The organism is Echinicola arenosa (assembly GCF_014841125.1).
Classification (GTDB): domain Bacteria; phylum Bacteroidota; class Bacteroidia; order Cytophagales; family Cyclobacteriaceae; genus Echinicola; species Echinicola arenosa.
The window spans coordinates 692,058-749,728 of record NZ_JACYTQ010000001.1 but is presented as its reverse complement, the minus strand read 5'-3'; the positions used below and the strand labels follow the sequence as shown (position 1 = coordinate 749,728).

Genomic DNA, 57,671 nt, shown 5'->3' with positions numbered 1-57,671 from the left:
ATTCTATTAAGGTTACTGTTGAAAATTGAATTGGTAAGTGTTAGCACATTATTTTTATTCAAATGAATTTAGGATTGGAAAATTTTCTCGGTCATTTCAAAGACTCCAAGACCTGCATCCATCTTGACCTTGGCTCCAATGGGGACAATAAACTGTTTGCTGACATGTCCGATCATGGCGCCGCGATAGGCCGGGATGCCCAAAGGCTTGATGTAATCCTGAAGGATCTGCCATATAGTTAACGAACCATAGCCCCCGGATGGATCACAATCCGAGCATTGCCCAAAAATAAATCCTTTGATTTCATCCAATGCTCCCATCAGCATCAAGGTGCTCATCATCCTGTCAATGCGGTAAGGGTCTTCCCCTACATCCTCTAAAAAGAGGATTTTATGCTTGAAATCTGGAAGGTAAGGGGATCCGGCCAGTCCTGTCAGGACCGTAAGGTTTCCGCCTACGATTACCCCTTCTGCTGTTCCCGGGGTAATGGTTTGAATACGGTTTTTCTTGACGATCAGATCATCTCCTTTTTCCTGCTCATTTTCAAACTTTACCAATTTCTCTTCAAAGAACATTTGCTCAAACTGCTTCACATTAAAGCTGTTCCAGCTTCCGGTGCCATTCGGCCCGTGAAAGGTGATCAGCCCCGTTTGGGCATAGATGGCGTTATGGATGGCTGTGATATCACTGTAGCCGAGGATTGGCTTGGGGTTCTTTTTGATGGTTTTATAATCCAGCAAGGGCAGTATCCGGGCGGCTCCGGAACCTCCCCGAATGCAGATGATGGCCTTTACTTCTTTGTTGGCAAACATGTCGTTGATGTCTCCGGCACGGGCCTCATCTTTACCGGCCAAATGGCCGTAACGGTCTGTCAAATGCTGGCCAGGTAGCACTTTGAAACCCAGGGCCTCTAAAGTTTCTTGGGCAAACTGAAACAAAATTTCATCATTGCTAGCAGAAGATGGACTTACAAGTCCTACAGTATCTCCCTTTTTGAGTGGCATGGGCAGTATGGTTTTGGCGTCCTCTGGGCTTTGGGCTGCCAATACATCGCTCTTTAATGCCATCATTGGAGAGAGTCCAGCGGTAAGTCCCAATGCTTTTATAAATGTCCTTTTGTTCATGCTTGAAATTTTTGATTGAATTTAGAAATTATCCCGAATATACAACAATACCTTCTCCATCTCTGAAATGACTTCCTTTGCTTTGTAGGGATAGTTGTTATTCATAAAAGCAAAAGCATACAGCTTGTTTTTATGGGTTTTTAGATAGCCTACCAAACAGTGGTTATTGCTCATGGTTCCTGTTTTGGCAAAGACATAAGGTGTGGGAGCACGGTAGGCATTTTTTAAGGTGCCTGTCCTTCCTCCCTGGGGCAATAGGCGGAATAACGTAGTGTCTGGGACAATCCGATAAATTTTTTCCGCGATACTTACCATGTCACTTGGGGTAAATAAATTGTGTCGGGAAAGCCCTGATCCATCTACCCATTGGGGCTGGTCCGGCAAATCAAACAGGAAGTTCTCCACTAAATGCTCAATGGTCTCGGCATCATTCATTTCCATAAAGAGTTCGTCGGAAACCATCAGCAAAAGCTGTTCTGCCAAGAAATTATCACTTTCATGAAGCATTTCCCGGTAAAGGCTGTCCAGCGGAATCCCCTTTAGGATAAAATGTTCCTCGGGAAGCTTTTCCTTGGAAAGGATTACCTCTTTGCCCAAAGCTTCACTGGCTAATAAAGCAAAAGTTTCAGGGGAAGTGATAAAAGGAACTTTGGATTCCTGCTTTCTGTAGATCTGAGGATTGTAATAGAAATTGTTGCTATGGAAATCACGTTCTATGTCCTTGATTTCCTTGGAAGTAACCAATAGGTTTTTGGAAAAAAGTTTGGGGATGATTTTGGGGGATTGATTTTTTGAATTCACGGTGACCAAATTGCCATAGATCGGAAGGGGAGACCTTTCCGCAGAATAGCTGTAATAATAATCATCCCATTGCCAGCCATATCCGAAGGGGTTTTCTTTCCAATTGTCGTCCGAAAAGTAGACTTTATCAAATGCAGAGAAGAAAGCATTTAGGTCCTGCTGTGGCAGAGGTTTGTAATGCCAGGAAGGATCTCCTGTACCCCAAATAAGCACATCCTTGCCTTTGGGGATATAGCGAAGCTTTTTGGTGCTGTCTCCCAAGACCATCAGGCCCGCATAAAAAGTAAAGAGCTTGGTGGTGGAAGCAGGGATAAAGTTCAAGTGACTGTTATGCTCAAACTTCATTTTCTGCTCATCCAAATCATAAAGCGCAAAGCCTGTTTGGTGGTGGCCAAAGAAGGATTGAGCTCCCAAGAGTTGTTCAAGGTCTTTCTGGAATTTGCTGTGACTTTGCCCCAAAAGCGAAAGACTGATGGACAGTTGCAGCAAAAAAAGTGTAATGATCCTTTTTAGCATAGGGTAATTTTCAACGATGTGGAACTTGGTTAGGCTTTAGTTTTGATATTTGGTTTTACCCCCAGAAAAAGAAGCACCCAACCCACGATAAAAGCTACTCCCCCAACAGGCGTGATGGCTCCCAGCCAAGTGATCCCTGTGGTGGACAAGATAAAGAGGGAGCCAGAGAATATGATAATGCCAATCAAAAAGGCGTAGACGCTGGCATTAAGTGCCTTGCTTTGCCCAAACTTGACCTGCAGCAGACCAACCATAAATATGGCCAAAGTATGGTAAAATTGATACTTTACCGCAGTTTCGAAAGTGTCCACCCTGCCCATCTTTTCTAAAACAGGGGCCAAGCCATGGGCACCAAAGGCCCCGATAGCCACTGAAAGTGCCCCTAAAATGGCGGCAAGCCTAATTGTACTGATGTAATTCATATTTTATCGATAATTTCTTTTTCCAAAAATGGCACTGCCGACCCTGACCATGGTGCTTCCCTCTTCTTGGGCAAGCAAGAAGTCTCCGCTCATGCCCATCGAGAGTTCTTTGAGGGCCAGGTTTTCAGGAAGTTCCAAGGTGTTGAGTTGGTCCATGAATTTTTTCAGGCCTCCAAATTCAGCCCGGACGATAGCTTCATTTTCGGTATTGGTGGCCATGCCCATCAAGCCAATGATCCTGATGTTTTTAAGCTCATCAAAGGCCTTTTCTTGGATAAGGGCAAGCACCTCTTCTTCATCAAAACCAAATTTGGTCTCTTCTTTGGCAATGTGGATTTGCAACAAGCAAGGAATCACCCTTTCTGCCTTTTGCGCCTGCTTGTTGATTTCCTTGAGTAGTTTGAAGGTATCCACTCCGTGAATCAGGTGGATAAAAGGGGCAATGTATTTGACCTTGTTCCTCTGAAGGTGGCCGATCATATGCCATTGGATATCGTCTGGCAGTTGGGGCTGTTTGTCCACCAGTTCCTGGACTTTGTTTTCACCAAAATCCCGGATGCCGGCATCATAAGCTTCCTGAATATCAGCCACTGGTTTTGTTTTGCTGACCGCTACGAGGAGGCAGTCAAATTTTTTGAATTTCTTTTTTAGGTCAGATAAGTTCTCTTTTATACTCATTCCTTTATTTTTACACTATCAAAGATAGTGGCGAGTGATACTTTAATCAAATAAATATTACATGAACTCAACGAATACTCCCGGCACAAAGATATGGCTATAATAGGTACATTGTTAAAAAAGGGGATTAGGCTAAGGGAATCCTTGGAACAGGAATACAGCTCACCTTTAGAACTTCAAAAACAGGAGCTCAAAAAGCTCTTGATTACAGCCAACAAGACCCAGATAGGTGAAAAGTATGGTTTTAAGAAGATTTTGTCCCGATTCAGAAAGCCTGGAGATGATTTTTACACTGCGTTTGCCGAGGCCGTTCCGATCTATGATTATGACAAAATCTATGATGAATGGTGGCATAAGCTTCAAAAGGGAGAGGCCAATGTCACCTGGCCAAAGACCATTAAATACTTCGCCTTGAGTTCGGGAACCTCAGGAAGTGCTTCCAAATATATTCCCATTACCAAAGAAATGGTGAAGGCCATTCGAAAAACAGGCGTAAGACAAATCCTGTCCCTGTCCAAATATGACCTGCCCTCTAAGTTTTTCAACAAGGGCATTTTGATGTTGGGAGGAAGCACAGACTTGGAGTTCAATGGGACCTACTTTGCGGGAGATTTGAGTGGGATTACAGCAGGAAAACTTCCTATTTGGTTTCAACGCTTTTACAAACCAGGGCAGGAAATAGCACGCAATAAAAACTGGGGCGAGAAACTGGAAAAGATAGTTGAAAATGCTCCAAAATGGGATATAGGGATCATCGTGGGGGTGCCGGCTTGGCTGCAGATTCTATTGGAAAAGATCATTGAGCGGTATGAGGTGGAGACCATTCATGATATTTGGCCCAACCTCAATATTTTTGTTCATGGGGGGGTGTCCTTCGAACCTTATAAAAAGGGCTTTGAGAAATTGCTGGCGCGGCCATTGATTTACATGGAAACCTATTTGGCGAGTGAAGGTTTTTTGGCCTTTCAGGCATTGCCGGATAGAAGTTCGATGAGGCTGGTACTGAACAATGGGATTTTCTATGAGTTTGTGCCTTTCAATGAATTGTATTTTGACGAAAATAGTGAAATAAGAGATGGGGTCAGGCCACTAAAGATAGATGAAGTAGAAGAAGGCGTGGATTATGCCATTTTGATCAGTACTTGTGCCGGTACGTGGAGGTATTTGATCGGGGATGTGATCAAGTTTGTTTCAGTTTCTGAAAGTGAGATTGTAATTACTGGAAGAACCAAGCATTTTTTGAGCCTGTGCGGGGAGCATTTGTCAGTGGACAATATGAACAAGGCCGTCCGATTGGCGGAGGATGAGATGAATATCAATATTCGGGAGTTTACGGTTTTGGGGATTCCTATGGGGACCTTGTTTGCACACCATTGGTATATTGGTACAGACGATGAGGTGGATCAAGAGAAGCTCAGAGAGGTAATAGACCATCACCTCAAAGCCCTGAATGATGATTATGTGGTCGAAAGAAAACATGCCTTAAAAGAAGTCAAGTTGGATGTTTTGCCTTCAAAAATCTTTTACGATTGGATGCGGTCGGAAGGGAAAGAAGGTGGACAGCATAAATTCCCAAGGGTGCTCAAGGGACCAAAGATGGAGTCTTGGCTGACATTTTTGGAGGAACAAAAGTAAACATGGGGATTTCTTTATTGGAAGGTATTGGGATGGGATTGGTGCTGAGTATGATCGTAGGTCCCGTTTTTTTTGCATTGATCCAGAATAGCATCGAAAATGGATTCAGACATTCTGTTTTTATGGCTTTGGGCATCCTACTGAGCGACTCCATTTATGTATTGATCTCTTATTTTGGAGTGTCCTATTTAACTAACAACCCTTTTTTTAAAGCAGGCTTGGGCTATGTCGGTGGAGCCATAATGATCGGCTTTGGGATAGTAAGCTTTGTAAAGAAAGGAACTCCGCGTCCTAATTCTGGGGGGCTGCCTGTACAAGAAACTCCCAAAAGGAGAAGGGGCTTTATAAAGGGATTAAGCCTAAACGGTGTTAACCCTTTTGTGTTTCTGTTCTGGATCTCAGTGGCTGGACTCGTTCAGCTCAGGACAAGGTACACGCCTATCGATATTTTCCTTTATTATCTGGGTGTTTTGTTGACTGTTTTTTCCATTGACTTGGTGAAAGCCTATATAGCCAAGAAGTTGAGTAAATTCATCACGCCCAAATTGATGTTGAATATGAACAGGATAGTAGCGGTGGTGTTGGTTGTCTTTGGGGTAAGGCTTTTGAAGTTTGCCATCGAACAATCCGTATAAAAACAATTGAGGCCTCGAATTTCGAGGCCTCAATTGTTTTAATCCAATAGAAAGTTATTGACAAAGGTGCTTTTTAAGCTAAGCCAAATAAAGAAGAATAGGATTCCAAAGAAAAGATAGGGCCTGTAAAAGTCCTGTGTCTCTTTGTACCGGGATTCTAGGATCTCTGCTTTTTCCAGTTGGTTGATCTGGTCAAATATGTTTTCCAAAGCCCCGTCATCAGATGCCCGGAAAAACTGTCCTTTACCAATCCTGGCCAAATCCCGAAGTGTAGTTTCGTTCAGGTAGGTTTCTACCATCTGAGGCCTTCCAAAGAAGTCCGTACCATAGGGAACCATACCGTCCTTGCCCACCGCAATGGTGTAAATTTTAATGTCCATGGCTTCGGCGAGTTCCGCTGCAAATACTGGATCCACATTTCCTGCATTGTTGTCCCCGTCACTTAAAAGGACCATCACTTTGGACTTTGAGTTGGATTCCCTCATCCGGTTGGTTGCTGTGGCCACAGCACTTCCGATGGCTGTGCCCTTGGCGTCCATCATATCAAAGGAGATGTCCTCTATCAAATCGGTCAGCAATTCGTAATCAGTGGTCAATGGCGCTAAAGAAAAGGCTTCACCAGCAAAGATGACCATGCCTATCCGGTCACCAAAACGGCCATTGATAAAGTCAATGGCAGTGGACTTGGCCGCTTCCAGTCGGTTTGGTTTGAAGTCCTGCAGGTCCATGGATTCTGAAATATCCAAGACCAACATAATATCAATTCCCTCTGTAGATTGCTCTACTTTTTCATTGGAACGCTGTGGGCGGGCCAAAGCGATTACGACCATCCATAGGGCCAGTATAAAGAAGAGTGTCGGTACCAGTCTTAAGTAGGTCCAAGGGTTACTGGAAGATACACTCCCTGGAAGAGAAAGTTCCAATGAAGGATTCTTCATAAACTTGGTAAACTTTCTGATCAGCAATATCAAAGGAACTACCCAAAGCAAATGAAGCACCCATGGGTTTTTCCACTCAAATGAACGTAGGGTTTCCGGCAAAAACCAAGACCAAGAAAACCAATCGATAATACTATTTGCGTTCATGGATTTCTTTGATTTTTTGGTTGTACATTTCCACACAAATCTCTTTTAACTTGTCACAGGTGGCCAATATATCTTCTGATGGTCGATTGGCGTAAATGATGATTTCAATTTTTCTGAATTCCTTGACGATTTCAGGACGCTCCATTTGCTCACCAATTTCAGTAGCGGTCCATTCCCTGTACGGTTTTCCTGTGAGGCGTTCCATATAATCTCTCCAGACCCACAAAGTTTCATCGGCTGCCTGTAAGCTTGGCTTTTCTTGCAGGGTTTGAACGGTCTCGTTCCATTTACTAAGGAATTTCTTATGCTGTTTCTTAAGCTTTCTGGCTGCCCATTGTTTTTGGATTTTCTTTCCGAAGACCACCAAGACCACCAATCCAATGATCAAGATAATGCCAAGAAAAATTAAGAGGTAGGGGTAGTTGAAATCCTTTTCAATGGAAAGGTATTTGTCATTGTCTTTGAAAGTCAACTCTTCCGGCAATGGCTGGATAGTCAGGGTCAGTGCCAAACTGTCATTATCCGCATAGTGAACCAGGCTGTCGTATTTCAAAATCTCAAAAACCGGCAGGGCATAGGTTTTTATGGGATCCAATGAAAAGTTGGATAAATAATATACAGCGCTGTCCTGGGTAATGCTGTCGGGCGTGTAAGAAGTAAAAGTTTGTTTTTCCAAGAATGAAAAGTCCCGGTATTCGAAGGTCGAATCGGGGAAGACAATGTTCATTTTAGTGGGATATTCCGCTTTTAAAACGTACCCAACCCTTTCTCCCAATTTGGCAGAATCCTGGAGAAAATATCCTTCTACCTTCAGGCCCTGGGCGTGAACGGAGAAGTGGATTAAATATAATAAAATACTAAAGGTTAATGCTCTGATCTTACCCACGTTTCATGGTTTTATTCCTGTACCTAAACAATTCTATCAAAGGAAGTACGATATCTTCCTGTGTGTCAATGGGGAGATAGTTAATTTGGTTTTTCTTGCATAATTCTTTTAGTGAACTCCTTTCTGTAGTAAAGGTATCGGCAATTTTTTTAGAAAAACTTCCAAAGGCTGTGTTTACCCAAGTGGTTTTTCCTTCTTCTTTGTCAAAAACAGGGATGATGCCCAAGGAGGGCAATGCGGACTCCCTAGGATCGGTCACTTGGATGGCGACCACATCGTGCTTTTCAGCCATGGCTTTGAAGGGCCTTTCATAGTCTTGGTCTATAAAATCAGAAATCACAATGATGATGCTTCTCTTTTTGATGAGGTTGAGACAAAAAGTAAACATCTCATTGAGGTTGGTCTTGATAGACTTGTTCTCATGTTTGAAGATGCCCCTGATCACCTTGACCCCTTGTTTAGGGCCTTTACCAGGGAGGATCACTTTTTCTTTCTGATCCGAAAAAGAGACCAGGGCTACTTGGCTTCCTTCATGGATGGCGGCTAAAGTAAGCACTCCTGCAATTTCTTTTCCCAGGTCAATTTTCTTCCTTCGTTCATCCCCAATATCCTGAGAACCGCTGATGTCTAAGAGAAAATAGACAGACTGATCCTTATCTTCTTTGAAGGTTTTAACAAAAGTTCCATGTCCCTTGGCGGAAACTTTCCACTCGATGGTCCTGATGTCATCGCCATATTGGTAAGGTCTCAGGTCATCAAATTCAAGTCCAGCGCCTTTGAAAATGGACTGATAGTCACCCTGAAGGTGGTTATTGGCCACCTTTCTGATCATGATTTCGTATTTTCTGAGTTTTTTCAGCAGTTGATTCATGGGCTATTTTATTCCGAAGGCCTAAATTTAATGGACATGTTTGAATAATAAAACGAGTAATGGATATCATGTTACCTAAATTTCAACGGAAATGGCTAATTTTGAATTGTGAAAAAGTTAATATTCTTCTTCGTTTTGGTATTGGGTTGCCTTTCATGTAGTGATGATAAGCAACCAAAGTATTTGTTGTCAGAGGATGAGATGGTCGGAATCATGGTCGATATTCACATGGCCGAGGGACTCGCGAGTTCTTTGCCTGTTTCCTATGATTCATCCAAAAAGCTATATCCGATGTTCGAGAACAGGGTGTTCGAAAAGCACCAAGTGGCTGATACGACCTATACCAAAAGCTTGGAGTATTATTTGAGAGATGCAGAGAAGATGGAGGAGCTTTATGCCCGGGTGATTGATTCTCTGAATGTAAAAGAAAAAGAAGGCAATTAAGTATATGCAATATCCAGATAATCTTGAGTCCAAGATTAATTTTGATAAAATAAAGGATTGGATCAGAGAAGAGTGTACCAGTAAGCTGGGTACAGACATGGTTCAAAAGGTGAGCTTCTCTAAGGATCTTAACCTTCTGAACAGGTTGTTGGACCAAACAGAAGAGTTCAGGCAAATTCTTTTGTCAGGAGAGCTTTTTCCTTCTTCGAACTTTTTGAACATTTTCCCTTATTTGGAAAAAGCCAAAATAGAAGGGACTTTTCTTTATGAAGAGGACTTCCATGAAATCAAGCTTTCATTGATCACTTTAAAGGGATGTGTGGATTTTTTCACCAAGTTTCAAGAGGATTACCCGCAGCTTTTTCAGTTGTTGGGGTTGGTCAATTTGGACAATACGCTTTTGAGAGCCATTGAAAGGGTATTGGATGATAAAGGGAAAATAAAGAATAATGCTACCAAAGAGTTAGGGCTGATCCGCGGACAGATCCTTTATGAGGAAAACCGATTGAGAAAGGTTTTGGACAGGATTTTTAGGGAAGCAAAAGCGAAAGGTTTGACCCCCGATGACGCCTCTATCACTATCCGTGGGGGAAGAATGGTGATGCCTGTATTGGCCGAAAACAAGCGGAAGATCAAAGGTTTTGTCCATGATGAATCTGCCACTGGGCAAACAGTTTTTCTGGAGCCAGCAGAAGTCCTGGATATCAATAATGAGCTGAAGGAGCTGGAATACATGGAAAGGAGGGAGGTTCAGAAGATTTTGATGCAACTTACCGATACCCTGCGGCCGTTTATTCCCGAATTGCGCAGTGCTTTTAAATTTTTGGGAATGGTGGATTTTATCAGGGCCAAGGCAAAATTGGCTTTGAAAATGAATGCCAGCAAACCGAGTTTGCAGAAAGGAAAAATTATAGAGTGGTATAATGCGCGCCACCCTGTATTGGAGCAAGCGTTGAAGCAGCAGGATAGAGCGATTATTCCCTTGAACATCCAATTGGATCATAATAGCCGACTGTTGGTGATTTCGGGTCCCAATGCCGGTGGTAAGTCGGTGACTTTGAAGACGGTTGCCTTGGTGCAATATATGCTGCAGTGTGGGCTCTTGGTGCCCATGGATCCGCATTCCAAGTGTACTGTGTTTCAAAATTTCTTTATTGATATTGGGGATGAACAAAATATAGAGAATGACCTCAGTACTTATAGCTCTCACTTGATGAGTATGAAGTATTTTACCCAGTTTGCTGATAAGAAAACCATATTTTTTATTGATGAATTTGGTACGGGAACGGAGCCTCAGTTTGGAGGAGCCATAGCGGAATCCATTCTACTGGCCTTGAACAAATCAGGTGCTTATGGGGTGGTGACCACACACTACGGTAACCTGAAGCAAATAGCTGCCAAAAACCAAGGGATGACCAATGGTGCCATGCGTTTTGATGTGGACAAATTGGAACCTTTGTATCAATTAGAAATAGGCAAACCAGGCAGTTCATTTGCATTAGAAATTGCTACAAAGATTGGTATTTCAAAAGAAATCATCGGATATGCCAAGGAGCAAATCGGTGATGAAAGGGTCCGGTATGATAAGCTCCTCAATAAGTTGGAATCAGAAAAATCCAAGTACGAACAGATTCTGGTGGAGGCACAACGCAAGGAAAGATTGTTGACCCAAAGGCTCCAAGAATATAGCGAGCTTAAGGAGACTTTGGAGAGCAATCAGAAACAGCTGATCCAACAGGCCAAGCTTGAGGCCAAGACTATTCTAGATGGAGCCAATAAAAAGATTGAAGAAACTATTCGTTCAATCAAGGAAAATAAGGCTGAGAAGGAAGCAACCAAGAAGGCAAGAAAGGATTTGGATCATTTGAAATCTGCCATAAAGCCGGATAAAGCAGTTCGGCCAAAAGTGCCTCAAGAAATCAAGATAGTGGGAGGAGAAATCCAAGCGGGCGACCATGTCAGGTTAAAGGATAATGGAGCCATTGCACAGGTCCTCTCAGTAAGAAACAAGGATGTAGAAATCAGCATAGGAGACCTAAAGTCCAATGTGAAGCTGAACAGACTGGAGAAGATCTCCAACACGACTTTGAAAAAAGAGAAGAAAGCAATCTCTGCAAGGATGGGTTTCGATACCACTTCAAAGATGAGAGACTTTTCTACTAACCTTGATTTGAGAGGTAAGCGTGGAGAGGAAGTCTTACCCATTGTCCAGAACTTCGTAGATGAAGGTCATATGCTGGGCATAAAGGATCTTAGGATTGTCCATGGTAAGGGAGATGGAATTCTGAGGGATATCACTCGTAATTTGCTGCGCACCATGCCTGCTGTGGGGAAATACGAAGATGAACATGCGGATAGAGGAGGAGCAGGAGTGACCTTGGTGACCTTAAGGTAAGACTTAGGGTTGGGGTAATTTGTAGGCTTGCCTGGCAAGAAGTTTCCATGAATTATCATTCTTTCTCCAAATCATCAACACCCCGATTCTGACATTTCCAGGAGCCCCGCCATCATTGGTTTCAGCTACCAGAATATGCCGGGCAATTCCTATATCATCTACAACTTCATAAGATTGGTTTTCAAGATCGATGGATACGAAATCAGATTTACCGGAAATAAGGGTATTGATAAAAGTTTCCTGATCTTCATTTTTTCCACTGGAGTGGCCATAGGAAAGTTTTTTATCTGTTAGTTTTTTGAGTTTGGCCTTATCGGGATTGATCATCACATTGGTCAATTCCTGTACTGCTTTGACCAGTTCAATGGAGTTCTCTGATTGCGCCTGTACAGAAAAAACAGAGGCAATACATAATAACAATATGATCAGAAACTTTTTCATTGGGCTTTTAAGTCGAATCTATAATCTCCAGCCAATGCGGTAACTCTACCATTAGCAGGAGTGGGCACATTGAATTCCAATCTAAGATTGGTTCCCGCTCCAGAAAAGGAGATCTCTTGGCCTGCTGCTGGTTGGGAGCCGCTTAAGGTGATTTTGTCAAAGTTACTTCCAGCAAATGACCAATTTCCACTTGCGTCAAAAAGTTGATTGGCATTACTGGTTGCGTAGGATTTGGAACTACCGCTAGAAGAAAAAGTGATTTCAAAATCAGCAAAATCACTGGTTTCATTCTGGCCATTGTGTGTCACAGACCCACCTGTCACTATCCATGTCTTACTGCCATTTCCTGTTAGCTTTTCGATAGCGATTTGTTCTGGAGTTTTGGAAGGAGTAGGGTCATCACTTCCTCCGCAAGAAAAAATGATCATGAAAGAAAAAATAACAAAGGTATAAGAGAATAATCTTTTCATTGTGTCTTAAACAGTTTGATAGTATTCTTGTAAAGATAGTGATATGACTTAAAATTCAAAGTGCTTTTTTCTGCTTATAGTCCTCGATATTCAACGACTTGTCACAGAAGGAGTACTCTTTAGCGTCGTTCGAGCCTACAAAAATAGTTCTGTTTTGCCCAAATTTTCCGACCAAATCAAGGTACCAATTGCTGCCTCTTTGATCAAGATTGGAAGTTGGTTCATCCAATATCAACAAAGGGGCTTCGGAAAAGAAACATAGCCCGAGTTTTAATCTCTGTTTCATCCCTGATGAAAAGTAGGAAACCTGTTTGTTTATGGCTTCATCCAGGTACATTTCTTTCACCATGTCTTCTGGAGACATTCCTGAAATGGGAGTTTTAAAACTAAAATGGAAAGTGAGCAACTCTTTTAGGCTGAACTCTTCGGGCAATTCCATATAAGGCGCACTGATGACAAGTTTTTGGTAAATGTCCGCGTCAGATACAGGTTGTCCTTCAAAACTATAGGAGATGGATCCTTCTGTAAGTGGATTGGTTCCGGCAAGGCATTTTAAAAAAGTGGACTTGCCGGAACCATTGCTGCCAGTAATGGCAATTTTACTGTTGGCTTCTACAAGAAGGTCTAGGTTTCTAAAAATCCAGTCATACTGAAAGCGTTTGGCTGCTTTGTTAAACCTGATTTCCAACATGTATTAATTGATATATCCTTTCATAACTCCTCTTTCGGAGGATCTGATAAAGTTGACGATTTCATCTCTTTCCTTAGTGGCAGGCAGGTTGATTTCTATTTCTTCGAGTGCCCTGCTATTGTTGAGGCTATTCAAGAAAAGGTAACGATAAACTTCCTGGATATGGCTAATGGACTCGCTGGTAAAGCCTCTTCTTCTCAAACCCAAAGAGTTAACCCCGGCATAGCTCAAAGGTTCTCTGGCGGCTTTGGTGAAAGGAGGGACATCTTTTCTGACCAAGGATCCCCCAGAAATCATGGCATGCATGCCGATTTTTACAAACTGATGGATTGCACTGCTTCCTCCAACAATTGCCCAGTCGTCAATCGAAACGTGCCCTGCTACTTGAACGGTGTTGGCTATAATTACATTGTCTCCGACTACACAGTCGTGAGCGATGTGCACATAAGCCATAAGCAAGCAATTACTGCCAATTTTAGTGACCCTTTTATCTATAGTTCCTCTGCTGATGGTGACACATTCACGGATAGTCGTGTTGTCTCCAATTTCAACGGTGGATTCTTCACCTTGAAACTTGAGGTCTTGAGGAATTCCAGCAATAACGGCCCCTGGAAAAATCTTGCAGTTTTTGCCGATTTTTGTTCCTGGAAAAATAGTGACATTGGAACCGATCCAAGTGCCTTCTCCAATTTCTACATCCTCATGAACCACCGTAAAGGGATCGATAGTGACGTTCTCACCTATCTTGGTATTTTCATGTATTTGAGATAGCTTACTTATCATGCGTCTTTTCTTACAATGCTAGCAGTCATTACGGCTTCACAAACCAATGTGTTTCCAACATAGGCTTCACCTTTCATTTTGGCAATCCCTCTTCTGATTGGGGACAATAATTCACATTTGAAGACCAGGGTATCACCTGGCAATACCATTTTTCTGAATTTACAGCTTTCAATCCCCAAGAAGTAGGTCCAATAATTCTCTGGATCTTCCACAGTGCTCAACACAAGAATTCCTCCAGTTTGCGCCATGGCTTCTACTTGTAATACTCCAGGCATTACCGGATTGTTTGGAAAATGGCCCATAAAAAACGGTTCGTTGATCGTTACGTTCTTTACACCAGCGACTACGGTATCATCAAGATAGATGATTTTATCCAATAACTGAAAAGGATACCTGTGGGGAAGGATATTCCCGATTTGGTTAATGTCCAACACAGGAGGGAGCTTGGGGTCATAGTGTGGAATATGGCTCGGTCCCACCTTTTCCATGGCTCTTTTGAGCTTTTTGGCAAATGCCACATTGGCGGCATGTCCAGGTCTGGCCGCTAAAATCTGGGCTTTCAGGGGTCTTCCTACCAAAGCCAAGTCTCCTACCACATCCAGCAATTTGTGTCTGGCAGGTTCGTTTTTATAACGCAGCTCCACATTGTTGAGGATGCCTTCTTTTCTCACCTCCACTTGAGGCTTATTGAACATTTTTGCCAAACCTTCCAATTCCTCGTCAGTGACTACTCTGTCCACCACCACAATAGCGTTGTTTAAATCACCTCCCTGAATCAGGTTTTGCTTGTAAAGCATTTCCAATTCATGAAGGAAACAGAAAGTTCTACAAGAAGCAATTTCTGATTTGAACTGACTAATGTCCATGATGGAAGCATGCTGACTGCCCAAAACAGGAGAGTTGTAGTCCACCATGACGGTTACCCTGTAGTCATCCAGTGGCAAAGCAGCCATTTCTACTTCTCTGGCAGAGTCTCTGTAATGAATGCTTTCTGGGACTTCGAAGAATCTTCTAAGAGCGTTTTGCTCTTGTAGCCCAGCGTCTTCTAAAATATTGATAAACTGGATAGAGCTTCCATCCATAATCGGAGGCTCAGGTCCGTCTAACTGAATCAGTACGTTATCGATTTCCAAACCGACCAATGCGGCCAATACATGTTCTACTGTATTGACTCTTGCACCACTCTGCTCTATAGTGGTTCCTCTGGATACATCCACTACATTGTCAACGTCTGCGTCCACTATTGGAGAGCCTTCCAAGTCAATTCTTTGAAACTTGTATCCGTGGTTTGGTGGAGCAGGAACAAACGTCATATTGGCAACTACACCTGTGTGAAGACCAACACCGGAAACGGTTACCTGCTTTCCTATGGTATGCTGTTTAACTTTCATCAATGATGTTTTTTGGGCATCTTTTTATTCTGCCCACAAATTTATTGTTTTTTTTCCAGTTCTTTAATTTTGTTCTGCAGAGATGGGAGATTTTTAAAAATGGAGTAGGATCTCAAGAATTCTTTCATTTCAAATCCCATATATCCAAAAATCGTTTGTCCTGATTTGGTGATGGATTTGCTAATACCTGTTTTAGCACCTATGGTAGTGTTATCAGCTATTTTTAAATGGCCGATTATGCCTACTTGCCCTGCAATGATACAATTTTTTCCGATTTCTGTGGATCCAGAAATTCCGGATTGTGCTGCAATGACTGTATTCTCTCCAATGATGACATTGTGCGCAATCTGCACAAGGTTATCGATTTTAACGCCCTTTTTGATAATGGTTGACCCCATGGTGGCACAGTCTATCGTGCTGTTAGAACCAATGCTCACTTTATCTTCGATAATCACATTGCCGAGCTGAGGGATGTTTTTGTAGGTTTTGTCCTCCTGCGGAGCAAAACCAAAACCGTCTGCGCCAATGACAACATTAGGGTGGATTTCACAGTCATTCCCAATGATTGTATCCTTATAGATTTTGGCGCCAGCATGAATAATGCAACGATCTCCAATCTGAACATTGTCTCCAATATATGCCTGACCATAGATACTTACTTGGTCACCGATTTTACAGTTTTTACTAATATAACTGAAAGCAGCTCTATAACCTCCCTCTCCCATTTTGCTGGAATCATCCATGTAAGAAGGTTGCTCCACTCCCACCTTTGACTGTTTGGTAAATTGTGCGTAAGCCTCCAAAAGCTGTGTAAATGCGGAATAGGGGTCTTTTACCCTGATTAGGGTGGTGGTTATAGGCTTGACAGGTTCAAAGTCAAGGGAAACAATTACTGCAGATGATGAAGTAGTATAAATATAAGGCTCGTACTTGAGATTGGACAAAAAACTGATCCCGCCTGTTTTACCTTCTTGGATCTTGTCAAGTCTGCTGACTTTTTGGGAGCCATCTCCTTCTATTTTTCCACTTAAGAGCTCTGCAATCTGACTGACGGTAAATTCCATGCATTTAAAATTATATTACCGCAAAGTTAAATTTTTAGCCCGACAAGCATAGTACTTTTTGACAATTTTGCTCATGGCTTTGATGTTGGGAAGGTCTGCTGCTTGGGCAACATCCATGACTTCTCCTTTTTTGGTCAGGATCAATACTTTTTCTTTGGCTACATAGGCATAGTTGGAGATGGAGCCAGAAGACAAGAAATAAGGGAGCTCCTCAGTAGTGATTCCTAAGTCTTTGGTGACGGTTTGTTCCATTTCTTTCAAGTAACTTTCTTCAAAAGGTACGTTGCTGAGTTTTATTTTAAATAAGTTCCGGGTCAAAAACATGTTTGAAATATTGCTGAGCACCAAGTCGTCATGTTTTTTCCAGATTTTGATCGCCCCCCAAATGTCAAAATCATCCAAGCTGGCAAAAATTTCCTGTAAGTCAGAAGAATTTTGGAAATCCGTTAAGGTGAAATTGTTTTGGAGCATATACTTGAAGGCTTCAGAACCTTCCAATTGGGTGCCTGACTGCTGCAGGTCTTTGGCTCTGGTAATCAGATTGATGAGCATTTTTTCGGCGCTGACCGTGGTTTTATGTAAATAAACCTGCCAGTACATCAGTCTTCTTGCGCTAAGGAAATTTTCTATACTGTAAAGTCCTTTTTCCTCCACGACGATTTGATCATCTTTGATATTCATCATTTTGATAATCCTGTCAGCACCAATCGTACCTTCTGACACACCTGTAAAGAAACAGTCCCTTTGGAGGTAATCCAGTCGGTCAATATCCAACTGGCTGGAAACCAGTTGGTGAAAGAATTTTCGCTCATAATTATTCTTAAAAATTCTTAAAGAGAGATCTAATTGGCCGTTAAATTGATTATTTAAAGACTCCATGAGCAATAAGGAAAGTGACTCATGAGGAATACCTTTCAACAAGGTGTATTCCAAAGCATGGGAAAAAGGCCCATGTCCAATGTCATGAAGTAAAATGGCGATGAGGGAAGCTTCATATTCCTGATCACTTATTTCATGGCCTTTGTTTCGTAGGTTGTCCAAAGTAATGCTCATCAAGTGCATGGCACCGATGGCATGATGGAACCTGGTATGAAGGGCACCGGGGTAGACCAAGTCAGTTAAACCAAGTTGTTTGATCCTCCGTAACCTCTGGAAAAATGGATGGTCGATTATGTTGTAAATCAACTCACTGGGAATGGTGATAAAACCATAAACAGGGTCGTTAAGTATTTTGTGGCTTTTCAATTGCCTAAGAATTAGTTGATAGAAATCAAAAGTAATTATAAATTTATAAGATTTAAACCTCAAAAGATGCAAAAATTTAAAATTCTCTGGGCTGATGATGAGATCGATTTGTTGAAGCCTCACATTATGTTCCTAGAGCAAAAAGGATATGACATCACTACTGTAAACAGTGGTAATGATGCCATAGAAAAAGTAGAATCATCCAATTACGATGTGATTTTTTTAGATGAAATGATGCCGGGAATGACAGGTTTGGAGACACTGCAGCAGGTGAAAATCCTCAAGCCACAAACCCCTGTTGTGATGATTACAAAGAGTGAGGAGGAGCATATTATGGATGATGCTATCGGAGGTAAAATCGCAGATTACCTGATCAAACCCATTAACCCAAACCAGATTTTGCTTTCGGTTAAGAAAATTCTTCAGAATAAACAGTTGATCAGTGAAAAGACCAATTTGTCCTATCAACAAGATTTTTCCAAGATCAGTATGGCCTACAATGATGCAATTGATCATGCAGAATGGGCAGATATTTACAAACGTCTGACTTATTGGGAACTTGAAATAGACAAGACAGAGAATAAAAGTATGCAGGAGGTTTTGGATACCCAGAAAGCAGAAGCCAATGCCAACTTTGCCAAGTTTATTAAGGACAATTATTTGGATTGGTTGAATGATGCGGATTCAGATAAGCCCATTTTGTCACATAGGGTGATGAAGGAGAAGGTCTTTCCTGTTTTGGAGGGAAGTGATAAACCTTTGTTTTTTGTGGTGATAGATAACTTGAGGCTGGATCAGTGGGAGATTATTGAGCCAATTTTGAGTGATTATTTCAATGTGAAGTCAGAAGATACCTATTATAGTATTTTGCCTACCACTACAGCTTATGCCAGAAATGCGCTTTTTAGTGGTATGATGCCCTTGGACATGGCAAGATTTCACCCGGATTTGTGGGAAGGGGAGGATACTGATGAAGGTAAAAATAACAATGAAGCTGATTTTCTAAGGATAAATTTGCAAAAAAACAGGATTCAAGCAAAGTCCAGTTACCACAAGATTCTCCAAGCTAGCCAAGGAAAATCAGTATTGGATCAGTTTTCTAATTTGATGAACAATGATTTGAATGTTTTGGTCTATAATTTTGTAGATATGATGTCCCATGCCAGAACGGACATGAAAATGATTAGAGAGTTGGCACCCGACGAATCAGCTTATCGTTCCATTACCGAAAGTTGGTTTCTACATAGTTCACTTTTTGAGTTGTTTAAGAAAGTCAGCGAATCAGGATGTGAAGTAATTGTAACTACCGATCATGGTACCAAAAAAGTAAATAGGCCTTATAAAATCATAGGTGACAGAAAAGTGACCACCAACTTAAGGTACAAGCAAGGGAAGAACCTGAACTTTGAATCAGGGAAGGTTTTTGAGATTGCCAGACCGGAAGATGCCAAGTTGCCTCGCTTTAATGTGTCCACAAGTTATGTTTTTGCAGTAGAAGATTATTTCTTTGCATATCCGAACAATTACAATTATTATGTAAATTACTACAAAGATACTTTCCAACATGGAGGGGTTTCTTTGGAGGAAGTGATTGTTCCTATTATGCATCTGTCACCAAAGCAGTATTAGAAGAGCTTGAAGAAAATTATTTGTGAAGACATCAATGAGCTGCCCTCAGTAGCCAAGGAAGTTATTGAAGATTGTAAGGGTGTGCCTGTATGGGTGTTCAAGGGGGATATGGGAGCAGGTAAGACGACACTTATCAAGGCTATTGCCAAAGAGTTTGGCGTGGGAGACCTGGTAAGTAGTCCTTCGTTTTCGATAATAAACGAATACCTTAACCATGAAGGGAAGACATTCTACCATTTCGATTTTTATCGAATTGAGAACCAAGAGGAAGTGTTGGAGATTGGAGTGGATGAATATTTTTATAGTGGAAATTATTGTTGGATAGAATGGGCTGAGAAAATCCCTGATTATCTTCCTGAGGAATTTTGCTTGATTTCAATTGAAGTTAATGAAGAAGGTTTTAGGGAGATGAGGATAAAAAGAATTTAAGATGGGCGCTAAAATGGCTGAAATTAGCAAAGAGGCTGGGATTTATCCCAAGGAAGCATTGGCTAGAGTAAAGACTTCTGATCATTCGGTTTTGGTCGGACTACCTAAGGAGAGTGAGCTACAGGAGAAAAGAGTAGTGCTTACTCCAGAGGCAGTTGCTTTATTGGTCAACAATAATCAACGGGTGATGGTGGAGTCTGGCGCGGGGAAACCGTCCAAATTTACAGATAAGGAGTATGCTGACGCAGGTGCCAAAGTAGTCTATTCAGCGAAGGAGGCCTTTGAAGCTGAAGTGGTGTTAAAGGTTGAACCACCCTCTGAGGAGGAGATTGATTACATGAAGCCTGGTAGCTGTTTGATTTCAGCCCTTCAGCTTGGAAAGCAAAACGCAGATTACATTCATACCCTCAATCGGAAAAAAATCACTGCTGTTTCATTTGAGCATTTGGAAGATAAAGTAGGCGGAATGCCTGTGGTGAGGGCCATGAGTGAAATTGCAGGAAGTACGGTGATGCTGATTGCTGCAGAATATTTGAGTAGTTCAAAATCAGGAGGGAAAGGTTTGATTCTTGGAGGCATCACTGGAGTTCCTCCTACCAATGTAGTGATTATTGGAGCGGGAACGGTAGCCGAATATGCTGCTAGGACTGGGTTAGGATTAGGGGCAAATATTAAGATTTTTGATAATCACCTTTATAAGCTGAGAAGGGTAAAGCAGTTGCTTGGCCAGCAAGTCTATACTTCCACTATCGATAATTATACATTAGGGGAAGCTTTGAAGGAAGCAGATGTGGTGATCGGGGCTTTGAGAGCAGAAAAAGGAAGGGCCAAGGTGGTGGTGTCGGAGGAAATGGTGGCCGCAATGATGCCTGGGAGTATTATGATCGATGTAAGTATCGATCAAGGGGGCTGTTTCGAAACCTCAAGGATGACCACCCATGATCACCCTGTATTTACTTTATATGATGTGATTCATTATTGTGTGCCCAATATCGCTTCCAGAGTTTGCCGCACGGCCTCAGTGTCCCTGAGTAATATTTTTACACCTATTTTACTTCAGATGGCTGACCACGGTGGAGCAGAGGAGATGATTTTTAATTATAAATGGTTTATGAAGGGAGTGTACACTTATCGAGGAAGCTTAACAAATGCACACTTGGCTAGAAAATTCCAGATGAATCATAAAGAACTCCAATTGCTGTTGGCAGCCAGGTATTGATTAAGATCCGGGGTTTTTAAAATATTTCTTTTCGGGATTAGGAAAGCAGTTTTTGCCTTAGCAAAAATTCAAGTTGTTCGTTTGCTTTAAGCAAGTCGTCGGTAAGCTTTTTATTCTCTTTTCTTAAAGAATATACTTCAAAAGCATTGTTGATCACTGTTTTCATATACTCTTCTTCCCATGGCTTGGTAAGGTAATGGTAAACCTGACCTTTATTGATTGCATCAATTACGGCCTGGATATCAGTGTACCCAGTCAGCAGGATACGGATTGGTTCAGGGTGCGTGGGAATCACTGAAGCCAAGAAGTCAACGCCGGTTTCTTCTGGCATTCTTTGGTCAGTAATAATAATGTCAATTTCATTGTTGTTAAGTATTTCCCGGCCTTTTTCAGCAGAAATGGCTAGATGGACTTTGTAATCTCTTCTAAAAGTAGCCTTAAAGGCTTGGAGGTTATTGTCTTCATCATCCACATACAAAATTCTTATTTTTTCTTTATCTGCGTCACTCATTTGAAGTAAAATGTTTTGGTTACTGCACAGCTGGTACTGTGAATAGCCGAGGTGGTCTTAATAAAATTGAAACAAACGGTATAATTAACGGTACAAATATATATCTAAAGATTTTTTCCAAGTCTAAAATAACAAAATCAATTGATTTTATTTGAGCTTGATAAATCAATTTTTTCGATTTTTCATTTATTTGTAACAGCAATAATATAACTTTACTTGCATTAATTACCTAAAAAGCGCCAACAAACTTAAATGATTTTAGAGAATATAGAAGGGGTAAATATTAATTACCAGGCCCTTGTTATGCCCGCAGCCTCCAAGAGTAGAGACAATAGCATTCTTTCACAACTTTTGGAAGATCCATCAATAGAGAAAATTGATCAGTTAGATGTCCAAGTAGCTGAATTAATCAAAATCAACAATCCAACAGAAAAGTTGACTTCCGAGGACTTGTCTCAAAGGGTCAATGACTACTTTTTGACTAATTCAAGAGATGGATATGGGAATTGGGTCTATTATCATTGGCGAAAGCAATTGATTCGGGTTTTGGAAAAAGAGGACTTTATCAATCTTCGGACGTCAAGAAACCGGTATAAAATCACTCAAGAAGAACAAGAATTATTATATACTAAAAAGATCGGAGTTATTGGACTTTCAGTGGGGCAGAGTGTGGCGCTTAGCTTGGCAATGGAAAGGTCATTTGGGGAATTAAGAATTGCGGACTTTGATACTCTCGAGCTGAGTAATGTCAATAGAATCAGGACTGGTCTTTATAGTTTAGGACTAAAGAAAGTTTGGGTGGTCTCTAGGGAAATAGCTGAGGTAGACCCATTCCTCAAAGTGGTGATTTATGATGAAGGAATTACCATTGAGAACATGGACGATTTTTTTGAAAGCGATGGAGGATTAGACTTGTTGGTTGAGGAGTGTGATAGCTTGCCAGTAAAAATTAGTAGTCGGATCAAAGCCAAGTCAATGGGAATTCCTGTGGTAATGGACACCAGTGACAGGGGCTTGATGGATATTGAACGGTTTGATTTAGAACCTGAACGACCTATTTTTCATGGTTTTTTGAAAAAGTTTGGAGAAGAGAGTAGATTAGCGGATAATTTAGTAGATAATTATAGGGAGATTTTATTATCAATTTTGCATTTTGAGCAATTATCAGAAAGATTAAAATTTAGCATGAGTGAAATTGGCAAGACCATTACTACTTGGCCCCAACTGGCTTCTTCTGTAATCATGGGAGGGGCAATGGGTGCACATTATTCTAGAATGATTCTACTAAATCAAGATGTTCCTTCCAAAAGGTTTTATGTTGATCTAGACGCTTTTATAAAGGAGTAGTAAAGGATGAGGGTCAGGATTAGGGCGGTGAGGTCCATTAGTGATAAAATTACTACGGATAAATACATCGACGGACATTTTTCAGTATTGGAGGCTTATGGAGTTACAAAGATCACTTCAGCTGATAGGTCTTGGGCTGAAAATCCAAATGTCTATCTGCTAGTAGTTGAGTCAGAAGATGGGACCAAGGTGTTTGGAGGAGGAAGGGTCCAGATCAAGAGTGGTCAATATAATTTGCCCTTGGAGCCTGCCATTATTGAGAAAGACACTAGGATCGTAGATTATATGTCCAAGTATGAAGGGCTGCAAGTGGCAGAGCTCTGTGGAGTTTGGAACTCCAAAGAGATTGCTGGCTACGGGATAGGTAGTATTTTTCTGATTAGGGCTGGTGTGGCAGTAGCTTCATTGCTTGACCTTGATTGCCTGATGGGCTTTTGTTCTCCTTTTACCTTGCAAAACTGCCAGAGACTTGGCTTTAAAATAATAGAGGATTTAGGTGATAATGGGACGTTTTTGTATCCCAAGGAAGGATTGATTGCGACAATTTTGGATATTAAGAACATAAGGGAACTGCCCAACGCAAAGTGCGATGAAAGAGAAAAAATATTTTATTTAAAAAATAATCCCGTTCATTCATCGGAGGAGACAAGTCCCAAAGGAGAATTTACGATATTGTATGATCTAAAGATATAGCCAACTTTTATGGAGTTATTTTATCAAGCAAGAACAGATTATCAAAAGCTAACCCTACTTAGCTTTTTTTTACTTTTATTGATGCTAAGCGGCTGCAGCGACAAACTCTCTGAAGCAAGAAAAAAAGAAGTCAAGGTAAACCATTATCAGCTATTGGATGTGACCAATGATGATATTGCCAATGCATCAGTGTTGGAAGAGTTTGATTCAAGTGTGAAGCTGGACCTGGGAATCCGTCAAGATACTGTTTTTGTCAAGGCAATAATCGGTCAAGATGGGCTGCTAAACTCAGAAGTTGGGACTGTTTTGGAAGTGAAAGGGCCGACAATTCGTTATTTGGAGGTCTTTGAGAAGGACTTCGATGGTGTTTTTAAGTCTCTGGGAATTGCAGGTACTTTTGTAGGTAAGGAAGGAAAACTGGATCAATTAAATCCTTATTTTGAAATTGATAAAAGTAAAACTGGAGAGTTTGTTTTTAAGGTATTTGCAGAAGAGCCCATATCATTCGAAACTTCTGTTTATGAAGTAGATGCTTTCAAGATGGTGGTGTCAAGAAGAATGATGCTGGCAAATATCTATGTTGGGATCATGCTGGCATTATTCCTTTATAACTTGATCCTTTATTTTTCCGTAAGGGATAAGGTATATTTGATATATTGTTGTTATACACTTTTTATCTCTTTGGCCCAGCTTTCACTTGCAGGCTATGCTTCGACTATTATTTTCAAATCCAATTATCGTCTTTACGAACAAAGCATTATCATCTTCTCCGCCCTGTCGGGGATTTTTGCAGTAATGTTTATTCGATCCTTCTTGAAGACCCGGCTTTTGATTCCAAAGCTGGATAAGGTTTTGATCTTTATTGGGGTGCTTTATTCAGTGATCTTGGTAGTGAGATTGCTGTCATTTATCGAGGTCAGCTACAAAATGACTGACTTGGCCGGTATGATGGTCGCTATTTTTTTCTTTTGTTCGGCTATTGTCACGGCTTGGAAAGGGTACCGTCCGGCAATATATTTTTTGGTTGCTTGGGCATTCTTTTTGTTTGGAGTGGTGATTTATGTTTTGAGAAACCAGGGGATAGAGCCATTGGGTGATCTTTCCAGTTATCCGATGCTTATTGGTACAGCAGTAGAAGCCATATTGCTTTCTTTGGCGTTGGCCAATCGAATTAATATATTGAAAAAAGAAAAGGAACAGCAGCAGCACGGAAAGCTAGAAGCGTTAAAAGAAAATGAAAGGTTAATCAAAGAACAGAATGTTATTTTAGAGGAAAAGGTTAAATTGAGAACCGAAGAGCTAGAACAGACTTTAAAGAACCTTCAGAATACGCAGACTCAATTGGTCAATCAAGAGAAAATGGCTTCTTTGGGTCAACTGACAGCAGGGATTGCACACGAGATAAATAATCCAATAAATTTTGTTAGCTCCAATATATCTCCTTTGAAAAGAGATGTGAAAGATGTTTTGGAAGTTGTGGATGCTTATCGAGAAAAGGGCAGGGAAGAGTTTTCTGAAAGTTCCAGAAAAGAACTTGAAGATTTGGAAGAAGATCTTGAGTTCGACTATTTGATAGAGGAGATTTCGATGCTTTTGAAAGGGATGGAAGATGGAGCTAAAAGGACGGTGGAAATAGTAAAGGGGCTTAGGCTCTTTTCTAGGGTGGATGAGCAGGATGTCAAAAAAGTGGATCTTCATGATGGTATCAACAGTACATTGGTTCTCCTCAACAGTACCATGGGTAATATAGAAGTGATCAAGACCTATGGTGAGATTCCAATGGTAGAATGCTTGGCTGGGAAAATCAATCAGGTATTTATGAATATCATTAGTAATGCTATTCAGGCATTATTGGAACAAGGTTCAATCAATAAGAATCCTGTCATCAATATCACCACATCCTCTAATGATTCCTCCGTGAAATTAGAGATTGAAGATAATGGGCCAGGAATGCCTGAGCATGTGAAGGAGAGGATTTTTGAGCCGTTTTTCACTACCAAAGCTGTGGGGAAAGGTACTGGTCTAGGCTTATCGATTGTTTATAAAATAATAGAAAATCACCAAGGTACATTGGATGTTTTTTCAGAAGAAGGGAAGGGGACCAAGTTTGTAATTATTTTGCCTATTTATCAAAAAACACCGAGAAATGAGCAGTAAGATTCATGTTTTGTATTTGGATGACGAGGATAATAACCTTAATTCCTTTAAAGCCAGTTTACGAAGGGATTTTAAGATTTACACAGCCCTAAATGCTGAAGAAGGATTGGAGGTGGCCCAAAATAATGAGATTCACGTAGTGATCGCTGACCAGAGAATGCCTGGCATGACAGGTGTCGAATTTTTTGAGAAATTAGTAAAGATAAAGCCAGATCCGATTAGGATATTGCTTACAGGATATTCAGATATTGCCAGTGTCATCGATGCCATCAATAAAGGTGAGGTGTATAGGTTTATTGATAAACCGTGGAATATCGAGCAGATTAAAAATGCTATCAAAACTGCGGCTGACATCTTTTTTACCAGGAGGGAGTTAAAGGAGAAGAATGCGAGGCTAGAAAAAATGCATTCTGAAATGAACCAGTTTGTTTATAGCCTATCCCATGAACTCAGGGGACCATTGATGAGCATTTCAGGTGTGTCTAAGCTTGCCAAAATGGAAAGTAATGACAGGACGATTTTGGAGTATTTTGAAATGATAGATTCTGCCACTGTAAAGTTGGATGATTTTATCTATAAGATGCTTGATTTTTATCGATCCACGAAGATTGACAACGTGGTTACTTCCATCAATTTTGAAGAGTTGTTGGCAGATCAATATGAGGCGTACAAAAGTAAGTGGGATATGAATGGAATCAATGTGGAGATATCTGTAGACCAGAATGAAAAGTTTGATTCCGATGAAGCGAAATTAAGGGTAGTGTTCAATAATTTGTTTGGTAATGCTTATAAGTTCCAGAATGAAGAGGCTACAGATAAGTTTATCAAGATTAATGTAGAGGTAGCAGACGGTTCAGCATTGATCAAAGTAGCTGATAACGGAATCGGTATAGATGAAAAATACCAAGAAGAAGTTTTTGATTTGTTTCACAGGGCAACGCAGAAAAATGTGGGCTCAGGAATAGGTTTGTATATGGTGAAGGAATCCGTGGAGCAATTGAAAGGAAAAATAGAATTGATATCAAGTCTAGGAAAAGGGACAGAGTTTCGGATTACCATCCCATCATTATAGAAAAAACAGCCCCGATCGGGGCTGTTTTTATATTAATCGGCAAACTTAAATGTGACATGCACTTCATCCGAGAGTTTTTGCTCTTCAGGCGAGAAGATAGGAGAGGCACCATCTGACATATTTTTTTGAGCTCTCATGTACTCCATTTGAACCGGTCTAGGGTAATTTACTTGACTTGAACTGTAGTTGATATTATGGATTTTTAGTTCTCCTAATCCCATCGTCTCGCTAATTTGTGCAGCTTTTTCCTTTGCATCTAGGAGGGCTGATTTTAAAAGTTCTTTTTCGTAAGTTTTGATCATTTCCTCAGAAGTTGAAAAAGAAACATCATACATGATATTCTCGCTGGTGTTTAGCTCTTCCACTAATGGCACTATATCTTTTTCAGGGTTCTCTAATTTTATTTTTACAGTCTGAGAGGCAATATAACCACTGTCCATTGCACTGCCATCTCTATAAATTCGGTTGATGTTTACTCGGTAGTTGTCGGTCGTGATTTTATAATCTTTAATATCACTTTTCTTGACTAAATTTTCTACTTCCTTGGTTTTCTTATTGAGCATGGCTGAGGCATCAGAAGCTTTCAGGGATTTTTTCTGTATGTTGACCATGACAATGGCTTCATCGGGGATAATGGAAATTTCGCTTTTTCCGGTAACTTGAATTGTATTAGATACAGTTTGGGCAAATGCGGTCATGTTGCCTATTAAAATAACTGCGAATAATAAGAATGCTTTTTTCATAGTAGTACTCAGTTTTACTACCCTAACGTCAAAACTTGAGCCAGTGTAACATTCAAGAGATAAAAATATGTCAAATTCCACTTTTTTGCTTTGTTAACTTCATAAATGGCAGTAATTTGCCGATCGATTCATTTAGCATGTATAAAAAAAGTTTTTAATATGATTAATCCGTGGCATGACGTTCACATTGGAGACGAAGCTCCTGAATATGTGATGGGCGTTATTGAAATCCCTAAAGGAAGTAAAGGAAAATATGAGCTGGACAAGAAGACCGGCATGTTGATTTTGGATAGGGTTTTATTTTCAGCTGTTCATTATCCTGCTAATTATGGTTTTATCCCACAAACTTTTTGTGAAGATCATGACCCATTGGATATTTTGATCATTTCTCAGATAGATATTCCGTCCATGACTTTGGTAAAAGCAAAGGTGATTGGAGTCATGAGAATGGTTGATGGTGGTGAAGCGGATGACAAAATCATTGCAGTAGCGGCAGATGATCAGTCCGTGAATTATATCAATGATATAGATGAGCTTCCGCCTCATTTGATGAAAGAGACCCACAGATTCTTTGAAGACTATAAAAAGCTGGAGAACAAAGAAGTGAAGGTGGAGGACTTTCTGGGTAAAGAAGATGCTATGCGTATTATTCGTGAAAGCATCGATCTTTATGACAAGAATTTCAGAAATCAGAAATAATATTATGGCTGTCTTCGGACAGCCATCTTTTTTTAAATGAATGTAAGGGCCATTTGGCGGAAACTTAGCTGCCAGAATAGCTGATCAACACCATATTTTTTGTAATTTGCGGCTTTGTAAATTATACGCTGCATGTCCAAGTTTGATCATATAAGACCATTTTATGATACTGAAGTCAATAAAGCCATTCTGGGAATAGTTGACGATCCTATGATGAAGGCCATCATGAACTTCACATTTCCAGAAATGGAAGATAATGAATGGAAGAAGCAATTGAGCAGAACACACTCCATTCGGGATTTTCAGATCAACTTTATCTACCCTGCTATCAGGATGGTGCTGAAAAAAAGTTCTGAAGGACTGAGCTATTCAGGCTTTGATAAATTGGACCAGCATACAGCTTACCTTTTTATTTCCAATCACCGGGATATCATATTGGATACTTCTTTGCTGAACTATACCTTATATAATAATGGGCAGATGATGACTTCTTCTGCAATTGGGGACAATTTGGTAAAGAAACCATTTTTGATGGCATTATCTAGGTTGACCAGAAATTTCATTGTTCAGCGGGGTTTACCTGCCAGAGAGCTACTGGAGAGTTCCAAATTAATGTCAGCTTATATTCAGGAGCTCTTGATGCATGAAAATCGTTCTGTATGGATAGCTCAAAGAGAAGGCCGGACCAAAGATGGAAATGATGCGACACACAAGGGGGTGCTGAAGATGATATCCATGGCTAGGGGAGAGCAGAGTGAAATGGATTACTTTAAGCAGCTAAATATCGTTCCGGTTTCTATTTCTTATGAATATGATCCTACAGACATGCTGAAAATGCCGGAGTTAATGGCCAAATCACGCGAGGAGGTTTATGTCAAGGAAAAGAATGAAGATTTTATTACACTGCTGAATGGGATTATAGGTCAGAAGAAGCGAATCCATATCCATGTGGATACAGCGTTGGATCAGGAAATTGACTTAATTGTTAAGTCAGCGGATTCTCCCAATAAACAATTTCAGGCATTGTGTGATGTGATTGATGATAAGATTATTGCAAATTATAAGCTTTGGCCAACGAATTATATAGCTCATGATTTGTTGAACAATAGTGATCAGTTTGCTGTTGAGTACAGTGCTGATGAAAAAGAAGCGTTTGAGAAAAGGTTGGAGAATGGGGTGGATACCAAAGATGATGTTGCTGTAAAGAATTTTTTGGCAATGTATGCTAATCCTGTAACCAATCAAGAGGCTTTAAAAGTGAAGGAATAGAACGCTTTATTATTCCTCAGCGGCATTCCAATAGGAAAGTCGCTGACAAGAGCTGATTTCTAATGTATAGAAATTGAATTCTTCGGTTACTTTTCCCTCAAGTAAGTAAATTCCCTTGCCAGTCAAGGGAGATTTTTTTACAATAGGAGGGAAGTGGACAGTGTCGATCCAATCCCCGTTTCTATCTAGAAAAGTCCCAAAGTTCATCGTGTCTCCTTTTACGGTCCTGGTGTACTTTACGGTGACCAGGTAACCCACTATTTGAATCTCTTTCCCAATGTATTGAGCAATATCTTTGGCTTTTGTGTCGGGGATATCGTTGTTTTTAAGCAAGAGGAAAGGATCTTTTAAAGGGAATTCCATGATTTCCAGTTGATCTAAAATATCCTGTCGGGGATCGTTTTTTTCTAGTATGGGGACTTGCATGTCTCTTAGACCAAACTGTCTAAATAAGTGGGTGGAGGGTATTTTGGTTTTTTGTTTGTTGAGTAAAAAATGGGCTTCCCAAAGCAGGGCTTGTTTAGTCTTTGCCACAAAGCGAAATGCATCAATTCGAATCAGTATCAGCAACTGTTCCAAACTGATGTTTATTCGGCTAATAAAATCCTTTAAATCCGAGAAGGGGCCTTCTAGCTGCCTACTATTCAATATTGTATTGATGACGTCTTTTTGGAGGTACTTTAGGTGGATAAAGCCAAGGTATACTGTTTTACCTTGAATGGACGTAAGATAGATGCTTTCATTGATGTGGGGAGGTTCGACGTTTGCACCACAGGCCATTAATTCCCTGATATAAAATTCTGTTCTATAAAACCCCCCAAAGTTATTGATCACACCTACCATGAATTCCAAAGGGAAATGGGCCTTGAGGTACAGGCTCTGATAGCTCTCTACGGCAAAAGAAGCTGAGTGACCTTTGGCAAACGAGTAACCTGCAAAACTTTCGATCTGAAACCACACTTCTGAAGTGACTTTTGTGTCCCTTCCTTTTTCTAGGGACTTTTTAAAGAAACTTTCTTTGACACGTTGAAACTCGGTTTTTGAGCGGAATTTTCCACTCATGCCTCTTCTAAGTACGTCTGCTTCATCAAAGGATAGGCCAGCAAAATGGTGGGCGACTTTGATAACGTCTTCTTGATAGACCATGATTCCATAAGTCTCAGGCATGAGGTCGTAGAGTATAGGGTGAGCTCTCGATTTTCTCTCTTCGGGCTTACGATGTCTTAAGATATATTCCCGCATCATACCGGATCTTGCTACACCTGGGCGGATGATGGAGCTGGCAGCTACTAGTCCTAGGTATTCATCAGCTTCTAGTTTGGCCAAGAGCATCCGCATGGCTGGTGATTCCACGTAAAAAGCCCCTATCGTATGCCCTTTGCATAAGTGGCTTTTGATCTTGGGGTCTTTCTTAAAGGCTGCTATTTGGTGAATGTCCACTTTTATTCCGCGATTTTGGTGGATGATTTCCAAGCTGTCCTTAATATGTCCTAAACCTCTCTGGCTTAGAATATCAAATTTTGCGAAGCCGATTTCCTCAGCTGTTACCATGTCAAAATGGGTGATGGGGAAGCCTTTTGGAGGAAGGTCTGTAGCTGTGTAATAATGGATAGGATGCTGGGAAATGAGGATTCCCCCAGCATGAATGCTTAAGTGATTCGGCATACCATGGATCAAATGGCTGTATTTTAGAACCAGCTCCCCGATCTTGTCGGGAAAGTAATGACCCGGTTTTGAAACATAGTTGATCAGGGCTTCTATATCTGTTTTGGGCAGTCCAAAGACCTTTCCTAGTTCTCTGATGGCAGAATTGACCTGGAAAGTATTGTGGGTAGCCAACAGGCATACATGCTCTGCTTTTTTAGTGTTATAGGTGTTGAAAATGTATTCAATGATCTCGTCCCTGTCACGCCAAGAAAAGTCAATGTCGAAGTCTGGTGGGCTAGAGCGATACAGGTTGATAAACCTTTCGAAATAGAGGTCTAATTCTATGGGGTCTACGTCAGTGATAAATAGGCAGTAAGCAATGATACTGTTGGCTCCACTTCCTCTCCCTACATAATAAAACCCTTTTTTCCGAGCATATTTTACGATGTCATAATTGATCAGGAAATAGGAGACAAAATCCTTTTGCCGGATGATGTCCAACTCTTTTTCTATTCTAGATGTTTGATTTTCACTCAAAGGTGTGCCATACCTGGATTCAGCCCCATTATAGGCCAATTCCCGGAGCAATTCCAGATCTTTTTCCTCCGTGCCTAAAATCCCCTTTTTGTTATGAACTTTTTGATAGCCCTCAAAGAAGTTGCAGCTGTTTAATAGTTTTTGTGTGTTTTGGAGAAGCCAATATTGGTTTTCGCAGCGGTCAACTAGGTCAGAAAGGTTGTAGAGTTGATCTGTTTTGTTGGCTTGTGCTGCCGGTGGTAGTTTGCTTAAAAGTATATTGAGTTCAATGCAGCGCAAAAGTCGATGGATATTGAATGATTGCTGAGTAGTGAAACTGGCAGGCTGTAGTAATACCCAGCGATGCTTTTGCTGACTCCATGGGGATCGAAGTGCCTTTTTGATTTGGTCTGGATGGATGCCTATATATTCGTTAGGCTCCAATTCAGAATATTGCTGAGAAAATGGATAGATAATGGCCACATGCTGCCATTTGGGGGCTCTTTTAGGAAAGGGGATATTCTTCCTTTTGTGAAAAGAAAGATGGAGGTTGATTTCTAGAAATCCATGGTGGTTTTTGGCAAGTCCTATGTATTGCTGCTCAATGCCATTTCTGAAGTCTATGCCAATTACCGGATGGATGCCTGCAGCTTTGGCTTCCTTTAAAAATGGATATACTCCAGCTGTGCAATTGATGTCTGTCAAGGCCAAGGCGTCGATGGATTTACTCTTGGCTTCTTTGACCAATTGGGAAATGGACATGGTGCCATATTTAAAACTAAAGTAAGAATGGCAATTGATATACATAGCAGAAATATATTTACAAATATATAGTTTATTACATGAACATTTGTAAGTTGTTTTTATAAACTTTTTACTTGTTTAAGGAAAAGGAATTCTTGTTCAATATGTGGTTTAAAGCGCCTTTATTGTTATCTTTGGGTAGTAAAAACAGTTCTAGTATGAAGAGTTCAGGTGCAGCCATGCTGGCAGCAAAATGTCCCAGATGCCATAAAGGCAATCTTTTTCCAGTTTCTCTTATTAGCTTTAGAAAGTTATCAACTGTAAACCACAATTGCCCTCATTGTGGTGTGGTGTTGGAGCCTGAGCCGGACTTTTATTATGGAGCCATGTATGTGAGCTATGCACTTTCAGTAGCTTTGGTTATCAATGTGATGATCATTTTGAACTATGTATTCGGTGACCCTGACTTATGGGTGTACATTGTGGCTGTTGGAGTAGCAAATGTTTTGTTGTTGCCCATAATGCTCCGCTATTCCAAAGTCTTGTATTTATATGCAGCAGGAAAAATCAAATATGACCCAAAGGCTTAAAGAAGCTTAGTTTTTGAGATATTTTTGGGGTTGCCACATCATTTTGTTGATACTGATGGTAATGCCAATCAGTAAAAAAAGAGCAGGAAGTCCTCCGAGGCTGGACAGCATCTTTACGCCATCAATACCGGCAAAGGTTACCATAACCCATGCCAAGAGACCAACTAATGTTCCCCAAATCACTTTTAAACTAGTATCCGAATCAAAGTCCTTTAAAGAAAAGGACTTCATACTCAAGGAGGCCATTGCTTCTGTACTCGAATCAGCAGCCGTGACATAACTGATAAACATGGCGAGGATAAAAGCAGGGGCCAAAATATTGGACCAGCCAATGTTGGAAAACACTTCATAAATGATAGACTCAGGGCCGGACTGATTCAGTAGCTGATTAAAGTGGCCGGAGTCTTGGTTGGCGTAAAATAGAGTGCTGCCTCCAAAAATACTCATCCATGCCAGGCAAAATATGGCTGGGAAAATCCAGTTAAATAGAATGAATTCGCGGACTGTTCTTCCGTAAGCAATTTTGCCTAAAAACAAAGCAGTTATTGGCGCCCACGCCATCCAATTGGCCCAGTTAAATACGGACCAAGATTGACTCCATTCGCTACCTTTGATATCTCCCCACTGGAGACTTAAAGGGAGGAAGCTTTGTGCATAGCTTTTAATGCTTAAAAGGCTATCTTCTAGGATTGGAACAGTAGGGCCTATGGAGAAAATAAGCAAGTTGAAAATCAAGAAAAAGCAGAAGTTGATTTGGCTTAGATTCTTGATTCCTTGGTTTATTCCTGAGGAGGCGGAGACAATGAATGTAACCATAATGATCAAGGTGACCCCAGGCAGTAGAAACTCTTTGTCAAGTGTGTTCCATTGGTCCATTAAGCCACCAGAGATGCTTAGGATCCCTGCCCCAAGAGATGCGGCCATCCCTGTTACCAAAGCAAATAGGCAGACCATGTCTATACTATTGGAAATCTTATTTCGACCGTTTTGTCCCAAGATAGGCGATAAAGGGCTGCTTAAGCTGAATTTGAGTTGGGAATTATAAACGGCCAAAGCCACTCCTAATGCCGGGATGCAATAGATGGCGTAAGGAGTAAATCCCCAGTGTAGAAAGATTGCTCCCATGGAGAACTGTTTGGCAGCTAAAGATCCACTGGAAAAGTATTTGAAGTCCGGTGGATGAAGAAAGTGAAATAAGGGTTCCGCGCTGCCCCAAAACAAGATGCCTACCGCCACAGTGGTACATAAGATAATTGAAAACCAACTTAGTTTACTGAACTTTGGCTGTGCTTTGTTGCCTCCTATTTTGATTTTTCCCAATGGGGAAAAAATAATGAGTATACAGGTGATTACCATCGCAAAAGAGGTGTAGGAGAAAAGCAAAGAGAAATTTGTCAAGATAAATCTATTAATGAGTTCCATAGACCTCTCAAAAAGATCTTCAGCAAAAATGCTAACCAATACGGCTATTGATATCAGAATAAACGGTGGCCAAAAAACACTTTTTCGTAATGGTGTATCAAAGATGTTTTGGGATTTTTTCAAACCAAATGGGGGTTAAGGTAGTTGAAAATGAAATAAATTCAGATTATCTGCATTGATGTCACTAACCTAGTTTATTTTGTTTTATCAATCGCAAACCTGCCTAGCCAGTAGATGTAAAGGAAGTTGGAAGTATAAAACTCAACAAAAACCACTATTCCTGTCAGCTAATATTCTTTATTGGCAAAATAGTGGATAACATGACTAAAATAAAAGGTAAATTAACAATAGCAATCTTTTGGGGCGATTGTTGCTAGTGTTAAATGGTAATAAGTTTTTGAGGATTGTTAATAATGATTTAGCATGATTGTAAGAACCCTGTCTTTTCCTTTTAGATATGCATTTGCCAAGTTAAAGAAAGCGGTAGGTAAATTGGGAGAAATAAAAATTGAACCATTATATGCCTTTGGAAATGAGGATCGGATTTATGTAAAAGCCAGAGTGTTGGAGGCTTATAAGCAGAGCAAGCCTTCAGCAAAGAAAAACAGTTTGCAGAATATTTTGGCGGCTTTAAGGAGATATGCTGGCAGCAGTGTTCCTGATGCCAAGGTAGAGGTGTTTTGTCTTGGGCAGAAGAAGGTAGTTTTAAGCGATGATGAAGGAATCATTGAGTGTGAATTTGATGCAGAGACAAGTATGGTCAAGGAAAAGCATCGGGTTGGTTTTAGCTTAGTCCCTGAGTCGGGTCTGATTCCCGAAAAGAGAAAGAGCTATCTGGATGTCAAGCAATTTGCTAAAGACCATCCTATTGGTGTGATTTCGGATATAGATGATACGGTGTTGATTTCACATGCTACTGATATAGGTAAGAAGTTATGGCTATCGGTTTCAAAAAATGCTTATACCAGAAGGCCGTTTCCGGGAGTTAGTGAATTTTATAAAGAGTTGACAGATCATGGTAAACATCCTGTTTTTTATGTTTCCAGTAGTGATTGGAACTTGTTTGATCTAATCAAGGACTTTTTGAAATATAGAAATATTCCTTTGGGGCCTATTTTACTTCAAGATCTGCATTTGAATTTAAAAAATATATGGAAGTCAGGAGGGGGGGATCACCTGCATAAATTGGAGAAAATCAGGATGTTGTTGGAGCTATATCCCGGAATGAAATTTTACCTGATAGGGGATAGTGGTCAGCATGATCCCGAATTGTATGCTCAGGTGATCAAAGAGTGTCCTGGGCGAATAAAATCTGTCTACATAAGAAAAGTCAAAAAGTATGGTGGAGAAAGAGACCAACTATTACAGGAGCTTTTGAAGTATGATCAAAGTCCGGAAATGGTTTTTGTAAAAAGTACCCAAGAAGCCATGCAGCATGCTAAAGAACATTCATTTATATCATCATAAAATATGGATAAAGATTATTTATTTGTGCTTAACCCGATTTCCGGAGAAGGGGATGACCGGGAAGAAGTAAAAGAAATGGTGTGCAATAGTCTCTATGGGACTAATGTTGAAATTTGGGAAACTACCGGAAAGGATGATGTGAGAAAGGTGAAGGAAATGCTTCAGAAGCAGGACTGGGATGGAGTGCTGGTTGGTGGAGGGGACGGGACTGTGAAGATGGTGGTGGAGGCTATATTGGGGATGGACCTGCCTCTTGGAATCATTCCTTTGGGGTCGGCAAACGGGCTGGCCACAGGTTTCGGTATTCATGGAATATCTGACGCATGTCATGCCATTAAAACAGGAAAAGTGAAAGGGGTAGATCTTTGGAGGATCAATGAAGAGATTTGTATCCACTTAAGTGATTTTGGGTTCAATGCTGGCTTGGTGAAGAAATCAACAGGGCAGGCAGGCAGGGGGATGATGTCTTATTTTAAAAGCTCTGTTGCACAATTTACAGAATTGAGGCCTTACCAATTTGAAATCCATATTAAAGGTGAAACATTTGTTGTAGAGGCAAGGATGCTGGTAATCGCCAACGGGAATAAGTACGGTACTGGAGCGTTGATCAACCCGTCTGGCAAGATTGATGATGGGAAGTTTGAGGTGATCGCTTTAAACCCAGAAGGGATTGATGAGATAGTGTCTCTATCTGTAGACTTATTCAAAGGAACGTTAGAATCAAATGAAACAGTGAAAATTTGGAAGGCCGAAAAAGCGGAGGTAAAGAACCTTGATGGGGCGGACTTTCAAATCGATGGAGAAGTAATGCCTCAGACCGAATCTATCAGTATAAAAGCCGAAATGAATAAAGTCAACTTTTTTTACTTGGAATAAAGTCGGTCTGAGGTTTATTGGAGCCTATTGTGTTACCAATCTTCTTTGGGCCATGGCATATCCTAGGTGCATGCCCTCATGAATACTATTGAATTCAATGGCTTCTTTGATGCTGGTAAGTGTAACCCCAAAGCTGGTGGTGTACTCTTTGAATTCCTTAAAGCTCCCGATCAATAGATCATTCTTTAAGTTTTCAAGGCATGATAGCGCCAAGATTTTGAGATTTTCCAGTTCTTTTTCTGAAATGGGAGCTTCAGGCTTGGTCCCTTTTTTATATTTTTCTACCAAGTCATCTTCTACCAATAAGGGTAGGCCTGAGAGTTTATAACAGATAATTTGTTGTGTAACGACGATATGTCCAAAATTCCAGGCTATGTTGTTATTAAAGCCTTTCGGGATTTGATTGATTTGATCTAAGCTGAGGCCATTGATCAAATTGATGAAATTTTCCCTGGTTTTAATGATGTGGTTGATATCCATGGGCTTAAGAAAATGTTAGATGATTCCGATTAACGGAGGCTAAAGTTAAAGGGAAAACTTTATAAATAAGCGTGAATAAATAAAAAAGCCGACTGGAGAGTCGGCTTTGAAATGTTAAACGTTCAAGGAATAGCTTCCTCTATATTCCCTTTTGACGAATTGATTGGCTTCGTCAAAATTGGTTACTTTCATGTTAGGACCATCCCATACGAGTTTGATGCCTCTTCCTGGGTAATCAAATCCATCGTCATCTTTTCGAGGCTTTCTGATGTCATAACTTCTAATCGCCAAGTTACCCATCAACACAGACTCTGTAAGCGGTCCAGCGATAGAGAATGGAGAACTTAGTTCTTTGAATTCTTTACTTCCATGCCCGGCTACACAGGCTTTTACCCATTGCGCGTAGTGACCATTATCACCATTTTCTACTCTTGGAATGGTCATTGGTACCTTGTCACCATCTTCTCTTGAAGTAGGCAAAAGCTTAGGGTCAATGCCGTATGTTGAGCACATCATTTTGCCTTTTGTGCCTTCTATGATTACACCGTTTCCACCATCGCCCATTTGTTCGTTAGGGCCAAGCTCTTCTGGACGTGCTGGTTGAATGCCGCCGTCCATCCAGTGGAATTCAAGGTCTTCTTTTCCTGGGGTTTTAAATTTCAGTGTAACATGTGAAGAAGGAGGGCAGCCATCAGGAAAATAGCCCCTTTTGAACTCTCCTACGTATACAGAGCCTACACTACATTCTGCTTCAGATGGATAACCCAGTCCCAAAACTCTGAAGGGAGGTTCCATAATGTGGCAGGCCATGTCGCCAAGTGCTCCTGTACCATAGTCCCACCAACCTCTCCAGTTGAATGGTACCAAGTTGTCCACATATTCTTTGTAAGGGGCTGTGCCCAGCCAAAGGTCCCAGTCAAGTTCAGTAGGAGGGGTGATTCCTTTTTCTGGCCATTTGATGCCTTGTGGCCAAACTGGTCTGTCTGTCCAGCACCAAACTTTGGTAGCCTCGCCGATCATGCCAGCATTGTACCATTCCATCATTCTACGTACACCATCTCCTGAAGAACCCTGGTTTCCCATTTGGGTTACCACTTTGTACTTTTCTGCTGCTTGGGTCAGCATTCTTGCCTCGTATATATCATGAGTCAAAGGCTTCTGAACATACACATGTTTGCCCAGCTGCATGGCAGCAATGGCTTGGACTGCGTGGTTGTGGTCAGGAGTGGACACTGTCACTGCGTCAATATGTTTGTGTTCTTTGTCCAGCATTTCTCGATAGTCCTTGTAATATTTGGCTTTAGGGAAACGTTCTCTTGAGGCGACAGCTCTTCTGTCATCTACATCACATAGGTAGCCGATGTCGGCCAATCCACTTTTGTACATTGCATAAATATCGCTTTGGCCTTTTCCACCTGCTCCAATTCCAGCAACTACGATTTTGTCACTTGGGGCGGTGAATCCGGGTCCGCCCAATACATGTCTTGGTACAAGGTAAAATCCAGCGGCTGCAGTGGCAGCACCTTTCAAAAAGTCTCTTCTAGAGTTATGCTCTTTGAGTGAGTTTTCTTTTTTCATGGGTAATATTGTCGGTTTTTATATATAGTTATGGTTTTTTTAAAGGAGGCTTAATTTAGAGAAAACTTTTTTTACGTCAAGGCAATTGGAAGGTTTTCATATTAAATGGCGTTAATTTATGATAAATGGTCTTTGTAAATACTGTGTTATTTTTTCTAAAAATAAGCTTGATCAATTGCTAAATCGTTAAAATATATCAGGATATTGAATTAATAGTGGGGTGAAAGTTTAATTTATTGGATACCGTGTTTTGTAAAAAAATTAACTAAGTTTAGGGGCTGTATTTCATGATATTCCAAACCCATTGAGTTATGTTAAAAACTAAAATAGGAAAAGCATCAGGGGTAGTACTACTGATCATCATGTCCTTTGCGTGTAGCAAGCCTGCACCCAAGCTTTCAGATGTGGCCCTGATTCCTCTTCCGGACATGGTGGCAGAAGAAGCCGGAGCGTTTGAATTGGACGAATCCACCAAGATTTTTGTTGAGCAAGATGATAAAGGACTTCAAAATGTTGCTGAGTTTTTATCGTCTTTGATCAATAAATCTACAGGTTTTAATATTCAGGTGGTAAAAGATGAACCCGCAGAAGGTAATTTTATTGCTTTGAAAATAGGAGCGGGGAGTGGAGAAGAAGCCTATAAACTAAATGTAGGCTTGGAAAAGATTGAGATTTCTGGAGCTACTGCTGCCGGAGTTTTTTGGGGAGTTCAGACTTTGAGACAATTGATGCCTGACCAAATCGAAAAATCTGGAGAGTATGAAGGGGTGGATTGGCTGATTCCAGCTGGATCGATTCAAGATGACCCTGAATACGCTTATCGTGGAAGTATGTTGGATGTGGCTAGACACTTTTTTAGTGTGGAAGATGTGAAACGCTATATTGACTTGTTGGTGATGTATAAGATTAATTATTTGCACCTTCACTTAGCCGATGACCAAGGCTGGAGGATAGAAATCAAGTCTTGGCCAAAACTGACAGAGATCGGTGGTAGCACAGAAGTAGGTGGCGGTGAAGGAGGTTTTTATACTCAAGATGAGTATAAGGAGCTTGTATCTTATGCTCAGAAAAGGTTCATTACGATTGTTCCGGAAATTGATATGCCAGGTCATACCAATGCTGCATTGGCATCATATCCAGAATTGAACTGCAACGATGAGTCTCCTGAACTGTATACAGGAATAGAAGTAGGGTTCAGCACTTTGTGTACGGACAAAGAGGTTACATATCAGTTTATTGATGATGTAATAAGGGAGTTGGTGGAATTAACTCCAGGCCCCTACATCCACATTGGTGGAGATGAATCCCATGTTACAGCGATGGAAGATTACATTCCTTTTATAGAACAGGCACAGGATATTGTTAACTCTTATGGTAAAAAGGTGATCGGCTGGGATGAAATAGCCCATGCGGCATTACGGCCAAGCTCAACTGCTCAGTATTGGGCAAAGGCAGAAAATGCTAAATTGGCGGTTGACCAAGGAGCAAAGGTTTTGATTTCACCAGCTTCTAAGGCTTATTTGGATATGCAATATGACTCTACCACTGAGCTGGGATTGCATTGGGCGGCCTATATAGAATTAGACAGTGCTTATATGTGGGATCCAGCAAAATTGGTAGAAGGGATCGGTAAGGAAAATATATTAGGTGTGGAAGCTCCTTTATGGACGGAGACCATCACCAAGATGGAGGATATAGAATATATGGTTTTCCCGCGCTTGATTGGGATTGCTGAGGTAGCATGGACTAGTCCTGAGAAGCGGGATTGGGAAAGTTACAAGGGCCGTTTAAAGAAGCATACCAATAGGCTTGAAGCTCTTGGAGTAGGTTACTATCAGTCGCCATTGTTGAAAGAAGAAATAACTAAATAAAAAAGCAAAAGCCGATTTTGACAAAATCGGCTTTTGCTTTTTTATTTCTAAGGAAATCTTTCCCTGTGCTATCTCGATTTTTCAAGAGCTCTCTCTACATCGGCTATGATATCATCATGATGTTCCAGTCCAGTAGAAAGCCTGATAAGGCCTGGTAAAATGCCAACCCTTTCTCTTTCCTCTTCACTCAATTTACTGTGTGTAGTAGAGGCAGGGTGGGTGATGATGCTTCGGCTGTCTCCGAGGTTAGCTGTGACTGTGATCATTTGAAGTTCATCTATAAATCTTTTGGCTCTTTCTATTCCTCCTTTTAAGGTCAAGGTAATTATACCTCCACCATGTTTCATTTGTTTTTTTGCCAAATCATACTGCGGATGACTCTTTAGAAATGGGTATTTTACAAATTCCAAATCTGGACTGTCCTGAAAGTATTCGGCTGTTTTCAAAGCATTGGCACAATGTCTTTCCATTCTTACGGCAAGGGTCTCCATACTGCGTGAAAGGATCCAGGCATTGAAAGGCGAGATAGAAGGTCCTGTGTGTCTGGTGAAGAACTGTACATCTTGAATGAACTCTTTTTTTCCTAAAATAAGTCCGCCCAAAACCCTTCCTTGGCCATCAATGTATTTGGTGGCACTATGAGCTACAATATCAGCGCCCCATTTGGCAGGTTGCTGTAGGTAAGGAGTGGCAAAGCAATTGTCTACAACCAAGATTAAGTTGTGGGCTTTGGCAAACTTGCCGATCCATTCCAAGTCGATGATTTCAAGGCCTGGGTTGGATGGGGTCTCTATAAAGAGCATTTTGGTGTTGGGCTGTACCAACTTGTCCCAGTTTTCAATATCAGAGATATCACCATAAGTTGAAGTGATGCCCCATTTGGGGAATAAGCGTGTAAGCAACTGGTGGGTAGATCCGAAGAGGGACCTGGCAGCAAGGATATGGTCTCCCTGTTGTAATAGAGATGCAATGGCTCCAAACATAGCGGCCATACCAGAAGCAGTGGCAATTCCATCTTCAGTACCTTCCACTGCACAGACTTTTTCAATCAAGTCAGTACTGTTGGGGTTGGCATAGCGTGAATAAATATTCCCTGGGATTTCATCCGCAAACATTTGCCTTGCTTCCTCTGCACTGTCAAAGGTAAAGCTAGAAGTTAGGTAAATTGGCGCAGAATGTTCTCTTTGGTTGGATTTGGAAGAAGCAATTCGTATGGCTTCGGTTTCAAAATTCTTATTGGACATGATATTCTATTTCTATGGCTTAATTAAAATAATTGATAGGTGCATTCAGTTCAAAAAAAGGAATGCATGGATAAAACCTGAGTAATGTTGATAGAGGTGAAAAAGGAAGGTGCTCTTAATTGGATCATAATTTCTAATTTATAGTTCCCTATTTATTGGGGCAGGTATTGGCACCTTTTCGTTGCGGCGAATGGTTGCCAGAGGGTCGCAGAGCCTGATCTCTCGCCTCTTCTTTATAAATCAGTTGCCTGAATTGCTGCAAAGTAAAGGCAGTCATTTTGAAATTCCAAACAAATTCCACATTAGCCTACAGAAAATCTAAAACATGCTAAGTGTCTGTTCACGGGAAATAATTTTCAAGAACTTCTGCCCAAAGGTCATACCCTTTTTTGTTCATATGAAGTCCGTCCTCTATAAATATTTCCTTAATAGGTTCTCCAGATTCATTGAGAGCGATGTCCCAAACATTAGCAAAGCTTACATTAGCTGTTTTTTCACAGTAAACTTCCATTAATCTGTTAAGAGTGTTGTAGTCTTCTTTGAGTGTCCATCTTGAAAGGCTTGGTTTAGGGCTAATCAAAACAATCTCAGCATCTGGTAGTTTTGATTGAATCTTAGTGATCAACTTTTTCATGGTTTTGAGGATGGTAGAGGGCTTTTTGCCGCTGGCCAAATCATTATCTCCTTCATAGATGAAAATTTTATTGGGTTTGTAACGGAAGATTAATTCGTCGGCAAAATGCATTAACTCGTGGGTTTGTGATCCTCCAAATCCAGTGTTTACAATGGTTTTATTGGGGAAGTACTCGGGAATGTTTTTCCAAAGTCTGATGCTGGAGCTTCCGGTAAATAAGTATACAGTAGCGTTTCCATTTGGTATGGGGGTGGTGGCAATAATTTGGTCTACTTCATTTTTGAAACGTTCAGGACCTTCTTGAGCGAAAAGTCCATTAAGTGAGCCAATAAAAAAGAAGGTGAATAATAGTAAGAAAGAGAGCTGTTTTTTTTGGTTGTAGAAGGTCATTTTGCAGAAAGTTTATTTCAATGAATTTATTAATAAAGTACGGTAATTGTTTCTTTGGGATAGGAGTTTATTTTGTTCGGGTGAAATTTTACATTTTCGGACACAAAAGCGTACGTTTTTATACAATGCACGATTTTGAATTGGAACGAAAATTTTGAGCCGCCAAAAAAATATTTGGATCTATAACGTAAAACCCACCCTTGGTGTCAAAAGAAACCATATTCGTCACATTTATTATAGGAGGACAAGTAATAAAAGTAATTTAAATGGACTATAGCTCGTTTTTTGAGAAGGGGATGAGGAATAGAAGAGGTTATGAGATACTTTCTTAACGTTTTGAATGAATAAGATGAAACAGTTTTTGTGGTTTTGCAGTGGGGCAAATATGGCTCTCTTAAAGAAATGTCCTACTGAATCCAATAAATATATGGGGATTGGTGGTACTGTATTTTTTACAGGAATTCTTGCTGCCCTATCTGCAGGTTATGCATTGTACACTGTGTTTGGTTTGTGGTATTGGGGGGTAGTATTTGGTTTGGTCTGGGGAGTGATGATTTTTAATCTTGACCGATTTATAGTTTCGAGTATGAGGAAGAAGGAGAGTGCTTGGTCTGAGTGGAAGTTAGCTTTTCCAAGATTGGTATTGGCGGTCTTTTTGGCATTGGTTATCTCCAAACCACTTGAATTAAAAGTATTTGAAAGAGAAATTAACAGGGTGGTGGATGAAGGTAAGATTCAGGCAATGACAGAGGCGAAGGTAGGTTTGGAAGGGGCCTTTCCTGAAGTGGCCAGATTGGAAGAAGAAAACCAAGCTTTAAGGGATGAAATTGCAGCAAAATCGGCTTTCAGGGATCAAAAGCAAAAGGAATATGATGAGGAGCGTTTTGGGGTGAAAACTCCAGGTACTACAGGGATAGTGGGGCTGGGAACCAATGCCAAGAAAAAGGAAGAGCAGCTTGATGCAGCCCAAGTAGATCTGGAAGCTATTCAGCAAAGGAATTGGGCCAAAATTGATGAAAATGAAATGGCCATTCAGGAAGCGATGGGCAGAAGGCAGTTTGCATTTGAAGAGCAGCAAAAGAGTATAGGCGAATATGATGGTTTAGCAGCAAGGATGGATGCTTTGTCGTCTTTGACTGCAGGAAGCAATGCGATAGCCTTGGCAAACCTGTTTATTATATTATTATTTGTGGCCATGGAAACTGCCCCGGTTTTTGTAAAATTGATCGCAGGCAGGGGGCCGTATGATGAGTTGATGGATAAAGCCGAAAGTGAGGTTGCGGTCTATGCCAAGGAGATGAAGTTTAAGAATGAAGAGAAGAGTAGACAGCGTTTGCAGTTGTTTAAAGAGACATTGGATGTGGATACTGAGCTGGCGATTAAGAAAGCCATTCACAAAAGTAAAATTATGACCAATACAGAAATGGATGCTTTAGAGAGAAGTATGAGTACTAGGAAAGAGGAAGAAGCGCCACAAGAAACTTCTTCCTGATTGGTAAAGCCTAAGATATTGAATGAGCTGAACGAAGGTTATTTGGGGCACATTTTCTAGCAATTCCCTCCAATTGGTCCATGACATCTGGGACTGATTTCCATTCTGTCAAGCTGATCAATCTGGCGATGAAGTTCAAGATAATCCCTGGTTTTGCTATTTTTTGTCCAAGTTTGGCAATTGAGAGGTCTCTTAAGCGTAGGCAGTCATCTTGGTCTAGGGCAATTAGGTATTCATTTGCGAATTTCCAAGCCCCATCTCTGGCGAGCTTGATGCTGAAGTCCAGAAGTATTTCATCTTTTCCTTTTGCAAATTGGATCAAAAAGCCAAACACGGGAGAAACTAGCGACAAATTGGCTTTTACACCGTCCACTATACTGGCAAGGATAATGTTGATTTTGTCAAAGTCATTTTTTATGCCCAGCATGTCTTGTCCGTTCATGGTCAAGACCGCTGCAATGCCAAGGTCAAGATTGATATGAGCGTTGATGCCAAGAAGGAGGTGCTGCAGGATCATGTGGCCGCTGGCTGTGGAAGTATTGAATGCACAAGCCCAACTTTGGGTTGGTGAGGCGGAGGTTAGATGGAGTTCATACGCTTCAAAGAAGCGCGTGGCGAAAAGAATGTCAAGTTTTTCCATTCTTGGGTTATCCTCAAATTCGTCATTTTCTATGCCTTCTTTGATGCGCTTGGTTACCTGTCTATAAAGTATTGCAAAGTAACCTATTCGACTTTTTTTGGCTTTACACTGCAAAACAATTTCGTCCATTTTGTGCAGAACATCTTCAATGGTATACATGGTGAGAGCTTATTTAAAACAATTTGTTAAGAAATATAAGGATAAAAATAGAATAGGTTGGAGTGGGCATACTTTAGTTGGTTCCAGGAAAGATAAGCTACTGGTTATCTTAAATCCAGGTTTTGATTTGCAATTGGTGGTTTTGTTAAACTTCAAAATAATTTTTTGTCAAACTGACTGTTGGAGGTTTAATCGTTTTAGTATTTTTTATTTAGGGTGGTTTGGGTTTTGTAGGCGGGAAAATGCAGTAATTAGTATTTTGTAGCTTATTATGTGAGAAAATTATTTTTGGTGTTTTATTGTATTGAAAAATATTTTTACTAAGTTTAAAGAAGTTTTGGTTCTAAAAACGAGGATTAAATTCCTTTTTTCCAAAATATATACGGCTGTTAGTCAGTTAAAATAAACCCATTCGAGGAATCTAAACAAAGATTCCTCTTTTTTTTGTATTTTTTTTAACCGCATTCTTTATTACTAACAAAAATCTATTTAAAAACAGGTGTTTTTTGAACCAGTTTTTATACTTTTTGCAAAATAGGTGTTTAGGAATTGCGTTTTTAACCCGATAGAATTCTTAAAGTGTGTTAATAGGCATAAATATGGTTTTTTTAAACGTTGTTTTCGCTTTTTCACGTTTTTATGACAGATTTCAAGCGAATAATTACCCTGTATGATGAAATTGTTAAATTTTCTTAACAAATAAGTTTAAGGGCGATCATTTGCGCTACATTTTTGGTATAAGTAGGTGTCAAATCAAAAAGTTGAATAAGGTAAATATGCAATAAACAAAAAGAGCTGCCATAAGGGCAGCTCTAAATATAATGGATGTTATACTAGTTTAGATGTAATTGTATTCTGGTTTCCAATTTTCGATAGTTTTATTGAAGAGGGAGTGGTTGGCCAGGTGGATACAGGTGGCTGTAGTGGCACCACTAAGTACGTTGGAGGCAGGCATGGCTTTAGTTTGGATGGATTTATAAAAATCCTCCAACGCATACCAAGTACCGTCCTTGGTTTTCTCTTCTAAGATAGGAATGCCTTTACCGTCTTTCCAGGTAAGTTTGGTGGCTCCAGATACGCCGTCTACGATTTGCAATTCTTCCATTCTTTCCTTTTCTGGATAGAAATAGCCTTCATTCATAAGCAACTCGACAGTTCCTTGAGTACCCTTAATGCTAAAAGAGTATCCTTCTCTGGCGTTACTACAAGTAGCTCCGAAATTGCCTATCATCTCTTCTTTTTCATATCTAAGCAAAAGTTGGACATTGTCAAAAGTTTCTCGGCCGTCATGATAGTTGTCAATGCCACCTGTTCCAATAATGGTATCAGGATGCGTTTCGAATGCCCAGTTGATAAAGTCGATTTGATGACTCAGTAATTCTGCAGGAAGCCCCCCAGAATAGTCCTTATACATTCTCCAGTTGATGATCTTTTCCAAAGAAGGATCAGGAACTGGTCTTTTCCAATTCCAATTTCTGTCCCACCTTGAATCGATTTGGGTTATTTTACCCAAATAACCTGACTGGATCATTTCCTTAACCTTATAATATAGTGGTGTATAACGGTATTGGTGTCCGACTTGAAGTGTAAGTGAGGGTTTATCTTTGACGATCTTGATCAATTCCATGGCTTCAGGGATGCTGTAGGTCATGGTCTTTTCAAGGTAAACGTGTTTTCCTGCTTCGAGTGCAGCCTTCGCAGGTGCAAAATGCATATTGAGAGGAGTGGCTATGATGACAGCGTCAATGGACTTGTCCTCGACCAACTTTTCGTATTGTTTGTAAGTCTTAAATTTGTGCTTTGGGAAGGCTTTATAAGTTTGGTCAAGCCTGAAATCCATCACATCACAAACAGCAATGATGTCAAATTGTTCTGGCATTCTAGACATCACATGCATGATACCTTTACCCCTGTCACCACATCCGATTACTCCGACTTTTATAGGGGCTTCTGTTTGGCTATGGAGAGCATTAGCCATTTGGTAAGGGAATAAAGATCCGCTCAAGACTATGCCGCCGGTTTTCATAAAGTCCCTTCTATTCATGATTGCATTTAATATATTTTTTAAACTTAATTTTTTGACAAGTTCTAAATATATGTCATTAATAAGTGAAAAAGAAATGAGAAGTTTTTGAATGGGTATAATTTTGTTTTAGGTAAATATTTAATGTATGGTAGGTTCAAATAGCTTAGTTGCCTAAGCAAAGGTTATGAAAGTGCAGTGTGTGTAAGTAAAATGAGGATTTATTGATTAGTTTAACGTTGTAAAACTAAATAAGATTAATGGGGCATGTATATCTATGGAGCTTCAGGCCATGCAAAAGTGGTCATTTCGGGCGTAGAAAGCCAAGGCATAGGGATTTTTAAGGTTTTTGATGATAATCCGGAATGTACCTCATGCTTGGGGTATCCTGTTTCTTTTTGGGATGCTGGGGAATATGAGGAGGGTGGCTTGATGGTGGTCGCTATTGGAGATAATGTGATAAGAAAAATAGTTGTGGAACGATTAGGGTCTGAAGTTCAGTTTGGTAGAGTGTTTCATCGGCAGTCAGTGATCAGCAAGTATGTGGAGATAGGAAAAGGTACAGTGGTCATGGCAGGAGCTATAATTCAGGCTAATGTTAAAATAGGAGATCACGTAATTGTCAACACAGGTGCTGCAGTAGATCATGATTGTGAAATAGAAGACTTTGTGCATATTGCACCAAGTGTCACCCTGTGTGGTAATGTTCATGTCGGGAAAGGAAGCCTTATCGGCGCAGGAAGCGTTGTGATTCCTGGAATTAGTATAGGTGAGAACTGTGTAATTGGGGCAGGGTCTACGGTTTTAAGAAATGTCAGTGATGGAGAGACTGTTTATGGAGTGGTCAAATAGTAAATTGATATTATGCAGATAGAAGATATAAAACAGAAAATACCCATGATTACTGACCGCCATTTGTTGGCCGAGTTGGCAGAAAAGGGTGTCTTTCAAGAAATAGCTTCAGGGGTTACGATTATGGAGCCTGGTAAATTCATTAAGATGGTTCCTTTAGTAATAGAAGGTGCCGTAAAGGTGCTTAGGGTAGATGAAGAAGGAAAGGAGCTTTTTTTATATTATTTGTATCCAGGTGAAACTTGTGCGCTGTCCCTTACCTGTTGTGATGCGAGTAAGGCTAGTGAGGTCAAAGCGGTGGCAGAGGAAGATACCATTATACTTGGTGTTCCGGTCAGGGTTCATGAAGCATGGAGTGAAAAATATGCACAGTGGAAAGACTTTGTGACGCAAACTTATCAAAGGAGGTTTCAGGAAATGCTTAAAGCACTGGATGCTGTGGCCTTTTTGAAAATGGATCAAAGATTGGCTCTTTATATTTTGGCCAAGATGAAGAAATTTAATAGCACAGATCTTCAGCTTACACATCAAGAAATAGCCAATGAACTTGGGACTTCCAGAGAAGTGATATCCAGGCTTTTAAAGCAATTGGAGAAGAAAAAGTGGATAGAGCTGGGGCGAAATAAGATCTATGTGAGAGAAGATTTTGAAGAACTGATCATGTAATTTTATTTTTTAGATTTCAAAACCAAAAGAGGTACAGAACTGTGGATGGCCATTTGGGCACAATGACTTTTACTTAAAAGGCGGTCAAAAAAACTGAAGTGTTTGCTAAACATGCTTAGTAGCGTGTTGGGGTAAGTCTCAGTAAACTCACGGAGGCCCTGGTTTACTTCTTTGGCTTCGATTTCATGAAAACTAAATGATAGTTTTGGAAAATGATCGTCTAAATAATTTGACAACTCGGAAAAAGTAAGACGGTGAATTTCTTCACGGTCTTTTTTGATATGAATGATCCTGTAAGGAAGTCTGTAATCGCGTGTAAGCGTAATGAGTTGCCCTAAAAAAATAATGTCACTCCTGTTTAGCTCCATCGCTAAGGAAATTGAAGATACATTTTTAAAAGTTGCGTGCTTGGGAATGGATAGTGTCGGGATGTTACTTAATCGAATTACTTCCGTGGTGGTAGAACCTAATAAGTTTTGAGTAATACCACCTTCACCCTGAGAACCAAGTACGATAAGATCATAGGCTTCTTTTTCTGCGCTATTACAAATGGCAGAAATAGCATTCTCCTGCTTGATAATAAAATTAGTGCTAACGCCCTTTTTGATTAGGCTTTTTTGATATGACTTCAATACCTTTGTGGCTTGATTCTCCAAATTCACCACATATTCGGCAGTTTGTGCTGCAAAATCATACACTGGGGTATAGGCAAACAGTAATGTTAAGCTACTTTGAGGAGTGTTTGCAAGGTAACTTGCAAATTCCAAGGCGTTGAATGCATTGTCTGAAAGGTCTGTAGCAACAAGGATTTTCATGTAGTCCAACAAAATGTCTTATATGAATATAAGGACTTAATGAGATAATTTCAATAAGTTATTGGTTATAAATGGATTAAGTGTGAGGGGTGTTTTGTTTCGAATAGTTTGGAGAAAAGGATAGGACTTAATGTAACAAATGTCACAACCGTTGGAAAATGAAACTACTAGTTTTGTTGAAAATTAGGAATTAGTAATCAACCGCACATGGATTTAATAGTAATAATTGGTTTTTTGGCTTCAATACTTATTGGTGTTAGTTTGGGTTTGATCGGGGGAGGAGGATCTATTCTTACAGTTCCGATATTGGTTTATCTTTTAGGGATTACTCCGGTTTTGGCCACCGCTTATTCCCTGTTTGTTGTAGGAAGTACTTCCTTAGTAGGCTCAGTAAGTTATATGAAGAGGGGCAGTGTATCCTATAAAACGGCTTTGGTTTTCGCAATTCCTTCGTTTACTGCCGTGTTTCTTACCAGAAAATATTTGGTACATGCCTTACCGGAAGTGTTGCTCACCTTTCAAGGAATAGAGGTCACAAGAGATGCAGGGATTATGGTGTTTTTTGCCGTGATTATGGTAGCGGCAGCATTCTCCATGATCAAAAATGGCAAGAAACTTCAGCCTGAAAGTAATGGGGATGACTTGAACTATCCGCTAATTGCTGTTCAAGGTTTGATGGAAGGGACTGTAACAGGTATAGTAGGCGCTGGTGGAGGCTTTTTGATTATCCCGGCATTGGTGCTGTTGGCAAAGCTCCCAATGAAAAAAGCAGTAGGCACATCACTGCTAATAATAGCTGCGAAATCATTGCTTGGCTTCACCGGTGATCTTACTACTCAAAAGATAGACTGGGCATTTTTGTTGGTCTTTACAGGACTTAGTGTTTCAGGAATATTTATAGGAAGTATGTTGTCCCGAAAAATCAATGATGCTGCGTTAAAGAAATCATTTGGGTGGTTTGTACTGATCATGGGTGTTTACATTTTATTCAAAGAAATAACCGGAGTATGAGAGAAGCTTTTTCTTATGTGATAGAAGTCACTTTTATCTAGATAAGTATTCTCTAATTTAGTGTCATAATTAAATCTCTAAAGGGAACTTTTGCCCTCTGGAGAAAGTATTAAAGTAATTAGTTAACCGTGTATATTATCAATTAGAAAGATGAAAATAGAACAAATTTATACAGGATGCTTAGCGCAAGGGGCTTATTATATAGAATCTAATGGAGAAGCCGCTATCATCGATCCACTTCGCGAAGTCGATCCTTATATTCAGAAGGCTGAAAGAAACGGGGTAAAAATAAAGTATGTTTTTGAAACGCATTTTCATGCTGATTTTGTTTCTGGGCATAAAGATTTGGCCGCAAAGACGGGTGCTCAAATTGTTTTTGGTCCTACAGAAGCAAAACTGGGATTTGAAGCTGTAGTGGCAAAAGATGGCGAGAAGTTTGAAATAGGTGGAGTTAAGGTTCAAGTGATACACACTCCTGGGCATACCATGGAAAGTTCCTGCTATCTGTTGACCAATGAAGAAGGGAAACAAGAGGCGATTTTCACAGGTGATACCTTGTTTATTGGAGATGTAGGCCGTCCGGATTTGGCGCAGAAAGTGTCTGAAGACCTTACTCAGGAAAAGCAGGCTGGCCATCTTTACGATTCTTTGAGGAATAAGATCATGCCTTTGCCTGATGACTTGATCGTTTATCCTGCACATGGAGCAGGAAGTGCATGTGGTAAAAATATGAGTAAAGAGACCTCGGATACCCTTGGCAACCAAAAAAAGACAAATTATGCTTTGCAGGAAATGAGTAAAGAGGAGTTTGTGGAGAAATTGATCAATGGCCTGACACCACCTCCTGCATATTTCCCACAAAACGTGATGATGAATATCCAGGGTTACGACAGTATCGATGAGGTCCTAAAGAGGGGTGAACAGGCATTGAGTCCAAATGAATTTGAGGCTGCTGCCAATGATACTGGAGCAGTTATGTTGGATACTAGGAGCCCACAGGTATTTGCCAAAGGGTTTGTACCTAACTCTATTAATATCGGAATTGATGGCAGTTTTGCAGTTTGGGTAGGGACCATGATCCCTGATGTAAAGCAAGAAATTTTGGTGATCGCCGAGGAGGGAAGAGAAGAGGAAGTAATTACTCGATTGGCTAGAGTGGGATATGACCATGCTATTGGTTACTTAAAAGGCGGTTTTGAGGGATGGGAGCAATCTGGAAAAGAAGTAGATGCTATCGAATCCATTTCAGCTGATGAATTGGCAGATATTAAGGCAAAGGATTCTGAGGTCTCAATTTTAGATGTTCGCAAAAGCAGTGAATTTGAAAGTGAACATGTTTTAGGAGCAGTCAACGACCCTTTGGATTACATCAATGAGAATATGGATACCCTTGACAAAAACCAAATCTACTATGTCCATTGTGCAGGAGGGTATAGGTCTATGGTCTTTGCTTCTATCATGCGAGCGAGAGGGTTTGAGAATATGATAGATGTAAATGGAGGCTTTAAGAGCATCAAGGAATCTGGAAAATTTGAATTGACAGAATTTGTATGTCCAACTACCAAACTCTAAACTGATCTTTCAATAAAATATGAATAGAAAAGGGGATGGTTTTGTCCCCTTTTTAAATTAATAAACTTTATGGAAAAACTTATTGATTGGATTAGCCAGCCATGGCCTTGGTACGTGGCGGGTCCACTGTTGGGATTGACAGTTCCTGTTTTGCTATTGATAGGGAATAAGTCTTTTGGAATTTCATCTTCATTAAGGCATATCTGCGCAGCCTGTGTACCTGCCAAAATTCCATTTTTCTCATATGATTGGAAAAAGGAGGCCTGGAATCTTTATTTTGTATTTGGAGTTTTGGTGGGAGGGATGATTGTAGGATTATTTTTCTCAAATCCTGAGGCTGTTGTGGTGGCTGAAAGTACTCAGAAAGATTTAGAGGCATTGGGAATCACGCAATACTCTAACTTACTTCCTTCCGAAATCTTTAATTGGCAAAACGTATTTACCCTGAAAGGACTCGTTTTTTTTGTGTTTGGAGGTTTTATGGTGGGCTTTGGGACAAGATATGCGGGAGGCTGTACATCAGGACATGCCATCATGGGGATTAGTAACTTACAGTGGCCATCAGTGGTGGCTACCATCTTTTTTATGTTGGGTGGATTTGCAATGACGCATTTGTTTTTGCCAACACTTATGAAAATTGCAGGATTCTAAAATTTAAGACAATGATGAAAGAAGATTTATTGGAAAAACCGATCGAATGTGAAGCGCCAAACCTTCAGAAGAAAAGAGAAACTGGTATTGGGTTGCTGAAGTATATGGTTGTTGGAGTTTTCTTTGGTATAATTATGGTCAAATCAGAAGTGATCTCATGGTTTAGAATCCAAGAAATGTTTCGCTTGCAATCTTTTCATATGTATGGAGTAATAGGCTCTGCGGTATTTGTGGGAATGATTTCTATATTTCTGATCAAGAAGTTTAACATCAAAACACTTTCGGGAGAGAAAGTGGTAATACAAGACAAGGAATTTAGAAAAGGTCAAATCATAGGAGGCTTTATCTTTGGATTAGGCTGGGCAATTACCGGTGCATGTCCGGGTCCCTTATTTGCCCAAATTGGAACAGGATTTACCATAGTTGTCGTTACTTTGATCAGTGCTTTGGTAGGGACTTGGGTATATGGAAAATTGGCTGATAAGCTGCCGAACTAATAGAGGAAGTGGTCTAAAGAAAAGGTGAATGTGTATTAACTCATTCGCCTTTTTTTGTTTTGATTCTTTCTAGCGGTGATTATGTGTTAGAAAAGGAAAAGCTTTGACAATAGTTTTAAAGGAGACAAAAATAGGTGATTTTTAGATGGGACCGTATTTATCGAAACGGTTAACCAGCCACTTGGGGATTCCGGTAAAGCTTTGAATCCATTTGAAAGGGTGGACCAGATGAAAATATTTCTTGGTTAGATCAAGAAATATCTGGATACTTTGGATTTGTTCCATCCCGATTACAGTCAAGGTGGGCAGATTTCGTAACAAGTACTGATTGGCTGGATATACTGGTTTTAAAGAAGTTAAATGACTAAGCTTCTCAGTATCCTAATAAAGGGTTGTTGAAAAAATACCGTAGATATGGTATTTTTTTTAATATGTTGAAGACGTAGTTTTAAAGGACGTTAATTTTAATAAACACTTGATTAGATGATATTCTTTTATCTTAGTAACTGTTTTGACAAGAATGGGGTACATGAGGTACATAAACTAGGCTGTGCCGAAATTCATGGAATGGATGATGCGAGTTATTTAGGTCCGTTCAATAATGGAGCTGAAGCTTTACGGAAGGCCAGGTTGAACTATGAAAACGTAAGTTTATGTGTACATTGCTGCCCAAAAAAAGTGAATGATGTTTTAGAGAAGCAAGTCGAGCCAAAGTAAGAGATGTTTATGGATTCGCTTCAAAAAACCTTAGTTTTCTATAACGTACAGGAAAGGATACACTGATAGGGTATACCTCATCCATCAATAGGCTTTTTATTTTCCAATCAGAAAAGCCCCCACCAACTTCGTAAGGGATATATTGAACACCATCTAGACAATTGATGAAATTCAAATTATCTACCATGCCTACTGAGGTTGCTTTTAATAGGGATTCTTTTCTTGTCCAAAGTTTGAAAAACTCATGTCTTGGAGAGTATGCATTTTCAATAAAATGAGCCTCTGGTTTTGTGAAACAATTATTGATAAGGGAAAGAAAATCAAATTTACTGTCCACGTACTCAATATCTACTCCTAATTCATCACTGCAAAACCCAAAAATTACCCAGTCCTTAGAATGAGAAATGTTGAAATTGAAATTTCTATAACCTTTAATGGCAGGTTTTTTATTCATACCTTCTACGAACTCAACTTCTTCTGGCTTGCATTTTAGGTATTTAGACAATAGTGTCTTAAGGAATCCTTTTCCAATGGCATACCTTAACCGGTCACTTTCCTTTTGGTACCGGTTCATCGTATTAAACTCTTGTGGAGTAAGAAGCTGTAAAATTTTTTCAATTTTATCTTTCAATTTCTGTACTGGAACTCTCCACAGATCGACATTTTCATCGATTTTAAAGTCAGATTTTACGGTCCAATTGGGAAGCAAAACTGTGCTGCAATGAATCTTGCTAATAAATAGTTGGCTATCCATCATTTGACACATTTTGTCGATAATTGACTGATTTTATTTTGAATTCGAGAAAAACTGATCGAGTTCAAATTTCTTATTACATTTCTCAATTCTATTTATTTAAACGACCAAATTTACAAGGAGTATTATCTGTTTCTTTATTTTGATATTAAATGTTCTTCAAAAATAAATTTATGTATTTTGATAATTTCACAGGTTGGTCACTTGTCACACTCAAAAACTGACCGAAAGTTTGATATAAAAGTCTTCATGTTATCGGGTTGAAAATTTAAGATGGATTATTGTGTGTGACTAAGTTTTTCTTACCTTTCAATTATACATACTATAGTAAAGCTAATCAAATTTTGAATCAATAAAAATGTATTTCGTACTAAAAAAAACGAATTAAGTATTTTAGTGTTCGAAAGGTTTAAAAATGGAAATAATCATGGGTAAAAAGTCCTAACTAATATAATTTAATTGTGTTTTTTGTATTAAAAATAATACTAATAGTTGATTTGGAGTAAGGGAGGTATTGTTGGATAATCTTAAATTTTCCAACAATACCTATCACTGGATTAATTTTCATCCAATAACTTTTGCAGTTTCTTGGCAAACGGTGCTCCAAAGGGAGGATCAAACATACTATTATGATCTCCCTCAATGTCTATTACATTAACTTTCTTCACATAAGGAGACCATCCATAAGTTTTTTCATCTTTTACGGGCGCAATTTTTATAGCTGCTTTAAAAAGTGTCAGTTCAAGATCGATAGGGTACAGACTATAGTTTCTGAGCGAATCATTATTAATTTTTTTGATCATCTTAATGATGGCTGCCCTCTCCTTAGGCTGTTCATCTTCTTTTGACAACCCGATTTTTTGTAAGAAATTTTCTGTTTTTCTTTTAATAGCACGAGCTTTGGTCGTTCGGAAAGTGTTTGGAGCTTTAAAAAGTAACTGAAGATCCACTTTTCTCTGTTCTAATTCCTCACCAAATGAGTCAATAATATTTTTCCTATTATTGGACTTAAGGTCTTCTGGCTCAACACTTGTGTCAAATATAATGAGCTTATTAACCTTTTTGCCCATTTTTATTAATTGAGCAGCCATCTCGAATGCTACATAGCCCCCGAAAGAATATCCACCTATGTTATAGGGGCCTTGAGGATTATGTGCAATAATTTCATGGACATAGTATTTGGCAATGCTTTCTATTCCATGATTTGGCTTGTCAATTCCGTTTAACCCTTTTGCTTGTAGTCCATACAAAGGTTGGTCTTCATCTACAAAGTCAATAAGTTTAAAATAGTTTGTTATGTTGGCAGCTACACCATGAATTAAATATACTGGAGGTTTCCTTCCAGAAGATTTGATGGGGATTAGAGAAGTCCATTCTTTTTCCTGAGCAATTGCTTCGGACTCATCATCTAGTAATTTTGAAAACGTCCTGATGGTGGAATGCTTAAAAAGGGAGGTAAGTGGCAGGTTTTTTCCTGTTGCTTTATCAATTTGACTCATCACTTCCACAGCTAAAATAGAGTGACCACCAAGTTCAAAAAAATCATCGTCCAGATTAATATAGGGCAAGCCAAGACTTTTTAACCATATGTCACTGACTAGTTTTTCGTTTTCCGTTCGGGCTTGCTTATCCGTTACTGAGGCTGAATCGACAGATTTTGACGGGACTGGTAGTGCTTTATAGTCTATTTTTCCATTTGGTGTTAAAGGAAAGTGTGATAAGCTCACCCATTCTGTAGGAATCATGTATTCTGGCAAGAATTTTTTCAAATCATCCTTTATTTGGATATGCTGAGCTTTGTCCAATTCACTTTCAGAAGATTCATTTAACGGTTTTTTGTTTTTTAAGATGACATATGCTATCATTTTCTTAGCACCGTTTGAAAGGTTGTCAACGATGACCGATGCAGCGTCTATATAATCCAAATTCGCAATCTGTTGCTCAACTTCACCAATTTCAATTCTATGGCCCCTAATTTTCACCTGACTGTCCTCTCTTCCCAGGCAAATTATTTCTCCATTAGACAAAAACTTCCCGAGGTCCCCACTTTTATAAAGAACATCAACACTATTGCTGAGTGGGTTGTTGATAAACCTTTCCCTATTCAAATCAGGTCTGTTCCAATAGCCAAGAGATACACCGTCGCCACCAATATAAATTTCTCCAATTGCTCCTGGAGATACCGGTCTAAGGTCTTGATCTAAAATGTAGATTTGTGTATTGGCAATTGGACGGCCAATAGAAGTATAGTTTTCTAAACTCGTGATTCTATTAATGGTAGAAAAAATTGTTGTCTCAGTTGGTCCATAAGCATTCCATATTTCCTTGGTTACCTTTAAAAGTTTCTCCACCAAAGAACTTTGAAAGGGCTCTCCGCCTGATGTAATCTTGATTGGAAGGGGCTGATCCCAACCTACCTGAATAAGCATCCTATATGTTGCTGGAGTAGAGAACATCATGGTGATGTTTTTTTCCTTGAGGGTTTTTAATAGTAGTCTTCCGTCTTTTATTGTTATACTATCAGCCATTATCAAAGTGGCGCCATTTATGAGAGGAGAGAAAATTTCTGCTCCGGCCACATCGAATGAAATAGTTGTAATGGCTAGTATTCTTTCTGATTCATTTACTCCAGGCTTGTCTTTAGTACTTAGTAAAAAGTTTGTTAGGTTTTGATGACTTACCTGAACCCCTTTTGGTTTTCCTGTTGATCCAGACGTATAAAGTATATATACAGGATCAGCTGGGTCTATTTGGGTTTCTATAGGTTTTTTTGATAGGTCTTTACTCTTGATATAGAAATCTTCAATACAAATTTTTTCAATATTTGTATTTAGTTTGTTTCCTAATTCTGAAGTGGTGATGAGTGCTGATGCTTGTGCATCGCTCATCATATGGGTAACTCTTTCTTCAGGTAATTCTGGGTCAATAGGAATATAAATGGCTCCACATTTTGAGATACCCAATAAACCTAATACCATGTCTATTGACCGAGGTAGAAATAGGCCTATCCTGTCACCT

The 57,671-nt window shown here is 40.0% G+C and carries 52 protein-coding genes and 1 riboswitch (1 of these 53 only partly in view); of the genes, 25 read left to right on the top strand and 27 right to left on the bottom strand.

Annotated elements, in window-relative coordinates; genetic code table 11:
- Positions 1-68: 68 nt before the first annotated feature.
- From IFO69_RS02890 to IFO69_RS02875, 4 genes are read right to left on the bottom strand one after another with little or no spacing between them, the layout of a single operon-like run.
- Positions 69-1,124, bottom strand: coding sequence for a S66 peptidase family protein (locus IFO69_RS02890; protein ID WP_192008061.1), 1,056 nt, complete (start codon positions 1,122-1,124; stop codon positions 69-71).
- Between the two features lie 21 nt (positions 1,125-1,145).
- Positions 1,146-2,441: a D-alanyl-D-alanine carboxypeptidase gene (locus IFO69_RS02885; RefSeq protein ID WP_192008060.1), complete on the bottom strand. Its 1,296-nt coding sequence runs from the start codon at positions 2,439-2,441 to the stop codon at positions 1,146-1,148.
- Positions 2,442-2,470: 29 nt separating this feature from the next.
- Positions 2,471-2,863, bottom strand: coding sequence for a DUF423 domain-containing protein (locus IFO69_RS02880; protein WP_192008058.1), 393 nt, complete (start codon positions 2,861-2,863; stop codon positions 2,471-2,473).
- 3 nt (positions 2,864-2,866) lie between these two features.
- Entirely contained in the window at positions 2,867-3,541 is a 675-nt protein-coding gene (locus IFO69_RS02875) for a YggS family pyridoxal phosphate-dependent enzyme (protein ID WP_192008056.1), read from the bottom strand.
- A gap of 93 nt (positions 3,542-3,634) precedes the next feature.
- Between IFO69_RS02875 and IFO69_RS02870 the strand changes: the two genes are divergently transcribed.
- Together IFO69_RS02870 and IFO69_RS02865 are read left to right on the top strand one after the other, a co-directional pair.
- Entirely contained in the window at positions 3,635-5,176 is a 1,542-nt protein-coding gene (locus tag IFO69_RS02870; RefSeq protein ID WP_192008053.1) for a GH3 family domain-containing protein, read from the top strand.
- On the top strand, positions 5,146-5,811 hold the full coding sequence (locus IFO69_RS02865) for a LysE family translocator (RefSeq protein ID WP_317173411.1): 666 nt from the start codon (positions 5,146-5,148) through the stop codon (positions 5,809-5,811). The genes IFO69_RS02870 and IFO69_RS02865 overlap by 31 nt, the downstream gene beginning before the upstream one ends.
- Positions 5,812-5,849: 38 nt before the next feature.
- Here IFO69_RS02865 and IFO69_RS02860 read toward each other — a convergent pair whose 3' ends face one another.
- Genes IFO69_RS02860 through IFO69_RS02850 form a run of 3 tightly spaced genes read right to left on the bottom strand, consistent with a single transcriptional unit; the run spans position 5,850 to position 8,653 of the window.
- The gene (locus IFO69_RS02860; RefSeq protein WP_192008051.1) at positions 5,850-6,896 is read right to left on the bottom strand and encodes a vWA domain-containing protein; all 1,047 of its coding nucleotides are present in this window, start codon (positions 6,894-6,896) and stop codon (positions 5,850-5,852) included.
- Complete coding sequence (locus IFO69_RS02855; RefSeq protein ID WP_192008049.1) at positions 6,883-7,782, bottom strand: hypothetical protein; 900 nt, start codon at positions 7,780-7,782, stop codon at positions 6,883-6,885. The genes IFO69_RS02860 and IFO69_RS02855 overlap by 14 nt, the downstream gene beginning before the upstream one ends.
- Complete coding sequence (locus tag IFO69_RS02850) at positions 7,775-8,653, bottom strand: DUF58 domain-containing protein (RefSeq protein WP_192008047.1); 879 nt, start codon at positions 8,651-8,653, stop codon at positions 7,775-7,777. Before IFO69_RS02850 ends, IFO69_RS02855 begins: the two co-directional genes overlap by 8 nt.
- A 108-nt stretch (positions 8,654-8,761) precedes the next feature.
- On the opposite strand from IFO69_RS02850, the gene IFO69_RS02845 reads away from it, so the two are divergent.
- Both IFO69_RS02845 and IFO69_RS02840 read left to right on the top strand, forming a co-directional pair.
- Positions 8,762-9,097, top strand: a complete 336-nt coding sequence (locus IFO69_RS02845; protein WP_192008045.1) for a DUF4296 domain-containing protein — start codon at positions 8,762-8,764, stop codon at positions 9,095-9,097.
- 4 nt (positions 9,098-9,101) lie between these two features.
- Positions 9,102-11,492, top strand: a complete 2,391-nt coding sequence (locus IFO69_RS02840) for an endonuclease MutS2 (protein WP_192008043.1) — start codon at positions 9,102-9,104, stop codon at positions 11,490-11,492.
- Positions 11,493-11,495: 3 nt separating this feature from the next.
- Here IFO69_RS02840 and IFO69_RS02835 read toward each other — a convergent pair whose 3' ends face one another.
- The 7 genes from IFO69_RS02835 to IFO69_RS02805 are packed head-to-tail and all read right to left on the bottom strand — an operon-like array spanning position 11,496 to position 17,577.
- Entirely contained in the window at positions 11,496-11,933 is a 438-nt protein-coding gene (locus IFO69_RS02835) for a nuclear transport factor 2 family protein (RefSeq protein WP_192008041.1), read from the bottom strand.
- Positions 11,930-12,403, bottom strand: a complete 474-nt coding sequence (locus IFO69_RS02830; RefSeq protein ID WP_192008039.1) for a hypothetical protein — start codon at positions 12,401-12,403, stop codon at positions 11,930-11,932. The genes IFO69_RS02835 and IFO69_RS02830 overlap by 4 nt, the downstream gene beginning before the upstream one ends.
- Before the next feature lie 55 nt (positions 12,404-12,458).
- Positions 12,459-13,094: an ABC transporter ATP-binding protein gene (locus IFO69_RS02825; RefSeq protein WP_192008037.1), complete on the bottom strand. Its 636-nt coding sequence runs from the start codon at positions 13,092-13,094 to the stop codon at positions 12,459-12,461.
- Positions 13,095-13,097: 3 nt separating this feature from the next.
- Positions 13,098-13,877, bottom strand: coding sequence for an acyl-ACP--UDP-N-acetylglucosamine O-acyltransferase (gene lpxA, locus IFO69_RS02820; RefSeq protein WP_192008031.1), 780 nt, complete (start codon positions 13,875-13,877; stop codon positions 13,098-13,100).
- On the bottom strand, positions 13,874-15,268 hold the full coding sequence (locus IFO69_RS02815) for a bifunctional UDP-3-O-[3-hydroxymyristoyl] N-acetylglucosamine deacetylase/3-hydroxyacyl-ACP dehydratase (RefSeq protein WP_192008029.1): 1,395 nt from the start codon (positions 15,266-15,268) through the stop codon (positions 13,874-13,876). Before IFO69_RS02815 ends, lpxA begins: the two co-directional genes overlap by 4 nt.
- 41 nt (positions 15,269-15,309) lie before the next feature.
- On the bottom strand, positions 15,310-16,332 hold the full coding sequence (lpxD, locus tag IFO69_RS02810; RefSeq protein ID WP_192008027.1) for a UDP-3-O-(3-hydroxymyristoyl)glucosamine N-acyltransferase: 1,023 nt from the start codon (positions 16,330-16,332) through the stop codon (positions 15,310-15,312).
- Between the two features lie 15 nt (positions 16,333-16,347).
- Positions 16,348-17,577, bottom strand: a complete 1,230-nt coding sequence (locus IFO69_RS02805; RefSeq protein WP_192008025.1) for an HD domain-containing protein — start codon at positions 17,575-17,577, stop codon at positions 16,348-16,350.
- Positions 17,578-17,643: 66 nt separating this feature from the next.
- Here IFO69_RS02805 and porX point away from each other — a divergent pair, with 66 nt between their 5' ends.
- Genes porX through IFO69_RS02790 form a run of 3 tightly spaced genes read left to right on the top strand, consistent with a single transcriptional unit; the run spans position 17,644 to position 20,854 of the window.
- On the top strand, positions 17,644-19,206 hold the full coding sequence (gene porX, locus IFO69_RS02800) for a T9SS response regulator signal transducer PorX (protein WP_192008023.1): 1,563 nt from the start codon (positions 17,644-17,646) through the stop codon (positions 19,204-19,206).
- 6 nt (positions 19,207-19,212) lie between these two features.
- The gene (gene tsaE, locus IFO69_RS02795) at positions 19,213-19,635 is read left to right on the top strand and encodes a tRNA (adenosine(37)-N6)-threonylcarbamoyltransferase complex ATPase subunit type 1 TsaE (protein ID WP_192008021.1); all 423 of its coding nucleotides are present in this window, start codon (positions 19,213-19,215) and stop codon (positions 19,633-19,635) included.
- 1 nt (position 19,636) lies between these two features.
- Positions 19,637-20,854, top strand: coding sequence for an alanine dehydrogenase (locus tag IFO69_RS02790; RefSeq protein ID WP_192008014.1), 1,218 nt, complete (start codon positions 19,637-19,639; stop codon positions 20,852-20,854).
- Positions 20,855-20,891: 37 nt separating this feature from the next.
- Here the strand turns inward: IFO69_RS02790 and IFO69_RS02785 are convergent, their stop codons facing one another.
- Positions 20,892-21,365, bottom strand: a complete 474-nt coding sequence (locus IFO69_RS02785; RefSeq protein ID WP_192008012.1) for a response regulator — start codon at positions 21,363-21,365, stop codon at positions 20,892-20,894.
- 252 nt (positions 21,366-21,617) lie between these two features.
- Between IFO69_RS02785 and IFO69_RS02780 the strand changes: the two genes are divergently transcribed.
- The 4 genes from IFO69_RS02780 to IFO69_RS02765 are packed head-to-tail and all read left to right on the top strand — an operon-like array spanning position 21,618 to position 26,634.
- A complete protein-coding gene (locus tag IFO69_RS02780; RefSeq protein WP_192008010.1) occupies positions 21,618-22,712 on the top strand; it encodes a ThiF family adenylyltransferase in 1,095 nt (364 codons plus the stop codon).
- A gap of 6 nt (positions 22,713-22,718) precedes the next feature.
- Entirely contained in the window at positions 22,719-23,405 is a 687-nt protein-coding gene (locus tag IFO69_RS02775; protein ID WP_192008001.1) for a hypothetical protein, read from the top strand.
- A 9-nt stretch (positions 23,406-23,414) separates the two neighbouring features.
- A complete protein-coding gene (locus tag IFO69_RS02770; RefSeq protein WP_192007998.1) occupies positions 23,415-25,562 on the top strand; it encodes a 7TM diverse intracellular signaling domain-containing protein in 2,148 nt (715 codons plus the stop codon).
- Positions 25,552-26,634, top strand: coding sequence for a hybrid sensor histidine kinase/response regulator (locus IFO69_RS02765; protein WP_192007996.1), 1,083 nt, complete (start codon positions 25,552-25,554; stop codon positions 26,632-26,634). Before IFO69_RS02770 ends, IFO69_RS02765 begins: the two co-directional genes overlap by 11 nt.
- Before the next feature lie 32 nt (positions 26,635-26,666).
- Here the strand turns inward: IFO69_RS02765 and IFO69_RS02760 are convergent, their stop codons facing one another.
- Positions 26,667-27,377, bottom strand: a complete 711-nt coding sequence (locus IFO69_RS02760; protein ID WP_192007991.1) for an SIMPL domain-containing protein — start codon at positions 27,375-27,377, stop codon at positions 26,667-26,669.
- 159 nt (positions 27,378-27,536) lie between these two features.
- Between IFO69_RS02760 and IFO69_RS02755 the strand changes: the two genes are divergently transcribed.
- Entirely contained in the window at positions 27,537-28,076 is a 540-nt protein-coding gene (locus IFO69_RS02755) for an inorganic diphosphatase (protein ID WP_192007985.1), read from the top strand.
- Positions 28,077-28,208: 132 nt separating this feature from the next.
- Positions 28,209-29,345 (top strand): 1-acyl-sn-glycerol-3-phosphate acyltransferase, encoded by a 1,137-nt coding sequence (locus IFO69_RS02750; RefSeq protein ID WP_192007983.1) that lies wholly within the window; start codon positions 28,209-28,211, stop codon positions 29,343-29,345.
- Between the two features lie 9 nt (positions 29,346-29,354).
- Here the strand turns inward: IFO69_RS02750 and IFO69_RS02745 are convergent, their stop codons facing one another.
- Positions 29,355-32,315: a DNA polymerase III subunit alpha gene (locus IFO69_RS02745; protein WP_192007978.1), complete on the bottom strand. Its 2,961-nt coding sequence runs from the start codon at positions 32,313-32,315 to the stop codon at positions 29,355-29,357.
- Between the two features lie 155 nt (positions 32,316-32,470).
- On the opposite strand from IFO69_RS02745, the gene IFO69_RS02740 reads away from it, so the two are divergent.
- On the top strand, positions 32,471-32,842 hold the full coding sequence (locus IFO69_RS02740) for a DUF983 domain-containing protein (RefSeq protein ID WP_192007973.1): 372 nt from the start codon (positions 32,471-32,473) through the stop codon (positions 32,840-32,842).
- A 6-nt stretch (positions 32,843-32,848) separates the two neighbouring features.
- On the opposite strand, the gene IFO69_RS02735 is transcribed toward IFO69_RS02740, so the two are convergent.
- A complete protein-coding gene (locus IFO69_RS02735) occupies positions 32,849-34,387 on the bottom strand; it encodes a BCCT family transporter (RefSeq protein ID WP_192007970.1) in 1,539 nt (512 codons plus the stop codon).
- Positions 34,388-34,687: 300 nt separating this feature from the next.
- On the opposite strand from IFO69_RS02735, the gene IFO69_RS02730 reads away from it, so the two are divergent.
- Positions 34,688-35,731 (top strand): App1 family protein, encoded by a 1,044-nt coding sequence (locus IFO69_RS02730; protein ID WP_192007966.1) that lies wholly within the window; start codon positions 34,688-34,690, stop codon positions 35,729-35,731.
- A 3-nt stretch (positions 35,732-35,734) separates the two neighbouring features.
- Positions 35,735-36,607, top strand: coding sequence for a diacylglycerol/lipid kinase family protein (locus IFO69_RS02725; protein WP_192007956.1), 873 nt, complete (start codon positions 35,735-35,737; stop codon positions 36,605-36,607).
- Positions 36,608-36,631: 24 nt separating this feature from the next.
- On the opposite strand, the gene IFO69_RS02720 is transcribed toward IFO69_RS02725, so the two are convergent.
- Positions 36,632-37,087, bottom strand: a complete 456-nt coding sequence (locus tag IFO69_RS02720) for a DinB family protein (RefSeq protein WP_192007948.1) — start codon at positions 37,085-37,087, stop codon at positions 36,632-36,634.
- A gap of 114 nt (positions 37,088-37,201) precedes the next feature.
- Complete coding sequence (locus IFO69_RS02715; RefSeq protein ID WP_192007945.1) at positions 37,202-38,665, bottom strand: Gfo/Idh/MocA family oxidoreductase; 1,464 nt, start codon at positions 38,663-38,665, stop codon at positions 37,202-37,204.
- 311 nt (positions 38,666-38,976) lie between these two features.
- On the opposite strand from IFO69_RS02715, the gene IFO69_RS02710 reads away from it, so the two are divergent.
- Entirely contained in the window at positions 38,977-40,536 is a 1,560-nt protein-coding gene (locus IFO69_RS02710; RefSeq protein WP_192007937.1) for a beta-N-acetylhexosaminidase, read from the top strand.
- Between the two features lie 68 nt (positions 40,537-40,604).
- Here the strand turns inward: IFO69_RS02710 and IFO69_RS02705 are convergent, their stop codons facing one another.
- Both IFO69_RS02705 and IFO69_RS02700 read right to left on the bottom strand, forming a co-directional pair.
- Positions 40,605-41,780, bottom strand: coding sequence for a trans-sulfuration enzyme family protein (locus IFO69_RS02705; protein WP_192007934.1), 1,176 nt, complete (start codon positions 41,778-41,780; stop codon positions 40,605-40,607).
- A 135-nt stretch (positions 41,781-41,915) separates the two neighbouring features.
- Positions 41,916-42,022, bottom strand: a riboswitch (SAM riboswitch).
- 98 nt (positions 42,023-42,120) lie between these two features.
- The gene (locus IFO69_RS02700; RefSeq protein ID WP_192007924.1) at positions 42,121-42,804 is read right to left on the bottom strand and encodes a GDSL-type esterase/lipase family protein; all 684 of its coding nucleotides are present in this window, start codon (positions 42,802-42,804) and stop codon (positions 42,121-42,123) included.
- 340 nt (positions 42,805-43,144) lie between these two features.
- On the opposite strand from IFO69_RS02700, the gene IFO69_RS02695 reads away from it, so the two are divergent.
- Positions 43,145-44,296, top strand: a complete 1,152-nt coding sequence (locus IFO69_RS02695; protein ID WP_192007920.1) for a DUF4407 domain-containing protein — start codon at positions 43,145-43,147, stop codon at positions 44,294-44,296.
- 10 nt (positions 44,297-44,306) lie between these two features.
- Here IFO69_RS02695 and IFO69_RS02690 read toward each other — a convergent pair whose 3' ends face one another.
- Both IFO69_RS02690 and IFO69_RS02685 read right to left on the bottom strand, forming a co-directional pair.
- The gene (locus IFO69_RS02690; protein ID WP_192007917.1) at positions 44,307-45,095 is read right to left on the bottom strand and encodes a DUF5995 family protein; all 789 of its coding nucleotides are present in this window, start codon (positions 45,093-45,095) and stop codon (positions 44,307-44,309) included.
- An 838-nt stretch (positions 45,096-45,933) separates the two neighbouring features.
- A complete protein-coding gene (locus IFO69_RS02685; protein WP_192007912.1) occupies positions 45,934-47,139 on the bottom strand; it encodes a Gfo/Idh/MocA family protein in 1,206 nt (401 codons plus the stop codon).
- Between the two features lie 246 nt (positions 47,140-47,385).
- On the opposite strand from IFO69_RS02685, the gene IFO69_RS02680 reads away from it, so the two are divergent.
- Complete coding sequence (locus tag IFO69_RS02680; RefSeq protein WP_192007909.1) at positions 47,386-47,970, top strand: acetyltransferase; 585 nt, start codon at positions 47,386-47,388, stop codon at positions 47,968-47,970.
- Positions 47,971-47,982: 12 nt separating this feature from the next.
- On the top strand, positions 47,983-48,636 hold the full coding sequence (locus tag IFO69_RS02675) for a Crp/Fnr family transcriptional regulator (protein WP_192007906.1): 654 nt from the start codon (positions 47,983-47,985) through the stop codon (positions 48,634-48,636).
- Positions 48,637-48,638: 2 nt separating this feature from the next.
- Here the strand turns inward: IFO69_RS02675 and IFO69_RS02670 are convergent, their stop codons facing one another.
- Positions 48,639-49,451: a universal stress protein gene (locus IFO69_RS02670; protein ID WP_192007903.1), complete on the bottom strand. Its 813-nt coding sequence runs from the start codon at positions 49,449-49,451 to the stop codon at positions 48,639-48,641.
- A 207-nt stretch (positions 49,452-49,658) separates the two neighbouring features.
- Between IFO69_RS02670 and IFO69_RS02665 the strand changes: the two genes are divergently transcribed.
- From IFO69_RS02665 to IFO69_RS02645, 5 genes are all read left to right on the top strand, one after another.
- Positions 49,659-50,462, top strand: a complete 804-nt coding sequence (locus IFO69_RS02665; protein ID WP_192007901.1) for a sulfite exporter TauE/SafE family protein — start codon at positions 49,659-49,661, stop codon at positions 50,460-50,462.
- 150 nt (positions 50,463-50,612) lie between these two features.
- Positions 50,613-52,034, top strand: a complete 1,422-nt coding sequence (locus tag IFO69_RS02660) for an MBL fold metallo-hydrolase (RefSeq protein ID WP_192007897.1) — start codon at positions 50,613-50,615, stop codon at positions 52,032-52,034.
- A gap of 69 nt (positions 52,035-52,103) precedes the next feature.
- Positions 52,104-52,685: a YeeE/YedE family protein gene (locus IFO69_RS02655; protein WP_192007894.1), complete on the top strand. Its 582-nt coding sequence runs from the start codon at positions 52,104-52,106 to the stop codon at positions 52,683-52,685.
- Between the two features lie 11 nt (positions 52,686-52,696).
- Entirely contained in the window at positions 52,697-53,182 is a 486-nt protein-coding gene (locus IFO69_RS02650; RefSeq protein WP_192007888.1) for a DUF6691 family protein, read from the top strand.
- A gap of 483 nt (positions 53,183-53,665) precedes the next feature.
- Complete coding sequence (locus tag IFO69_RS02645) at positions 53,666-53,899, top strand: hypothetical protein (protein ID WP_192007884.1); 234 nt, start codon at positions 53,666-53,668, stop codon at positions 53,897-53,899.
- Positions 53,900-53,906: 7 nt separating this feature from the next.
- Here the strand turns inward: IFO69_RS02645 and IFO69_RS02640 are convergent, their stop codons facing one another.
- Positions 53,907-54,656 (bottom strand): 4'-phosphopantetheinyl transferase family protein, encoded by a 750-nt coding sequence (locus tag IFO69_RS02640; protein WP_225443958.1) that lies wholly within the window; start codon positions 54,654-54,656, stop codon positions 53,907-53,909.
- Positions 54,657-55,210: 554 nt separating this feature from the next.
- On the bottom strand, positions 55,211-57,671 hold the 3' portion of the coding sequence (locus tag IFO69_RS02635) for a non-ribosomal peptide synthetase (protein ID WP_192007880.1). 1,589 nt of this gene lie beyond the right edge of the window; only the last 2,461 of its 4,050 coding nucleotides appear in the window; its start codon lies off the right edge, out of view — the gene reads right to left on this strand; its stop codon occupies positions 55,211-55,213.

Excerpts from the sequence above, each read along its gene's own strand:
- IFO69_RS02890 (WP_192008061.1), bottom strand. The coding sequence starts at position 1,124 with ATGAACAAAAGGACATTTATAAAAGCATTGGGACTTACCGCTGGACTC.
- IFO69_RS02885 (WP_192008060.1), bottom strand. The coding sequence starts at position 2,441 with ATGCTAAAAAGGATCATTACACTTTTTTTGCTGCAACTGTCCATCAGT.
- IFO69_RS02880 (WP_192008058.1), bottom strand. The coding sequence starts at position 2,863 with ATGAATTACATCAGTACAATTAGGCTTGCCGCCATTTTAGGGGCACTT.
- IFO69_RS02875 (WP_192008056.1), bottom strand. The coding sequence starts at position 3,541 with ATGAGTATAAAAGAGAACTTATCTGACCTAAAAAAGAAATTCAAAAAA.
- IFO69_RS02870 (WP_192008053.1), top strand. The coding sequence starts at position 3,635 with ATGGCTATAATAGGTACATTGTTAAAAAAGGGGATTAGGCTAAGGGAA.
- IFO69_RS02860 (WP_192008051.1), bottom strand. The coding sequence starts at position 6,896 with ATGAACGCAAATAGTATTATCGATTGGTTTTCTTGGTCTTGGTTTTTG.
- IFO69_RS02850 (WP_192008047.1), bottom strand. The coding sequence starts at position 8,653 with ATGAATCAACTGCTGAAAAAACTCAGAAAATACGAAATCATGATCAGA.
- IFO69_RS02840 (WP_192008043.1), top strand. The coding sequence starts at position 9,102 with ATGCAATATCCAGATAATCTTGAGTCCAAGATTAATTTTGATAAAATA.
- IFO69_RS02835 (WP_192008041.1), bottom strand. The coding sequence starts at position 11,933 with ATGAAAAAGTTTCTGATCATATTGTTATTATGTATTGCCTCTGTTTTT.
- IFO69_RS02830 (WP_192008039.1), bottom strand. The coding sequence starts at position 12,403 with ATGAAAAGATTATTCTCTTATACCTTTGTTATTTTTTCTTTCATGATC.
- IFO69_RS02825 (WP_192008037.1), bottom strand. The coding sequence starts at position 13,094 with ATGTTGGAAATCAGGTTTAACAAAGCAGCCAAACGCTTTCAGTATGAC.
- lpxA (WP_192008031.1), bottom strand. The coding sequence starts at position 13,877 with ATGATAAGTAAGCTATCTCAAATACATGAAAATACCAAGATAGGTGAG.
- IFO69_RS02815 (WP_192008029.1), bottom strand. The coding sequence starts at position 15,268 with ATGAAAGTTAAACAGCATACCATAGGAAAGCAGGTAACCGTTTCCGGT.
- lpxD (WP_192008027.1), bottom strand. The coding sequence starts at position 16,332 with ATGGAATTTACCGTCAGTCAGATTGCAGAGCTCTTAAGTGGAAAAATA.
- porX (WP_192008023.1), top strand. The coding sequence starts at position 17,644 with ATGCAAAAATTTAAAATTCTCTGGGCTGATGATGAGATCGATTTGTTG.
- IFO69_RS02790 (WP_192008014.1), top strand. The coding sequence starts at position 19,637 with ATGGGCGCTAAAATGGCTGAAATTAGCAAAGAGGCTGGGATTTATCCC.
- IFO69_RS02785 (WP_192008012.1), bottom strand. The coding sequence starts at position 21,365 with ATGAGTGACGCAGATAAAGAAAAAATAAGAATTTTGTATGTGGATGAT.
- IFO69_RS02780 (WP_192008010.1), top strand. The coding sequence starts at position 21,618 with ATGATTTTAGAGAATATAGAAGGGGTAAATATTAATTACCAGGCCCTT.
- IFO69_RS02775 (WP_192008001.1), top strand. The coding sequence starts at position 22,719 with ATGAGGGTCAGGATTAGGGCGGTGAGGTCCATTAGTGATAAAATTACT.
- IFO69_RS02770 (WP_192007998.1), top strand. The coding sequence starts at position 23,415 with ATGGAGTTATTTTATCAAGCAAGAACAGATTATCAAAAGCTAACCCTA.
- IFO69_RS02765 (WP_192007996.1), top strand. The coding sequence starts at position 25,552 with ATGAGCAGTAAGATTCATGTTTTGTATTTGGATGACGAGGATAATAAC.
- IFO69_RS02760 (WP_192007991.1), bottom strand. The coding sequence starts at position 27,377 with ATGAAAAAAGCATTCTTATTATTCGCAGTTATTTTAATAGGCAACATG.
- IFO69_RS02755 (WP_192007985.1), top strand. The coding sequence starts at position 27,537 with ATGATTAATCCGTGGCATGACGTTCACATTGGAGACGAAGCTCCTGAA.
- IFO69_RS02750 (WP_192007983.1), top strand. The coding sequence starts at position 28,209 with ATGTCCAAGTTTGATCATATAAGACCATTTTATGATACTGAAGTCAAT.
- IFO69_RS02745 (WP_192007978.1), bottom strand. The coding sequence starts at position 32,315 with ATGTATATCAATTGCCATTCTTACTTTAGTTTTAAATATGGCACCATG.
- IFO69_RS02740 (WP_192007973.1), top strand. The coding sequence starts at position 32,471 with ATGAAGAGTTCAGGTGCAGCCATGCTGGCAGCAAAATGTCCCAGATGC.
- IFO69_RS02730 (WP_192007966.1), top strand. The coding sequence starts at position 34,688 with ATGATTGTAAGAACCCTGTCTTTTCCTTTTAGATATGCATTTGCCAAG.
- IFO69_RS02725 (WP_192007956.1), top strand. The coding sequence starts at position 35,735 with ATGGATAAAGATTATTTATTTGTGCTTAACCCGATTTCCGGAGAAGGG.
- IFO69_RS02720 (WP_192007948.1), bottom strand. The coding sequence starts at position 37,087 with ATGGATATCAACCACATCATTAAAACCAGGGAAAATTTCATCAATTTG.
- IFO69_RS02715 (WP_192007945.1), bottom strand. The coding sequence starts at position 38,665 with ATGAAAAAAGAAAACTCACTCAAAGAGCATAACTCTAGAAGAGACTTT.
- IFO69_RS02710 (WP_192007937.1), top strand. The coding sequence starts at position 38,977 with ATGTTAAAAACTAAAATAGGAAAAGCATCAGGGGTAGTACTACTGATC.
- IFO69_RS02705 (WP_192007934.1), bottom strand. The coding sequence starts at position 41,780 with ATGTCCAATAAGAATTTTGAAACCGAAGCCATACGAATTGCTTCTTCC.
- IFO69_RS02700 (WP_192007924.1), bottom strand. The coding sequence starts at position 42,804 with ATGACCTTCTACAACCAAAAAAAACAGCTCTCTTTCTTACTATTATTC.
- IFO69_RS02695 (WP_192007920.1), top strand. The coding sequence starts at position 43,145 with ATGAATAAGATGAAACAGTTTTTGTGGTTTTGCAGTGGGGCAAATATG.
- IFO69_RS02690 (WP_192007917.1), bottom strand. The coding sequence starts at position 45,095 with ATGTATACCATTGAAGATGTTCTGCACAAAATGGACGAAATTGTTTTG.
- IFO69_RS02685 (WP_192007912.1), bottom strand. The coding sequence starts at position 47,139 with ATGAATAGAAGGGACTTTATGAAAACCGGCGGCATAGTCTTGAGCGGA.
- IFO69_RS02680 (WP_192007909.1), top strand. The coding sequence starts at position 47,386 with ATGTATATCTATGGAGCTTCAGGCCATGCAAAAGTGGTCATTTCGGGC.
- IFO69_RS02675 (WP_192007906.1), top strand. The coding sequence starts at position 47,983 with ATGCAGATAGAAGATATAAAACAGAAAATACCCATGATTACTGACCGC.
- IFO69_RS02670 (WP_192007903.1), bottom strand. The coding sequence starts at position 49,451 with ATGAAAATCCTTGTTGCTACAGACCTTTCAGACAATGCATTCAACGCC.
- IFO69_RS02665 (WP_192007901.1), top strand. The coding sequence starts at position 49,659 with ATGGATTTAATAGTAATAATTGGTTTTTTGGCTTCAATACTTATTGGT.
- IFO69_RS02660 (WP_192007897.1), top strand. The coding sequence starts at position 50,613 with ATGAAAATAGAACAAATTTATACAGGATGCTTAGCGCAAGGGGCTTAT.
- IFO69_RS02655 (WP_192007894.1), top strand. The coding sequence starts at position 52,104 with ATGGAAAAACTTATTGATTGGATTAGCCAGCCATGGCCTTGGTACGTG.
- IFO69_RS02650 (WP_192007888.1), top strand. The coding sequence starts at position 52,697 with ATGATGAAAGAAGATTTATTGGAAAAACCGATCGAATGTGAAGCGCCA.
- IFO69_RS02645 (WP_192007884.1), top strand. The coding sequence starts at position 53,666 with ATGATATTCTTTTATCTTAGTAACTGTTTTGACAAGAATGGGGTACAT.
- IFO69_RS02640 (WP_225443958.1), bottom strand. The coding sequence starts at position 54,656 with ATGATGGATAGCCAACTATTTATTAGCAAGATTCATTGCAGCACAGTT.